The organism is Microcoleus sp. ARI1-B5, from assembly GCF_036705795.1.
Classification (GTDB): Bacteria; Cyanobacteriota; Cyanobacteriia; order Cyanobacteriales; family Microcoleaceae; genus Microcoleus.
The window spans coordinates 98,614-156,284 of record NZ_JAUBVK010000005.1; the positions used below are offsets into that span (position 1 = coordinate 98,614).

47 protein-coding genes, 1 other RNA gene and 1 pseudogene (2 of these 49 only partly in view) are annotated in these 57,671 nt (G+C 47.4%); 27 read left to right on the forward strand and 22 right to left on the reverse strand.

Going from position 1 to position 57,671, the window contains the following annotated elements; genetic code table 11:
• A protein-coding gene (locus QUB63_RS10225) for a peptidase domain-containing ABC transporter (RefSeq protein WP_332944907.1) crosses the window boundary here: on the forward strand, positions 1 to 421 show its final stretch. It extends 1,790 nt beyond the left edge of the window; the window shows 421 of its 2,211 coding nt (coding positions 1,791-2,211); its start codon lies beyond the left edge, outside the window; it ends in the stop codon at positions 419 to 421.
• 170 nt (positions 422 to 591) lie between these two features.
• Here the strand turns inward: QUB63_RS10225 and QUB63_RS10230 are convergent, their stop codons facing one another.
• The 3 genes from QUB63_RS10230 to cimA form a co-directional block, all read right to left on the reverse strand.
• Positions 592 to 1,857, reverse strand: a complete 1,266-nt coding sequence (locus tag QUB63_RS10230) for a serine/threonine protein kinase (RefSeq protein ID WP_332944908.1) — start codon at positions 1,855 to 1,857, stop codon at positions 592 to 594.
• 43 nt (positions 1,858 to 1,900) lie between these two features.
• A complete protein-coding gene (locus QUB63_RS10235; RefSeq protein ID WP_332944909.1) occupies positions 1,901 to 2,560 on the reverse strand; it encodes a Uma2 family endonuclease in 660 nt (219 codons plus the stop codon).
• A 199-nt stretch (positions 2,561 to 2,759) separates the two neighbouring features.
• Positions 2,760 to 4,373, reverse strand: a complete 1,614-nt coding sequence (cimA, locus tag QUB63_RS10240; protein ID WP_332944910.1) for a citramalate synthase — start codon at positions 4,371 to 4,373, stop codon at positions 2,760 to 2,762.
• A 117-nt stretch (positions 4,374 to 4,490) separates the two neighbouring features.
• Between cimA and QUB63_RS10245 the strand changes: the two genes are divergently transcribed.
• The 3 genes from QUB63_RS10245 (at position 4,491) to QUB63_RS10255 (ending at position 11,497) form a co-directional block, all read left to right on the forward strand.
• Entirely contained in the window at positions 4,491 to 4,829 is a 339-nt protein-coding gene (locus tag QUB63_RS10245; RefSeq protein WP_332944911.1) for a 2Fe-2S iron-sulfur cluster-binding protein, read from the forward strand.
• A 430-nt stretch (positions 4,830 to 5,259) separates the two neighbouring features.
• Positions 5,260 to 6,378 (forward strand): glycine oxidase ThiO, encoded by a 1,119-nt coding sequence (gene thiO, locus QUB63_RS10250; protein ID WP_332944912.1) that lies wholly within the window; start codon positions 5,260 to 5,262, stop codon positions 6,376 to 6,378.
• Between the two features lie 613 nt (positions 6,379 to 6,991).
• Positions 6,992 to 11,497, forward strand: a complete 4,506-nt coding sequence (locus tag QUB63_RS10255; protein ID WP_332944914.1) for a PAS domain S-box protein — start codon at positions 6,992 to 6,994, stop codon at positions 11,495 to 11,497.
• A 477-nt stretch (positions 11,498 to 11,974) separates the two neighbouring features.
• Here QUB63_RS10255 and QUB63_RS10260 read toward each other — a convergent pair whose 3' ends face one another.
• The 3 genes from QUB63_RS10260 to QUB63_RS10270 all read right to left on the reverse strand — a co-directional run bounded on the left by QUB63_RS10260 (position 11,975) and on the right by QUB63_RS10270 (position 13,541).
• The gene (locus tag QUB63_RS10260) at positions 11,975 to 12,442 is read right to left on the reverse strand and encodes a hypothetical protein (RefSeq protein WP_332944915.1); all 468 of its coding nucleotides are present in this window, start codon (positions 12,440 to 12,442) and stop codon (positions 11,975 to 11,977) included.
• Between the two features lie 232 nt (positions 12,443 to 12,674).
• Complete coding sequence (locus QUB63_RS10265; RefSeq protein ID WP_332944917.1) at positions 12,675 to 13,100, reverse strand: MAPEG family protein; 426 nt, start codon at positions 13,098 to 13,100, stop codon at positions 12,675 to 12,677.
• Positions 13,101 to 13,112: 12 nt separating this feature from the next.
• Entirely contained in the window at positions 13,113 to 13,541 is a 429-nt protein-coding gene (locus tag QUB63_RS10270) for a DUF6220 domain-containing protein (RefSeq protein ID WP_332944918.1), read from the reverse strand.
• Positions 13,542 to 13,631: 90 nt separating this feature from the next.
• Between QUB63_RS10270 and QUB63_RS10275 the strand changes: the two genes are divergently transcribed.
• The 5 genes from QUB63_RS10275 to QUB63_RS10295 all read left to right on the forward strand — a co-directional run bounded on the left by QUB63_RS10275 (position 13,632) and on the right by QUB63_RS10295 (position 17,655).
• The gene (locus QUB63_RS10275) at positions 13,632 to 14,315 is read left to right on the forward strand and encodes a LuxR C-terminal-related transcriptional regulator (RefSeq protein ID WP_332944919.1); all 684 of its coding nucleotides are present in this window, start codon (positions 13,632 to 13,634) and stop codon (positions 14,313 to 14,315) included.
• A gap of 133 nt (positions 14,316 to 14,448) precedes the next feature.
• On the forward strand, positions 14,449 to 15,441 hold the full coding sequence (locus QUB63_RS10280) for a methyltransferase domain-containing protein (RefSeq protein WP_332944920.1): 993 nt from the start codon (positions 14,449 to 14,451) through the stop codon (positions 15,439 to 15,441).
• 265 nt (positions 15,442 to 15,706) lie between these two features.
• A complete protein-coding gene (locus QUB63_RS10285) occupies positions 15,707 to 16,258 on the forward strand; it encodes a hypothetical protein (RefSeq protein WP_332944921.1) in 552 nt (183 codons plus the stop codon).
• Positions 16,259 to 16,523: 265 nt separating this feature from the next.
• Positions 16,524 to 17,306 (forward strand): SAM-dependent methyltransferase, encoded by a 783-nt coding sequence (locus QUB63_RS10290; protein WP_332944923.1) that lies wholly within the window; start codon positions 16,524 to 16,526, stop codon positions 17,304 to 17,306.
• 13 nt (positions 17,307 to 17,319) lie between these two features.
• Entirely contained in the window at positions 17,320 to 17,655 is a 336-nt protein-coding gene (locus QUB63_RS10295) for a cupin domain-containing protein (protein ID WP_332944925.1), read from the forward strand.
• Between the two features lie 250 nt (positions 17,656 to 17,905).
• Here the strand turns inward: QUB63_RS10295 and QUB63_RS10300 are convergent, their stop codons facing one another.
• Complete coding sequence (locus tag QUB63_RS10300; protein ID WP_332944926.1) at positions 17,906 to 18,607, reverse strand: Crp/Fnr family transcriptional regulator; 702 nt, start codon at positions 18,605 to 18,607, stop codon at positions 17,906 to 17,908.
• A 45-nt stretch (positions 18,608 to 18,652) separates the two neighbouring features.
• On the opposite strand from QUB63_RS10300, the gene QUB63_RS10305 reads away from it, so the two are divergent.
• The 5 genes from QUB63_RS10305 to QUB63_RS10325 all read left to right on the forward strand — a co-directional run bounded on the left by QUB63_RS10305 (position 18,653) and on the right by QUB63_RS10325 (position 24,001).
• Entirely contained in the window at positions 18,653 to 19,171 is a 519-nt protein-coding gene (locus QUB63_RS10305; RefSeq protein WP_332944928.1) for a hypothetical protein, read from the forward strand.
• Positions 19,172 to 19,370: 199 nt separating this feature from the next.
• Complete coding sequence (locus QUB63_RS10310) at positions 19,371 to 20,177, forward strand: thiazole synthase (RefSeq protein WP_332945217.1); 807 nt, start codon at positions 19,371 to 19,373, stop codon at positions 20,175 to 20,177.
• Positions 20,178 to 20,256: 79 nt separating this feature from the next.
• Positions 20,257 to 20,424 carry a photosystem II assembly protein Psb34 gene (psb34, locus tag QUB63_RS10315; RefSeq protein WP_332944929.1) on the forward strand — a complete coding sequence of 56 codons (168 nt, stop codon included), beginning with the start codon at positions 20,257 to 20,259 and terminating at the stop codon, positions 20,422 to 20,424.
• A 559-nt stretch (positions 20,425 to 20,983) separates the two neighbouring features.
• Positions 20,984 to 23,191 (forward strand): hypothetical protein, encoded by a 2,208-nt coding sequence (locus QUB63_RS10320; protein ID WP_332944930.1) that lies wholly within the window; start codon positions 20,984 to 20,986, stop codon positions 23,189 to 23,191.
• A 117-nt stretch (positions 23,192 to 23,308) separates the two neighbouring features.
• Complete coding sequence (locus QUB63_RS10325) at positions 23,309 to 24,001, forward strand: response regulator transcription factor (RefSeq protein WP_332944932.1); 693 nt, start codon at positions 23,309 to 23,311, stop codon at positions 23,999 to 24,001.
• Positions 24,002 to 24,093: 92 nt separating this feature from the next.
• On the opposite strand, the gene hemG is transcribed toward QUB63_RS10325, so the two are convergent.
• Positions 24,094 to 25,560 carry a protoporphyrinogen oxidase gene (gene hemG, locus QUB63_RS10330; protein ID WP_332944933.1) on the reverse strand — a complete coding sequence of 489 codons (1,467 nt, stop codon included), beginning with the start codon at positions 25,558 to 25,560 and terminating at the stop codon, positions 24,094 to 24,096.
• A 36-nt stretch (positions 25,561 to 25,596) separates the two neighbouring features.
• Here hemG and QUB63_RS10335 point away from each other — a divergent pair, with 36 nt between their 5' ends.
• A complete protein-coding gene (locus QUB63_RS10335; RefSeq protein WP_332944935.1) occupies positions 25,597 to 25,806 on the forward strand; it encodes a hypothetical protein in 210 nt (69 codons plus the stop codon).
• A 144-nt stretch (positions 25,807 to 25,950) separates the two neighbouring features.
• On the opposite strand, the gene QUB63_RS10340 is transcribed toward QUB63_RS10335, so the two are convergent.
• From QUB63_RS10340 to QUB63_RS10360, 5 genes and pseudogenes are all read right to left on the reverse strand, one after another.
• Positions 25,951 to 26,205, reverse strand: a complete 255-nt coding sequence (locus QUB63_RS10340; protein WP_332945218.1) for a DUF2811 domain-containing protein — start codon at positions 26,203 to 26,205, stop codon at positions 25,951 to 25,953.
• A 507-nt stretch (positions 26,206 to 26,712) separates the two neighbouring features.
• Entirely contained in the window at positions 26,713 to 26,874 is a 162-nt protein-coding gene (locus tag QUB63_RS10345; RefSeq protein ID WP_332944937.1) for a hypothetical protein, read from the reverse strand.
• Positions 26,871 to 27,305: a hypothetical protein gene (locus tag QUB63_RS10350; RefSeq protein ID WP_332944938.1), complete on the reverse strand. Its 435-nt coding sequence runs from the start codon at positions 27,303 to 27,305 to the stop codon at positions 26,871 to 26,873. Before QUB63_RS10350 ends, QUB63_RS10345 begins: the two co-directional genes overlap by 4 nt.
• A gap of 7 nt (positions 27,306 to 27,312) precedes the next feature.
• A pseudogene (locus QUB63_RS10355) lies at positions 27,313 to 27,948 on the reverse strand (cryptochrome/photolyase family protein).
• Between the two features lie 223 nt (positions 27,949 to 28,171).
• Complete coding sequence (locus QUB63_RS10360; RefSeq protein WP_332944939.1) at positions 28,172 to 28,831, reverse strand: class I SAM-dependent methyltransferase; 660 nt, start codon at positions 28,829 to 28,831, stop codon at positions 28,172 to 28,174.
• An 862-nt stretch (positions 28,832 to 29,693) separates the two neighbouring features.
• Between QUB63_RS10360 and QUB63_RS10365 the strand changes: the two genes are divergently transcribed.
• Together QUB63_RS10365 and QUB63_RS10370 are read left to right on the forward strand one after the other, a co-directional pair.
• Positions 29,694 to 30,971, forward strand: a complete 1,278-nt coding sequence (locus tag QUB63_RS10365) for an RNA-guided endonuclease InsQ/TnpB family protein (protein ID WP_332944940.1) — start codon at positions 29,694 to 29,696, stop codon at positions 30,969 to 30,971.
• 178 nt (positions 30,972 to 31,149) lie between these two features.
• Complete coding sequence (locus QUB63_RS10370; protein WP_332944941.1) at positions 31,150 to 33,207, forward strand: sensor histidine kinase; 2,058 nt, start codon at positions 31,150 to 31,152, stop codon at positions 33,205 to 33,207.
• Positions 33,208 to 33,477: 270 nt separating this feature from the next.
• Here the strand turns inward: QUB63_RS10370 and QUB63_RS10375 are convergent, their stop codons facing one another.
• The 6 genes from QUB63_RS10375 to groL form a co-directional block, all read right to left on the reverse strand.
• Positions 33,478 to 34,581: a Gfo/Idh/MocA family protein gene (locus tag QUB63_RS10375; protein ID WP_332944943.1), complete on the reverse strand. Its 1,104-nt coding sequence runs from the start codon at positions 34,579 to 34,581 to the stop codon at positions 33,478 to 33,480.
• 151 nt (positions 34,582 to 34,732) lie between these two features.
• Complete coding sequence (rnc, locus tag QUB63_RS10380; protein ID WP_332944945.1) at positions 34,733 to 35,440, reverse strand: ribonuclease III; 708 nt, start codon at positions 35,438 to 35,440, stop codon at positions 34,733 to 34,735.
• 217 nt (positions 35,441 to 35,657) lie between these two features.
• Positions 35,658 to 36,091: RNase P RNA component class A (gene rnpB, locus QUB63_RS10385), an RNA gene on the reverse strand.
• 367 nt (positions 36,092 to 36,458) lie between these two features.
• The gene (gene corA / locus QUB63_RS10390; protein ID WP_332944947.1) at positions 36,459 to 37,625 is read right to left on the reverse strand and encodes a magnesium/cobalt transporter CorA; all 1,167 of its coding nucleotides are present in this window, start codon (positions 37,623 to 37,625) and stop codon (positions 36,459 to 36,461) included.
• Between the two features lie 269 nt (positions 37,626 to 37,894).
• On the reverse strand, positions 37,895 to 42,127 hold the full coding sequence (locus QUB63_RS10395; protein ID WP_332944948.1) for a PAS domain-containing protein: 4,233 nt from the start codon (positions 42,125 to 42,127) through the stop codon (positions 37,895 to 37,897).
• 754 nt (positions 42,128 to 42,881) lie between these two features.
• Entirely contained in the window at positions 42,882 to 44,573 is a 1,692-nt protein-coding gene (groL, locus tag QUB63_RS10400; RefSeq protein WP_332944950.1) for a chaperonin GroEL, read from the reverse strand.
• A gap of 527 nt (positions 44,574 to 45,100) precedes the next feature.
• Here groL and QUB63_RS10405 point away from each other — a divergent pair.
• From QUB63_RS10405 to QUB63_RS10420, 4 genes are all read left to right on the forward strand, one after another.
• The gene (locus QUB63_RS10405; RefSeq protein ID WP_332944951.1) at positions 45,101 to 46,849 is read left to right on the forward strand and encodes an ABC transporter ATP-binding protein; all 1,749 of its coding nucleotides are present in this window, start codon (positions 45,101 to 45,103) and stop codon (positions 46,847 to 46,849) included.
• A gap of 129 nt (positions 46,850 to 46,978) precedes the next feature.
• Positions 46,979 to 47,638, forward strand: a complete 660-nt coding sequence (locus QUB63_RS10410) for an SGNH/GDSL hydrolase family protein (RefSeq protein ID WP_332944953.1) — start codon at positions 46,979 to 46,981, stop codon at positions 47,636 to 47,638.
• A gap of 55 nt (positions 47,639 to 47,693) precedes the next feature.
• Positions 47,694 to 47,912, forward strand: a complete 219-nt coding sequence (locus QUB63_RS10415; RefSeq protein WP_332944956.1) for a hypothetical protein — start codon at positions 47,694 to 47,696, stop codon at positions 47,910 to 47,912.
• A gap of 509 nt (positions 47,913 to 48,421) precedes the next feature.
• Entirely contained in the window at positions 48,422 to 48,757 is a 336-nt protein-coding gene (locus QUB63_RS10420) for a hypothetical protein (RefSeq protein ID WP_332944958.1), read from the forward strand.
• A 196-nt stretch (positions 48,758 to 48,953) separates the two neighbouring features.
• Here the strand turns inward: QUB63_RS10420 and QUB63_RS10425 are convergent, their stop codons facing one another.
• Positions 48,954 to 49,406: a hypothetical protein gene (locus QUB63_RS10425; protein WP_332944959.1), complete on the reverse strand. Its 453-nt coding sequence runs from the start codon at positions 49,404 to 49,406 to the stop codon at positions 48,954 to 48,956.
• Between QUB63_RS10425 and QUB63_RS10430 the strand changes: the two genes are divergently transcribed.
• From QUB63_RS10430 to QUB63_RS10445, 4 genes are all read left to right on the forward strand, one after another.
• Positions 49,405 to 49,824 (forward strand): MAPEG family protein, encoded by a 420-nt coding sequence (locus tag QUB63_RS10430; RefSeq protein WP_332944961.1) that lies wholly within the window; start codon positions 49,405 to 49,407, stop codon positions 49,822 to 49,824. The two genes, QUB63_RS10425 and QUB63_RS10430, sit on opposite strands and share 2 nt — an antisense overlap.
• Before the next feature lie 74 nt (positions 49,825 to 49,898).
• Positions 49,899 to 50,081, forward strand: coding sequence for a hypothetical protein (locus QUB63_RS10435; RefSeq protein ID WP_332944962.1), 183 nt, complete (start codon positions 49,899 to 49,901; stop codon positions 50,079 to 50,081).
• The gene (locus tag QUB63_RS10440; RefSeq protein ID WP_332944963.1) at positions 50,050 to 50,415 is read left to right on the forward strand and encodes a hypothetical protein; all 366 of its coding nucleotides are present in this window, start codon (positions 50,050 to 50,052) and stop codon (positions 50,413 to 50,415) included. Before QUB63_RS10435 ends, QUB63_RS10440 begins: the two co-directional genes overlap by 32 nt.
• 168 nt (positions 50,416 to 50,583) lie before the next feature.
• The gene (locus QUB63_RS10445) at positions 50,584 to 50,754 is read left to right on the forward strand and encodes a hypothetical protein (protein ID WP_332944964.1); all 171 of its coding nucleotides are present in this window, start codon (positions 50,584 to 50,586) and stop codon (positions 50,752 to 50,754) included.
• A 112-nt stretch (positions 50,755 to 50,866) separates the two neighbouring features.
• Here the strand turns inward: QUB63_RS10445 and murD are convergent, their stop codons facing one another.
• Both murD and glyS read right to left on the reverse strand, forming a co-directional pair.
• The gene (gene murD, locus QUB63_RS10450) at positions 50,867 to 52,213 is read right to left on the reverse strand and encodes a UDP-N-acetylmuramoyl-L-alanine--D-glutamate ligase (protein WP_332944965.1); all 1,347 of its coding nucleotides are present in this window, start codon (positions 52,211 to 52,213) and stop codon (positions 50,867 to 50,869) included.
• Positions 52,214 to 52,381: 168 nt separating this feature from the next.
• Entirely contained in the window at positions 52,382 to 54,532 is a 2,151-nt protein-coding gene (glyS, locus tag QUB63_RS10455; RefSeq protein ID WP_332944966.1) for a glycine--tRNA ligase subunit beta, read from the reverse strand.
• A gap of 254 nt (positions 54,533 to 54,786) precedes the next feature.
• On the opposite strand from glyS, the gene QUB63_RS10460 reads away from it, so the two are divergent.
• Both QUB63_RS10460 and QUB63_RS10465 read left to right on the forward strand, forming a co-directional pair.
• Positions 54,787 to 55,965, forward strand: a complete 1,179-nt coding sequence (locus QUB63_RS10460; RefSeq protein WP_332944968.1) for a HetZ-related protein 2 — start codon at positions 54,787 to 54,789, stop codon at positions 55,963 to 55,965.
• A 736-nt stretch (positions 55,966 to 56,701) separates the two neighbouring features.
• On the forward strand, positions 56,702 to 57,671 hold the 5' portion of the coding sequence (locus QUB63_RS10465; protein WP_332944969.1) for an ATPase, T2SS/T4P/T4SS family. The gene runs 98 nt beyond the window's last position; 970 of the gene's 1,068 nt are visible here — the first part of the coding sequence; the start codon lies at positions 56,702 to 56,704; its stop codon lies beyond the right edge, outside the window.

Sequence of the window (57,671 nt, forward strand, 5' to 3'; positions counted from 1 at the left end):
TTTGGGCAGTCCAAATGCCAGCTTTGAACAGATTGTGAAAGCGTGTAAGATTGCGGGGGCGGATGAATTTATCAGCCAATTACCTGATAAATATCAAACTGTTTTAGGGGAGTTTGGAGCGAATATTTCTGGGGGACAGAGACAGAGATTGGCGATCGCCCGCGCCATTCTCAACAACCCGCCAGTATTGATTTTAGACGAATCTACCGCAGGGCTAGACCCCGCCAGCGAAGCGGAAGTCTTGGAGAATTTGTTGATGCACCGGCACGGGAAAACCACGATTTTTATCAGTCACAGGCCGCGAGTGATCGATCGCGCCGATTGGATTATCATGTTAGAACGCGGCAGGTTGAAACTGCAAGGATCTGCTGCAAAATTGCGATCGATTCCGGGAGATCATTTAGAGTTTTTGCATCCTTAAACAAGTGAGAAATTATTAAATCCCCGACTTCTTCAAGAAGTCGGGGATTTGAGTATTCTGTTGTCATCAATCAATCTGACATATACCATTGTGTAATCCAGGCATTTAATTCACCCGTGCGAGGATTGCGTACACTGATTGCTTGAGTCATGGGATTAAACTCTGCCTTCCTATGGCATCATCCTTTCAGCAAACCGATATTTTTTGCCTTCCTTAAAGGCGGTAAAACTTTGCCCGTCAGGGCTAAACATTACAGAGAAACTATCTGTATCGCCATTTTGATGCATTATTATGTGAACTTCAATCGATCGTGCCCTAACGTTGCTTTTTTTCCAAACACCCCGCCACAGATTGCTTGCACTCACAGTTCCGTCGGCGGAAAATCTCCAGGGAACTGGATGGTAAAATCCAGGTTCTGCCCCCACTCGCCACAGAGTGTTGTTCACCATGGAAAATATTTCGTTCACATCAGAAGAGTCTCTAGTCATAGGAGCTTGTTGAGCCACAATCAGTGTTCCAAGCGATGCCATGATTCCAAAAATGACTAGGCTGCCAAATATAACCTTTGTTGGTTTAGAATTGGTGAAATTCAACCCTTTTCCAAGGATACCGTTTTCACCACCAATGTCAATTGGCTGAAGTTCCTTCAACGCAATAGCCGCATTAGGATAGCGAGTTTTAATGCTGGTAGATACCATTTTATCTAGCCAGTTAACAAACTGAGAATTCAATCTAGGTAGCTTCTTTTTAAATTGAATGCGACTGTGCTCATCGAGTAAATTTCCAATCTCGGTTGATTTTGTTTTTGTTAATAAACAAATTAGTGTCATTCCTAAACTATAGAGATCGGATGATTCTGTCAGTTCACGATTGAATAGTTGTTCTGGTGGCATAAATCCCATTGTGCCTTTAACAACACTGCTAACTGTTGTATCGTCACTTGTGCGGGCAAAGCCAAAGTCTATGAGATAAGCTGCGATCTGTCGTGAACGATTAACCAGGATATTTTCTGGCTTAATATCTCTATGGATAATAGAGGGAGAGTGCTGCTGTAAATAGACAAGAATATTCAATATCTCAATAGCAATTTGCTTAATTTCCTGTGGTTCAAAATGTTGAGAGTGAGACAAAGGAACAGCTCTTTTGTATTCCTGAATTAAGCAAAACCCGTTCGCAGTTTCAAATGAATTAAGATATAGGGGGATGTTAGGATGATCGAGCGATCTTAATATCTTAAGTTCTGCTTGATAAGCATTATACCCAGCCCAAGAGGTTGTGCTGGTTGCAAATTGAAATTGCTTGATCGCAACAGCTTTTTGATCTTTTATTTGAATTGCTTTGTAAGTAACTCGACCTCCAGAGCGATTTTCCCCTAGAACTCGGTCAACCTGATATCCTTGAGAACTAAAGTCTGGATACTCATTTGTGGATTGCATATCTATAAAAGTAGGGTAGTATTATGATGGCACACTTTGATTTTCAGTTGGATGCAATGTATTCCCGACCAAACCTCTGCACTTCTCGCAACACAGTCAGATCCGTCTCCGTTTTTCGCAGTTCAATCCACTGATTCAACTGGTCAACGTTCACCATAGGAAAAGCGTGGCTGTTAACTGCATTTGTGTACTGCCCATCCTGGAGCAATTGAATGCTCAATACCTGCCGCCGATACAACCAGATTTCTGGAACTTCCATTGCCCGATAGATAGACATTTTGCTGGCCCAAGAACTGGCAATATCTACTTCCAATGCCAAATCGGGGGCAAGACTTTCAGAAGCCTTCGTCTCCATCCCTTGCCCTCGTGCGGCATTTTGGATGTAGAAACAGGTATCTGGCTCAATCCCGCGATCGATGCTTTCACGATTCAGCGTGGTTGAACCAAAATCATTTGCCTCCATCCCCAACTCCATTGCCAGCATTGTAATGATTTTTGCCAGCAGTCGATTGACAATTTCGTGCGGTTCTCCTGGCATCCTGATCTCCAATACTCCCTGGTTATAGGCAATGCGAGTTGAACGATTATCTCCCAAGTCTTGCAGCAACGCTTCATAGGTTTTCCAGGTTAGCCCTGAAACGCTCATGGCACTACCAGGAGTCAACTTAATTTGATTGATTGGTGTCGCGATCGCTGCGGTCATGGGTTAGCCCTCTAGCGAATGGTACTTCTGTTTCTGAATTACTTGCATTATAGCGGTTCGGGCTGTGTATTTAGATTCCACATAGAAATAATCGTCAGGTGCGTCGCCATCAACAATCTGTCAGTAAAATCACAAATCTGGCAGCGAGGCACCCTACAATATATCGTAATAATGGGAATTTTTGCTATTTTCTACTCACTCAATGTACCCGGCAAACTAGGGCGATCGCCTCCTGATTTTCCAGCACCAAACCGTACTCCAAACCCTCAACAACCGCCTGACAAGAAGCATCCAAAATATTACCAGAAACCCCAACCGTCGTCCAACGATCTTGGCCGTTACTAAACTCAACCAACACGCGAGTTTTAGCAGAAGTACCCGCACCAGAATCCAGAATCCGCACCTTGTAATCTGTCAGATAAAAATGCGCGATCGCCGGATAAAAATTCACCAAAGCTTTCCGCAAAGCCGCATCCAAAGCCGAAACCGGGCCGTTTCCTTCCGCACATTCCAGAATAATTGTACCGTTTACTGACAATTTCACAGTTGCCAAAGCCGTACAATCTTCGCCAACCTTATCGCAGTGGACTTGAAATCCCGTAATTTCAAACCAGCGCTGTCGCTGCGACAAAGCCTCCCGCATCAACAATTCAAAAGACGCCTCAGCGCCCTCAAATTGATATCCCTGACTTTCCAAATCTTTCAATTTTTGCAGAATTTGGCGGCAAGCAGGGTTTTTGCGATCGAGCTCAATGCCAAAAGTCTTAGCCTTCGCCAAAACATTACTCAAACCAGCTTGATCCGAAATCACAATTCGCCGGATGTTGCCGACTTTTTGCGGTTCCAAATGTTCGTAAGTTAACGGATTTTTCTCCACCGCCGATACGTGAATTCCGCCCTTGTGAGCAAAAGCCGAAAGACCGACAAAAGGAGCGCGGTCATCGGGAGCAAGGTTGACAATTTCGCTGATCGATCGACTGACTTGAGTTAATTTAGCTAACTGCTCGTCTTGAATGCAATCATAACCCAGCTTGAGCTTAAAATTAGGAATCAAAGAACACAAATCAGCATTACCGCAGCGTTCTCCGTAACCGTTAATAGTTCCCTGTACCATCGTCACGCCTTCTTGCACGGCAGCTAACGCATTAGCAACCGCAACTCCCGAGTCGTTGTGCGTGTGAATTCCTAACTGTAAGGATGAGGCGCGATTAGTTCCCAAAGCTGCTAAAACATCGCGAACAACCTGACTGACTTCGTGAGGCAAAGTACCGCCGTTAGTATCGCAAAGCACCAGCCATTCTGCACCGGCATCCGCCGCCGCTGCTAAAGTTTTAATCGCATAATCGGGATTGTGTTTGTAGCCGTCAAACCAGTGTTCCGCATCGTAAATAACGCGCCTTCCCTGACTCCGCAAATATTCAATTGTATCTCGAATCATCGCCAGATTTTCTTCTAGCGTCGTCTTCAAACCTTCAATCACGTGCAAATCCCACGACTTGCCGAACAGCGTTACCCAGCGAGTACCTGCAGACAAAATATCCTGCAACATTTCATCATTTGCTGCCGTTCTTCCGGGCCGTCTAGTCGAACAAAAAGCGACTACTTCGGCTTGAGTTAACGGCTGTTCTTTGAGCCGCCAAAAAAATTGTACGTCTTTAGGATTCGCCCCCGGCCAGCCGCCTTCAATAAACGGAATTCCTAAACTGTCTAACTGTCGAGCAATTCGCAGTTTATCTTCGAGAGATAAGCAGAGTCCCTCGCACTGAGCGCCGTCTCGCAGCGTGGTATCGTAGATCCAGAGCCGATTTGTCATGGGATTTTGCGATCGAGAAATTGGTAATATATGACTTACCATATTAGAGGAATTTATGGGAAATTAATGCGACAATATATAGGAAAATTAACATAAATCTAATTGGGGTAAATTGCTGTGGTTGAGGTACAAGCGCAAGGAAAAACATTTGAGTGCGATCGCGCATCCAATCTCCGTGAAGTTTTGCTGAAAAACGGCATCGATCTCTACAATGGCAACGCCCAAGTCATCAACTGCCACGGTTTGGGGACTTGCGGCACCTGCGCCGTCAGCGTCGAGGGCGAAGTTTCCGAGTCCGAGTGGCGCGAAAAAGCCCGACTTTCGGTTCCTCCCCATTCTCCCGCATCGAACCGCCGTTTGTCCTGCCAGACTAAGGTTTTAGGCGATATTAAGGTGACAAAATATGACGGTTTTTGGGGCCAGGGCTCGGAAACTGTGTGGAAACCTCAAGGATAGATTTTTTGTGCAGGAAGGCCGATCGGACGATCGCCTTGCAAGATAATATGTAAGACTTGCCCAAAAATTCTCCATGTAAGGTGCACACACCAGCCATTAGTGTCAACAAATACGTCAAATCTAGCATGAGTCTGCTGGCTGACGATAAAGCTTTCGATCCCCCCTAGCCCCCCTTAAGAAGGGGGGGACAAGAGCGTCTTGGGTTCCCCGTATCGTTGCGGGGAACAAGAGCATCAAAGTTCCCCCTTCTTAAGGGGAACCAAAAGCACTCAAAGTCCCCCTTCTTAAGGGGGATTTAGGGGGATCGGGCCTCGGTTATAAACGAGAGATAAAAAGGATTTTAAGCGATTGTTGATACCAATGCACGCCAGCACCTTAATCTCAAGAAAGCCCCGAGGTAAAACAAGCCAGAAAGTCCATAGAAAAGTTAATGAATTCATCTCAAGATATTCTGATTGTGGGCGGCGGAATTATCGGCCTTTCCCTAGCAGTTGAACTGAAGTTGCGAGGGGCATCTGTCGCCGTTCTCACCGCCGATTCTAAACAACCGACGGCCCGGGCCGCAGCCGGAATGCTCGCCCCCCAAGCCGAACGAATTCCCCCCAGTCCGATGCTGGATTTGTGCTTGCAAAGTCGCGCGCTGTATGCAGCCTGGGTGGAACGGCTAGAAGAGATTACGGGGTTGAAAACGGGATATTGGCGATCGGGAATTCTCGCGCCCGTGTGTCAAAATGAGTCTCAAGAAAAGCCGCTTTTGTCAAACCTTAATTCTCAATGGTTGGACAGAGATGCTGTTCGCCAACATCAATTGGGATTGGGTGATGAAGTAATTGGGGGTTGGTGGTATCCTGACGACGCTCAAGTGGACAACCGCGCTTTATTTCGGACGCTTCAAAGCGCAACTAATGAATTGCAGATTGAGATTATTCAAGACAGTGCAAAGGAAATTATTCGGCAGGGAAACCGAGTTTTTGGGGTTGAAACAACGGCAGGAAAATTGCAAGCAGATTGTTATGTTTTGGCGGCAGGGCCTTGGTGTGAGAAGTTATTGAATGTTCCGGTTTTTCCCAGAAAGGGGCAAATGCTTTCGGTATGCGTACCTGAAGATTTGGGAGTGATTCAGCCGCTGCAAACAGTTTTATTCGGGACTGGCATTTATATTGTGCCGCGTCAAGATGGTAGAATTATTATTGGGGCAACTAGCGAAAATGTGGATTTTACCCCAGGAAATACGCCTGCGGGAATACAAAGTTTGTTAGCAGGAGCGATTAAGTTATATCCAGAATTGCAAAATTATCCGATTCGAGAGTTTTGGTGGGGATTTCGGCCTGCTACTCCTGACGAGTTGCCGATTTTGGGTGCGAGTGTTTGGGAGAATTTGACTCTGGCAACTGGGCATTATCGCAATGGCATTTTGTTGGCTCCGGTGACGGCTAAGTTGTTGGCTGATTTGATGTGGAATCAGAAATTAGATCCGTTGTTGGCTGCTTTTCATTATTCGAGGTTTGCATCTTCTGTTAGGGACGCAGAATCTCTATCTTTAGGGTGATTTGCGGTGCACTTGACTGGGTTATTTAGGGCGCGATCTTATAGCACCCGATCGCGTGTTTGATCGTTCGGACTTTAGTCCTCTCTTTATGAATAAAGAAAGACTAAATTCCTTACTACGAACTTAAACATTGCTAGAATATATAAATGTTGGGTTTGTTTATAAGCGGCCCAGTTTATAAGGTGCGGATCTATGAGATTGTCGATTTTTGTTGAGGGATTGTCAATGGAGCCGCACCCTACGGCTATTTGTGAATGAAGAAGGACTAAAGTCCGAACGATCGAACTTAATTTGGGTCAGACAAGCAATAGTCCAGATTGTTTTTATGTCGCAGTTTTAAACTCTTGATTTTGGGTTTGTAGCTCGGCTCGATCGCCCAAAAACTCTTATTTTACGGTTGGCAATCAAAAACTCTCCAAAATGTTGTTAAATATAAATAGCTTTATACTTGTTACTCTGATGCCTTTCAAAAGAGAACGGCTCAAAGCGAAACAACCAGCTAGCGGTTATTTGAAGCGAAAACTGCGACAAGTGATAAAGCTGTCTCAGCAACACTTGGCCGGTGAATTAGCCATGAGCTTTCCCACAATAAATCGGATCAGGAGTAACAAGCGTGAGTTTCGATCGAGTCAAAAGCATTTTCACAGGTGTTCGATTACTTCCATATAGCCTAGCGATTTTCTCCGTGGCTCTGGCACTGGGGCTAACCCGATCGCTCTTACCGTGGCTCGATCGCACCACAACGCCACTGTTTTTGCTCGCGGTGATGGTAAGCGGCTGGTATGGCGGTTTGGGGGCCGGTTTGCTGGCAACGGTTTTGTCTGCTTTGGCAATCAATTATTTCTCGATCGAGCCTTTCTATTCCTTACATATTGCCAATTTCCAGACAATTGCTCAGTTGAGTGCATTTTTGATGGCGGCAGCGGTGATTAGTTTGCTCAATCAATCGCGGCGCAATGCTTTAGAAAACGCCCGAGCATCCTTGCAGACATTACAGGAAGCAAGGCCGTCAGAACAAGAAGCGGGGGCGGTTAGGGAAGCTGCAGAAAGTGCGGCGCAAGAACAGCTAGAAAATGTGCTTTCTAGCATCCGCGATGGGTTTTATGTTTTAGATCGCGATTGGCGGTTTACCTACGTTAACGATCGCGTCTGTGAAATGGCGGCAATGCAGCCAGAAGCGATGCTGGGTCAAAGGATTTGGGATTTGTTTGCCGATTTGATTGACACCGCTGTTTACCTGCAGTTTCATCAAGCGATGAGGGAGCAAACGCCCAACTGCGCTGAGTATTTTTATCCGAGATGGCATCGCTGGTACGAACACCGACTTTATCCTGCGCCCGATGGAGTGGCGGTTCTGGCAACTGACATTACCGATCGCAAACAGGCAGAACTGATGCTGGTCGAGCAGAAGCAACTCCTAGAGTCGATCGCATCGGGACAGCCGCTAGACGAATGCCTAGCTGCGGTATGTGACGCGGTATCGAGGCTCAATCCAGGCGTAAGAGCCTGCTTCTTGCTGGCGGATGCCCAACGGTTGAAGTTTTCTCGCTCCATCACTCCAGACTTTCCCCCAACCTTTGGAGAAGGACTCAAGGATGCTCCGATTAACGATTTGTGCATTGGGACGTGCGGCGAGGCGGTGTATTCCGGTCAGCCGATTACCAGCGCGGATATTGCCAACGACGATCGCTGGTCGCAACCCTGGCGAGACTTATGCGCCGCTCACGGCATTCTAGCGTGTCATTCCACGCCCGTACTAGGTGCAGACTCTCGGCCGATCGGGTCGCTGATGCTGTGCTTTGACCGGGCGCGGCCGCCGATTGATTGGGAGTACCGACTGGCCCAGTTTGGCGTTGGGGTTGCCAGCATCGTGTTTGAGCGCGATCGATCGAGCCTTGTCCTGCGCGAATCGGAAGCTCGCCTGCTGCGGGCAATTGCGATCGAAACCGTCGGAGTCATTTTCTTCACAACCGACGGCAGGATCGCCGAAACCAACGACGCTTTCCTCCAGATGAGCGGCTACAGCAAGCAGGATGTCGAGCAGGGATTGATGCGGTGGGACATCATGACACCGCCGGAGTGGATGCCCGCTTCCCTCTGCGCCATTGAGGAGTTTGAAACAACCGGGCGCACCACTCCTTACGAAAAGGAATACCTTCGCAAGGACGGCTCGCGCTGGTGGGCATTGTTCGCTGCAAGGCGACTGAGTGAAGCAGAGGGCGTAGAATTTATTATCGATATCAGCGATCGCAAGCGCAGCGAAGCCGATCGCCAGTTGGCAGAAATAGCGCTGCGAGAAGCTCTCGTGCAGTTGGAGTCGGCTTTGGCGGCTGGAGCAGTTTACACGTGGCGCTGGAACATTCCGAGCGATCGCGTGATTGTCGATGCTGCGATGGCTCAATTGTTTGACGTAGAGCCGGTGATGGCGACGACAGAAGGGCTGCCGATCTCCTTTTTTATCAACGCCATGCACGAGGAAGACCGCCCTCGCATTTCGGCCGCAGTTGAGCAGGCGATCGAGACAGGCGAGAACTATGTTGCTGAGTACCGAGTTCGGACTGCCAGCGGTGAAGAGCGTTGGCTCACGGCACGGGGTCGAGTCGAGTATGACGAAGCGGGCAACCCGGTTTCTTTCCCCGGAGCACTCGTCGATATTACTGAGCGCAAACTTGCCGAAGCTAAATTGCAAAGACTTTCCGCCGAAATTGAGCAGCAATTGCGAAGGTTTGATGCGGTGGCATCTTCCGTGCCAGATTTTATCTACACCTTTGATTTGTCGGGACGGTTCACTTACATCAACAAACCATTCCTCGACCTCTGGCAGAAAACGTGGGCCGAATCTGTTGGCAAAAACTTCTTGGAATTGGGTTATCCGATCGAGTTAGCCGATCGCGTGCAACGCCAGATCCAACAAGTCATCGCCGCGGGCCAACCGCTGAAAGACGAAGGGCCCTACACCAGTGCCTCGGGGACAAGAGACTACGAGTATATTTTTGTGCCGCTGTTTGATGCCGATGGTGCAGTAGAAGCAGTAGCAGGAATAACCCGCGATATCACCGATCGCAAGCAAGCAGAGGAAGGCCTGCGCCAGAGTGAAGCCCGCCTCCGCCTGCTCGTTGACAGCGCCAAAGATTACGCGATTTTCACCCTCGACCAGGGCGGCACGATCGACAGTTGGAACTCAGGGGCCCAGAGGCTGTTTGGCTATACCGAAGCAGAGGCGATCGGCTGCCCCTACGAGATTTTCCTCACGCCCGAAGACAACGCATCGGGACGAGCCGATCGCGAGAGGCAAACTGCTCTAGCGCAAGGACGGGCAGAAAACGAATGTTGGCACCACCGCAAAGATCGGAGTCGCTTTTGGGCAAGTGGGTTGATGATGCCCCTGCTCGACGAAGCAGGTAGTCCCCGAGGCTTCGTCTGCATTATGCAGGACAAGACGGCGCAGCGGCAGTCAGGTGAAGGGCTGAAATTGCTGTATGAAACGACCCGCGAGCTGCTCTCGACAGACGAGCCGCTGATGCTGATCCACAATCTATTTAACAAACTCGCAGCCCTACTGGACCTGCACTTTTTATACAACTTCATGGTGGAAGAAAAAGACAACCGTCCGATGCTGCATCTGAGAAACTCTCACGGCATCTCTGAAGAATCAGTCCAGGCGATCGAATGGCTCGAATTTGGTGAATATTTTTGCGGGCGGGTGGCACAGCAGGGGCAGCAACTCGTCCTCAACCAAGCGCAACTTTCCACAGAGCAGAACGTTCAAACTGCCTCTGCCATGGGGATCCCGGGGATCGCTGCTTATGCAGCGTTCCCGCTAATCGCCCTTGGGCGATTAGCGGGAACGCTTTCTTTTGGCAGTATCACTCGAACGCATTTTACAAGGGCAGAAATTGAGTTGTTGCAATCCACCTGCGATCTGATCGCGATCGCGATCGAGCGGGCCAACCTGACAAATTCACTCCAGCAGCAAGCGGAACAATTAAGACAGGCAAATCGCCTCAAAGATGAGTTTTTGGCGGTATTGTCCCACGAGTTGCGATCGCCCCTCAACCCGATTTTGGGCTGGACGCAGATCCTCAAAACCGGCACGCTCGACCAAGCCAGAACCGCTAAAGCCCTCACCACGATAGAACGCAATGTCAAGCTGCAATCGGAACTGATAGAAGATTTGCTGGATGTCTCTCGGATTCTGCAAGGGAAACTCAGCATGAATGTGAGTCCGGTTAATTTAGCCGCCACGCTGCGAGCGGCGATGGAAACGGTGCATCTAGCAGCCGAAGGCAAGTCTATTACGGTAGAAGCAAATCTCGCTCCTGAAGTCGGACAGGTTTGGGGCGATGCAACTCGCTTGCAGCAAGTAATTTGGAACCTGCTTTCTAATGCGGTCAAATTTACGCCGCCTCTCGGGCGCGTGACGCTGCGATTGGAACAGATTGGCGATCGGGCGATCGTCTCCGTTAGCGACACCGGCAAGGGCATCGATCCTGAGTTTTTGCCCTTCGTGTTTGACTATTTCCGCCAGGAGGATGGTGCTACGACGCGCAAGTTTGGCGGGTTGGGATTGGGGCTGGCGATCGTCCGCAATCTGGTGGAAATGCACGGCGGCACAGTTGAGGCAGCTAGCCCGGGTGAAGGGTTAGGCGCTACTTTTACCGTGAAACTGCCGTTAATGCCGGTTCAGTCTGCCGCCAATGTCGATCGCTTATCTTCCGAGCCATCGCTTGATTTGGATGGAATTAAAGTTTTAGTCATCGATGACGAAATTGATTCGCGAGAGTTTGTGGCGTTTGTCTTAGAGCAAGCGTCGGCGAGAGTCATCACCGCCACCACCGCAGGCGAGGGATTTGCACTGTTGACTCAATTTCAGCCGGATGTGGTGCTCAGCGATATTGGAATGCCCGATATGGATGGCTATATGCTGATGCGGCAGATTCGAGCTCTGCCGCCTGAGCAAGGGGGAAATGTTCTGGCGATCGCTCTAACCGCCTATGCTGGAGATTTTAACCAACAGCAAGCGAAGCAAGCTGGATTTCAAAGCCATCTAGCAAAGCCGATCGAACCCGCTCGATTAATTAAGGCGATCGGCGCACTTCTGGAAAACAATACTAAGTAGAAGGAAGTTCGGCAACGAGCAATGTACGGGATGTAACGGATGTAACGGATGTCGTAAAAGTAGGGTGCGTTGCGATCGACAATTTCTTGCATCCGATCGACAATCTCACGTATCCGCACCTTATAATATCAAGTCGGGTCGAGTAATCTGAATATAGTAGGGGCGGGTTCACCAACAATATTGGCTAAAAATCGACCATCTCAAAAACCCGCCCCGGTCTATGTATAATGGTCAATTTACCGGATACGATCTAACATTTTTACAGCCCGTCAAAGCATTTTTCAACCTTAATCTTGCAAAAGTGACGCATTAATATCATGTCCCTCGATTACCCTAATAAAAACCGATCGCTTATAAGCGATCGGACACGCTATAAGATAAAAGAAACCGAGTTTTTGACTTAATCTGTAGGTGACAGCGCATCTTTTCGTCCATCAAACCCAGTTTCTGACTGCGCCTGCACCAGCACTATCCCGATCAGTTTGCATCCTTTCTTTTGGGTTGGTTCAATTCCTTGCATTTAGCTAAAGCCAAATCGTAAGCATTTTGGTAATCGCTCCCCCCTAACATCAAATCGCCGTAATATTCATAAGGCTGATTGCCGTAAACCGGCAGCGGGTCATCTTCGGGATAATCTTCTTTTGACTCCTCTAGAATTGCTTTGAGTTTCTTCACGCTCAATCGCTGTGCGGGGAAGTAGTGAATGTCTCCAGCGCTGAAACCGAGATGGGGAAAAGTTGGGTCAACAATTCGATCGCCGAGTTCAATCCAGCTATACTCAATGGGTTTATATGGCGCTCCCGGTGCAGCCAAAAAGCCTTGGACGTAGATTGCGCCCTCGGTTGCTAATGCTGCTTTACAAGCATTGTCAAAGCAGTTTTTAGAGTTGCTTTTGAGGCGAGTTGCGATTTCAATAGAAAGGGTCTCATCTAAGAGTTCGGTCATAATTGCTTCGAGTCGCGTGTCCGATTAGATTGTAGCAAGTCACAGCTCCGAACACAAAGAACGATCGTTCTTTGTGTGCCCCTATGAATAGAGCCCATACCCCCTCACCCATAAACAATTTGATTCCCATACACTGTCAACTGTCCACTGTCAACTGTCCGCTGCCTCACCCATAAACAATTTGATTCCCATACACTGTCAACTGCCCACTGTCAACTGTCCGCTGCTATACCTATGTAGCAAAGTGGCTAAGAGCTGCACGGATTGCAATGAACCACACCATGAGGGTAGAGAATAAGTAGAGGTAGAACCGCAGCAGAATCAGATTGAAGGTACAATGAACGATGCTGTGCAAGGCGCGAAAACCAACGAATATCCAAGCTGCATTCACATAAATTTCATCTACCTGGTTCGTGATGAAAAGGTATAGCACCAGCGTATAAAACAGGACGGGAATCTCGAACAAATTCTTGAAGTTATCTGATGGATTAGATACCTCTGGTGGCGAGATTTGCGCCAGCGTACCAGGTACAGCCAGCTCCTTCTGGCCGAAGTTTGTATTGTTGATGAAAGTGATACGGCGGATGTACAGATACACCCAAACCAAGAGTGTCAGAAACACCATTGCAAAGAAGGGACTGAAAATTGCATTTTGCATGATTTTTACCTATCAAACTCGATCGTTCTGAAGATGGGCGGGCGATAAAATGCGCCCTAGGCTATGTACAAGACTTGAAGAAACAAAGAGTAACGTAAATCCAATCAGAGGATGGAGTACCTCTAGATGAAAAGGAGTCTTGAGATGAATGGTCAAAAATTGTAGTCCCAGCAGCACGGGTAGACTTGCGGTGAGACGTTGTATTTGAGGTGAGAATCGAGTGATGAGCGACCATCCCAGTAATAATAATGACAGCCCGCTATATCCTCGGACTAGCCAAACATGAATATCCCACCATGCAGGGTTAACAAAGTAAGCGACTCCAACCGTTAACAATTGAGCAATCAAGCAGAGGTTAAAGATCACTGAAGTCGCATAAAAGCCGATCGGCATCCAACGCATGGGAGGGCGATCGCGCTCAATTTCCGAATTGATGGTCATTTCACGTTATTTTTGATACTTTTGATAATATAAGCTGAGTAATTCAGCGATCGTAGACCCCGATCGGGTACACTTTTCGCCATCACGACGATGACCAATTCCTTACAGCATTTATTTGAAGCAATTAATCAGGTCAAGGATGAACAAGACCTGCGATCGCAAGTCGTGCCGAAAATCGGCGAGTATTTCGCGGCTAAGCGATGCGGAGTCTTTTTCTTTGACCAATTGCCTTTGTTAGATGGTAATCTTCAGAAAGCACTGCCAATTGCACTATCGATCGATCGCAATCCTATTGCACGTTATCTAGTTGAGCGCCATTCTCCCGTCCACGAAGGACTGCTAGCATCACCCAAAGTTTGGACGATGATTTGTCCTCGCCCCGATCATTGGCACGTCATGGCGGGCCCGATTGTAAGCTGCGGTAAATTAGTAGGTGTATTCGGCTGCACTCGCGAACAGTCAATGCCTGCTTTTGATGCCCAAAATCTAGCTGATTTGAGTGGAATCTGTTTGCACTTATCTGTCTGGGCTGCAACAGTGCGCTCGCCATACCAGCCTGTCAAAACCAATCGCTTAACGCCTCGTGAATTGGAAATTGCCGAGTTGGTTGCTTTGGGACGAACCAACGCCGAAATTGGGACTGAACTTTGGATTACTGAAAATTCTGTGAAGCAAGCTCTCAAGCGAATGTTCCGCAAGCTTGAGGTTTCATCCCGCGCGCAGATGGTGGCACAACTTTCTGCTACAAAATACCATGTGCCAAGTATACAATAGTCGGGATCGGATTTGGTACTCAACACCGACTAATTTGATTATATTGTTTTGTCTCAATTGCTTATAATAATTTAATCGCCCTAATTTTGTCGGCAATTTCAGCCTGCATTCTGCCCTGGAGAAAAGGTAAAAAATGAATTTATTTTTGGTTGTACTTGGAGTTGTGTTTGCACTGCTGGCGATCGCCCTTACGCTCTATTTAATCGCGGCGCGCCCTTATCAATCATCCGACTCCGTGGCGAATTCCTACGATGAATGGACGGAAGACGGCATTCTAGAATTTTATTGGGGCGAACATATCCACTTAGGTCATTACGGTTCGCCGCCACAACGGAAAGATTTCCTCGCGGCTAAATCCGATTTTGTGCATGAAATGGTGCGCTGGGGCGGCTTGGATCGATTACCTCCCGGCACTACAGTCTTAGATGTTGGTTGTGGAATTGGTGGTAGCAGCCGCATTTTGGCGCAGGATTATAAGTTTGCTGTCACTGGAATTACGATCAGCCCGCAGCAAGTTAAACGCGCTGGAGAATTAACTCCGCCAGAACTCGATTTGCAGTTTCGGGTGGATGATGCTATGGCACTTTCGTTTCCAGATGCGAGTTTTGATGTGGTTTGGTCGATCGAAGCTGGGCCGCATATGCCCGACAAAGCCGTTTTTGCCAAAGAGTTAATGAGAGTCGTAAAGCCCGGTGGCGTGCTGGTTGTGGCCGACTGGAATCAAAGGGACGATCGCGAAATCCCGCTCAATTTTTGGGAAAAACCGGTAATGCAGCAACTGCTGGATCAATGGTCGCATCCGGCTTTTTCAAGCATTGAGGGCTTTTCAGAACTTTTAGAAGCAACGGGGTTTGTGGAGGGCGCTGTAACAACCGCAGATTGGACGAAAGAAACCCTTCCTTCATGGATAGATTCTATCTGGCAAGGCATAGCTAGACCGGCCGGATTAGTGCGTTTTGGTTTATCGGGTTTCATCAAGTCTCTGCGAGAAGTACCGACTCTTTTACTAATGCGATTAGCCTTTGGTGCGGGGCTTTGTCGCTTTGGAATGTTCCGCGCACTGCGAGCAAATTCGGTGGCAGAATTGACAGCAGCAAGTTCCAGTAAAACGATGACGGGTGTTTAGCGAGCGCCTAAAAAATCTAAAACTGTCCGAAGTATTGGCAATACTTCGGACAGTTTTAGGCATAGGTCGAGTACCCGAAACCCAGACGGGCTGTATGGTGGACTATTTTTTCTTTCGTTTGAGGCCAGCGCTAAATTTCCTAAAATGCGTTAAAAATGGCTTGGCTTGCCAAGTAAGGCTTACAGAGGCGTTAAAAAACAGTCCGGACTATTGAGAAGGTATAATGTATGCAGTCTTATAGTTAACTTTAAACAAATAGATTGCTATGGCAAAGGATTTTCAAAATGATGTCATCAAGGCTGTTAACTGCGAAGTAAATCTTGGTGAATCTGTTTTAGATGCCTATATGCTGCTTCCCAGTCGTGAGAAGCGCTTGGGTGTTGAGAATATAGGAGCTACTTTGGGATACTTAGATAGCTTCTTTTTCGAGCGAACAAAATGGGGGTCTGAAACAGTGAAATCCTTACACAGCATGGGTTTTTCTGGGGAAGTAATTTGGGTGGATATTATTGGCGAAGGTGATGAGAAAAGAGGTGATTTTTTGATAAAAACTCTTAGCCTTCGAGATTTCGTAAAACTTATTACTTACGAAGCTACAATTAAACGCAACTTAAAAGCTACTATTTTATTAGCTGCTTTTGCTGAAACAGGTTTAGAGCGAATTTTGGAAGATGCTTTTGCAGGAAGGTCTATAGATTTTCTTAGTGAAAAAATTGTTCATTACAGCAAATGGACTTATGAGGAGTGGCAGGAGGTTTGTGCGTATAACCGCGAGGAGGTACGAGCTTTGCGTATGGGACCTTCTGCCTTCACTTGATTGCTGCGGACAGTTCCCGATATTGTAGGGTGCGTCAGCCTCTCGAAATCTTTGGGATAACTGCAAGAATCTAGGAGGCTGACGCACCCTACTATAATATAAATCGCGCTATTGTAGGGTGCGTCAGCCTCTCGAAATCTTTGGGATAATTCTCAAAATTCAGGAGGCTGACGCACCCGAGGATAATTTGAATATGAGCTAGATCATAGAAAGATTGGGGAGAATTTGGCAAACTGAGAGTAAGCTTAAATAGGAGGTCAAATCAATGACCGATACTGCTCTCAATTTGCAGACTGCACCGGGCCATGAAGTCCTAGCGGCCGCTGGTAAGAAAATGCTGAGGCCGGGGGGAAAAGCTGCTACGGAAATGTTATTTGAATGGGCGGATTTTGGGCCTGGGGAAACTGTTTTGGAGTTGGCTGCTAGTTTTGGATATAGTTCGATCGCCCTTGCGGAGCGTTTTGGCGTTAAAGTAGTGGGAGTTGAGAAGAATCCCGACAGTGTGGCGCGCGCTCGTGCTAATGTCGCAGCAGCGGGTTTGGGCGATCGAGTGGAAATTGTGGAAGGAGATATTTTGCACTTGGATCGGATTTCCCAGCAGTTTGATTGGGTGTTGGCTGAAGCTATCCTGACGATGCAGTCAGGGTCGGGGAAAGCTAAAATTGTATCGGGAATTTGCGATCGGCTAAAGCCCGGGGGTAAGTTTCTTTCTCACGAACTTTTAGCCAGAAACCGAGAATCGGAAATTCACAAAGCTTTATCGGAAGTGATTCGGGTTAATTCCACGCCGTTGTCTGAGTCGGGCTGGATTGCGGTTTGTCAAAACGCGGGTTTGCACGTAGAAAAGTGTCAAACCGGGGCGATGGGACTCCTCAACTGGCGGCGAATGCTTGATGATGAAGGGTTTTTGGGTACTGTGCGGATTTTGTGGAATGTTTTAAGGAAACGGCAAATTCGCGATCGTATTTTAGAAATGCGTCGAGTTTTCCAGCATTACCAACAGGATTTAGGCTACATCATCATCTGTGCCAAAAAACAACAATATTAGGGAGTAAAATTTTATGACTGCTACTCTTTTACCGCTGCAATCTTCAGCAATCCAACTCCGAGACACAATCGAATATCCCGCGGCCGGAGTGCTGAGCAAAATTTTAATCAAAGACAATAATTGTCAGCATACTTTACTTTGTCTGGCCGCAGGTTCGGACATTGCCGAACACAATTCGGCGCGCAATGCCACAGTTAATGTAATCGAAGGAAAGGGAATTTTGACTCTGGAAGGTAAGGATATTGTTTTGGAACCGGGGGTGTTTGTTTTCATGCCTTCTCGCGCTCCCCACGCTTTGAAGGCTGAAGAAAACTTGGCGTTTGTTTTGACACTTTCTGAGCCTCATTAATGCCATCATTATTCTGTAGGGGCGGGTTTTACCGATCGCAATTGCCTAAAATCAATAATCTCATAAACCCGCCCCCCACAACCCGTGAATCGGGGCGGGTTTATGTAGATAGTGAGTTGCAGTCAGATATTGTTTGTGAAATCATGTCCCGTAGCATCATCAGTTGGGGCGGGGCGGGTTTACGAAATTGTTAGTTTGAGACGTAAATTGTTGGTAAAACCCGCCCCTACAAGAATTGGGTTTTTAACCTTTAATCTATTTCATCTCCCGAGGCGAGATTCTCCAATTTTTCCCAATCCAACACCGCAATCTTCCCCCCTCGACTGTAAGATACAAACGGCTTTAGTTTCTTAAACAACCGCACGCATTCTTCATAAGTAATGCCAATACTGCGAGCAATTTGATAGTAGGGAAAACGTTTTTCTAAACATACACTATTATCCGCAATCTTCGTACCTTGCTCGATGCCAAAGTAATGAATGAATCGGGCCAGCCGGACGATCGCCCTTTCCGACACCAAACCGTGTACTGTCTCGTGCAGTTGCTGCAACCGCTGGTTGAAAACCGCCAATATTCGCAAAGCAATCTCGGGATTTTCCCGAATTGCAGCTAGCAAAAATTCCCGTTCTGTGGTAACAACTTGCACGTCAGTTTCAGCCGTCACCGTTGCCGGCGCAATTCCGTTACCGAGTAAAGCAGGTGCGGCAAACATATCTCCCTGAAATAAGGTGCGGAGAATTGTTTCTTTGCCCGCCGCCGCTGTTTTTGCTACCCGCAGCGAACCGCTCAAAAGCGTGTATAATTTTTCGGGGATGCGATCGCCCTCATACATCACAACTTCTCCCTGTCGGTAAGTCCGAATTGCTGTATGTTCTTGCAATTGCTCTAAATCAGTTCGGTTTAAGCTGGCAAATATCCCAATTTTAGCAAGTTGCTCAACGGTTGCTTTCATGCAGTTAACTCTACTAGATCGAAGTCCAATAAGAATACAATAACGGTGAATCCAGAATATATCCAGCAAAGCAGAGCTATCTACGAAAATGCAGAACCAGAATATCAACGATATTATTTTGATGAGGTAGCTGGAGGATTTGTGCTTATCCACCAACAACACAATCTTAATAATTCAGAAAGTTTTGTCGCTGAAGTTTTGGCTAAAATAGGAAAGAGAGTTACACTGTTGAGCGAGCAAGCAGCAGAGGGTGTGAGAACGCCCGATGCTGAGATAGACGGTCAGATTTGCGAATTTAAGGAGTTAACAGAATCTACGAGGAACATCAGGTATCGAGTTCAAGAAGGAATCAGCAGGGCAAAAAATCAAGGTGCATCAGTAGTTATTTTTCAGATAAACCGAGAAAATTACGAGGTCTGCAAAATCAACGCTGGCATCAAGCAAGGTCTGTTTTGGGTATCCCAAAACCAGATTCAACAAATAATTTTTGTTGCCAACAGCAAACAAATTCAAATCATTACAAGGGAAGACTGGCAAAATGGAAGACCATTTCAGCGAATTTAAAGAAATCGTAGAGTGCGGGTTGAAAAATAATATGCCGCGAGATGCTAAACTAATTACTGTAGGCCAAATTTTATATGCTGTTACCCGTGACGATCTAACCATCAAAGAAGGTTGGCAGCTTGAAGAGATGATGGGTGGCAGAACACAGTGGGAAGAGGCTCTTGAGTACAGTATTTTTGGCTATCCAGTAGATACAGCAATGCCATCTTTAGATAAACCTCTGGTGATTGCTGGCAAAACTTTTCATTCTCGCTTGATGACTGGGACGGGAAAATATCGCAGCATTGCCGAAATGCAGCAAAGTGTCAATGCTAGCCGGTGCGAAATTGTTACTGTGGCTGTGCGGCGCGTGCAAACAAATGCTCCCGGTCATGAAGGATTGGCGGAGGCTCTTGATTGGACTAAAATTTGGATGCTGCCCAATACTGCTGGCTGTCAAACTGCGGATGAGGCGGTTAGAGTGGCTCGTTTGGGTAGGGAAATGGCGAAACTTTTGGGGCAAGAAGATAATAATTTTGTCAAGTTAGAAGTGATTCCTGATGCTAAGTATTTGCTGCCAGATCCGATCGGCACTTTGGAAGCTGCAGAGCAATTAGTCAAAGAAGGTTTTGCAGTTTTGCCTTACATCAATGCCGATCCGCTGCTGGCAAAACGCCTAGAAGAAGTCGGTTGTGCGACTGTCATGCCTTTAGGTTCGCCCATCGGTTCGGGACAAGGGATCAACAATGCTGCCAACATTCAAATAATTATTGACACGGTAAAGGTTCCTGTGGTGGTGGATGCTGGAATCGGCACTCCCAGCGAAGCTGCCCGAGCAATGGAAATGGGCGCCGATGCACTGTTGATTAATTCGGCGATCGCCAATGCCCAAAATTCTCCGGCAATGGCAAAAGCAATGTCCATGGCTGCAGAAGCCGGCCGGATAGCGTACTTAGCAGGAAGAATGCCGGTTAAAGATTACGCGATCGCCTCTTCTCCCGAAACAGGCACTGTCACCTCAAAATAAATTCCCGAACTTTCCACGGCGCTTTGATGGCATTTTTTGATACAGTGATGGAAATCAAAAATATAGAGGATTGCTGCCAATGCCTTATACTACCGAAGAAGACGGACGCCTGAACAATTTTGCCAAAGAGCCGAAGATGTACGGCGCCGAACCTCCCAACAAGAATCAGCAGCGGAACTACATCATCATGGGTATTGCAGCAGCCATGTTGGTCGCCGGTTTGGTGTTTGTGGCTGCTTCGGTGTAAAAACTGGGCTGACACTTAAGGCTGCTTCAAATCGCAATTTTAAATCATCATTCCACAAACCATGTTTCCCTACCAAGGTCAACATGGTTTTTGTGTTTCAATAAAAAGCAGGTAGTTGCAACAGTCCTGAAGCGTGCCGAGCGGGCTGGAAGACTAAACAAGGCAAGCAGAAATAGGGTTTTTTCCGATCGGCGTTCAGGTTCAGGGGCGATCGTTGCAATTAATCAGACGGAATCGGAGCGTCGATTTTAGATTTTAGATTTTAGATTTTAGATTTACTTGCAGCGCAGAGAATCTGGGATCTAGAAATTGAGTCTAAAATTTTGGGATCGACCAGCCAAGCTCGTGTCGGAAACTTGTACCCGTTTTTGGGCGGGGTCACAAATATAAAATTGCTAATTGAAAATCTACAATCATGCAGGTCATCAACGGTGCGATCGACTGCCGAACTCGCCGGCGTTGCGAGTTATGAGCGATTTCAACTCTCAACTCTCAACTCTACAATCTACAATCCAAAATCTAAAATCTAAAATCTAAAATCTAAAATCGCCAGACCGTGATGTCTATTCCTTCCCAAAAAGTTTCTAGCTCGAACAAGCAGATCTACCAACGCTTGAAACAGGCGATCGACCTCAACTTACGCCGTCAAATTTTTATCGCAGCCTGCGACGACTTGTTCTTGCGGGACTGTCTGGCAGCCCGCTTGCAGGCAGAATTAGCCGCCGACAGCGCCGACTCCATCCCTCGCTCCCCGATCGACTATCCCCGATTTGTCAGTTTGGAACTCGACTTGAGCGATCCAAATCCTTGGGACTCGATCGCTGGGTGGCTGACCCAACACCCACCGCCACGAAACGCGGGCATCTACAGCCGTTTGCCTGGATTTCAAATTCTCGGGGCCGAACACCTGACCAGGCACTCACCGGCCGTGCAGTGGTCGTTCCTGAGCTATTTGAGAGACATCGAAGCAAACCTGCAAATGTGCGAGTCTGCTCTGTTGCTGTGGGTGTCGCGCCCTTGGCTGAGTTCGATCGAGCAGTCGGCCCCGGAATTTTGGCAGTGGCGCACCGGAGTATTTGAGTTTGAAGGCGAACCAACTCCAGCTAAGGGAGACTTCGGACACTCGGAGGACTTCGGGCACTCCCCAGACTTGGGTTCCTTGCGGGACAGCGGAGACTCCGGCGACAAACTTTTAAAATCTTCAGAGTCTGAACAATCCCCAATTCCCCTCGAACAAGTCCAAATTCCCGATTCCCCATCCCCCGATCCCGATTCTAAATCAGTCGAACTGGCAGATTTGGTTCTAGCAGCGGCCTCTGGGGAGTTGGAAGCAGAAAATAATCCCGCATCGGAGGACAATTTTCTGCCGCTGCAAACCCTGCAATATATCGAACTGCTGCAAGAACATCAGTGCTGTTCCGAAGCATTGGCTTTGGCTTATCACAGTTTGGGAAATTACTACCGCGATCGGATTCTGGCCGGAGACGCTTCGCGACAAAACCTGACAATTGCCATTCGCGCTCACGAACAAGTGATTGCGTACCTCGAACTCGACGCCAGCTTGCAGGAAAATCAACCGCCAACCGACGAATGCGCGCGGCTGATTGCCCAATTGACACAAAATTTAACTCAGTACGCCCAGGAGTCCAACACCCTACCGCCAATGGACGATCTGCTCAACGATCTCGGCACTTTCTACTGGATGCTGTCGCGCGATCGCACCAATGGCGTCAACGCCTCAGATCCGGTATCCTGCCTCGAACGCAGCATCGCCCTCTACCTGGAAGGTTTGAACCGCACAGATGCCGAGAGCGCACCCCAAACCCGCGTGAGATTAAACAAAAATTTGGGAATCGCTTCGGCAGATTTAGCCCGCTATCGAGACAAGACAGAGAACTTGCAGCAAGCCGTTGCAGCTTACCAACAAGCGCTGCTGGATCTAGACCCCGCAGCCGAACCCCAGCAGTACGCTGCGGCTCAGAATAATTTGGCGACAGCATACTGGAATTTAGCTCAAGACGGTGAGCCGATCGTCTATCTCAAAAGCGCGATCGAAGCTTACACCCAAGCCCTCTGCTGTTACAGTCCCGAACGAGAACCCCTAAACTATGCCGGAGTCCAAAACAACCTCGGTACCGCTTGCTGGAACCTCGCCCAGCACGAACCCTCAGAACTCTTGTTAGTCAGGGCGATTGAGGCCTACCGCGAAGCCTTGAAATACCGCACCCGAGAATTAGTACCCGCAGCAGCCGCCGCCACCTACAACAATCTCGGTACCGCTTATTGGCATTTGGCGAACCAGTTCGGGTCCAAACAAGCCCGGACGGAATCATTGCAGCAGGCGATTGCCGCCTACGAAACAGCGCTGGATATTGTCGCTGCGGATGTCGATCGAACCCCACTCACCTTTGACACTCTTGCCGCCCGCAACAATCTCGGACTAGCCCACTATCAACTAGCCACAGACCGAGATTTCGCCGTCAACAAAGCCGCCCAGACCAGCCATCTAGAAGCTGCACTGCACCACCAGTTGCAAGTGTGCGCCGGTGTCGGACAACATCTCAACGACAAAGGGTTAACATATGGAGATAAACTCCACCTGCAAGCCCCGCCAAACTCCCAAGCTGCTGATTCCCGGCAAACAGCATTGAGCTATATTGTTAAAACGATTAGAGCTTTCTATAGTGAATGTGGGCTGCAAGGCCAAAATTTAGCCTTATCCAAAGTTCCCGGAGATTTATTGCCTGAAATCTTGCGTAGGTTATAAATATGGCTATAAATATGGCTATAACTATTAAAAGCTCAAATTTTTCGAGATTTGTATCCAGTTTTCTATTATTATGGCTGAATATTCTTGCCTAATTCTTCAAGCAAAGTTGTGGTCATGGCCCCTGTAAAAATCCTTGTGGTTGATGACGACCCGGCAATCCGAAATTTAATTCACCGTTTTTTAAGCCAGCAAGGTTATCAAGTTGAGTCGGCCGGAGACGGTCAGACGGGTCTGGAATTATTCGATCGACTCAATCCTGACTTAGTAGTTCTAGATGTAAATTTACCCGATACTACTGGCTACAAACTCTGTCAAGAAATGCAAAGACGCACGGGCGTGTTTGTGTTGATGCTGACCAGCCGAACCGATGAAGCTGACAAAATGAAAGGGTTTGCCGAAGGTGCCGACGACTACATTACTAAACCTTTTAGTCTTGTAGAGATTGGAGCTCGCGTTGCAGCCATTTTGAAGCGCAAGCGCATTGTTACTCCCGCTCAACAACAAACTCTTACCTTTGGACAGCTACTAATAGATCCCGTCCGCCGCGAGGTGATTCTCAGCAGTCAGATAGTTGCTTTGACTGCTTTAGAATTCGACCTGCTGTACTGTTTGGCCAGCAAACCCGGTCGCGTGTGGAGGCGATCGGAATTGCTGCATGAAGTCTGGGACTACGAGTATGTGGGAGCCGATCGCGTGGTGGATGTCCATATCGGTCAAATTCGCCGCAAAATTGAACCAGATACCAATCAAATTTCGATGATTCAAACCGTCCGGGGAGTGGGTTACAAGTTTGAGCCAAAAACCTAGTAGCATTCGGCATTCGGCAGCCGGATCGGCAGGCACAAGGCTGTGGGGTGGGTTCACAAATATCTTGGATATTTGTAAACCCGCCCGGACCACTATCGATCGTTCAAATACTCGCCCACTGCTCGCGCCCGTTCAAAACCCCTGCGCACGCAATCTCCCAAAGCCACGCCGCCAAAGTAGTTGCTGCACAAATACAGCCCGGGCAAAGATTTTAAGCCCCGATCGATCTGTTCGAGGCGATCGAAATGACCCAAATTGTACTGAGGAATCGCCCGCTTCCACAGTTTCACAGTCAAAACTTTCGGCTGCGCCGCCTCCGGCTTCAGCAAAATCCGAGACAAATCTCGGTGCACCTCCCCAACAATTTGTTCGGCGTCGAGATTGCCAATTCCCGAGTCAGTAGCCCCGCCGATGTAACTGGTGAGAGTTTGCCAGCCTGCAGGCGCGCGATCGGCAAACAAACTCGATGTCCAAATCGTCCCCAGAGTCCGAATTCCCTGCCCCCTCGGAATTAAATTTCCAAATCCCACTAATTTGCCCTTGACATCCGACATCGGATATGCTAGTACAACGGAGGCAACCGTAGGATAAGTAAAAGCTTGTAAAGCGCTGCTAACGGACGGTTGCAGAGACTGCAACAACTCCGCTGTAACGTAAGCGGGCGTCGTCAACACCACGGTGCGGGCCTCAACTTCCTGCTGTCCGTCGGGCGTCGAGAATACAGCAATGTAAGTTTCGCGTTCGGTGCGATCGAGCCTAGTCAGGTGCCAGTTGAGTTTCAGCCGATCGCCCAATTGAGCAGCGATCGCCTCTGGCAAAGCCTTCAACCCCCCTTTAAACGAACCCAACTCCCCCGGCTTAGTCTTCGGAATATTCGGGTCTGCAAGAATATTTAGCCCCCCCTTACCAAGGGGGGGTTGGGGGGGTTTTTTCCTAGCAGAAAGCAGCGCCCCCGCCACCAGAGAGCCGCCCGCATCAGCCATCTTTGTTACCCGCCCAAAAGCCGCCGCCGCGCTAAGTTGTTGCGGATCGCCCGCATACACCCCAGAAACAAACGGTTCCACCAACCGCTGCATAACTTCCGTCCCCAGATGACGGCGGAAAAATTGAGAAACAGTTTCCTCATCACCCTGCTGCGAAAGTTGAGAACCCATTGCCGGCGCCACAAACCCCAAAGCCCCGAACAGCGCCCGCAGTTTCCCCGGAAAACTCAGCAACTGAGACTGAATCATCGCCCCAGGAGTCATCGGCACCGGTTGCAGCTTCTTTTGCCAATAAACATAACGCGGCAATTTGCGATCGGCAAAAATCAACTCCTGCTTCAAACCCACATCCACAGCCAACTTCAGCAACTCCGGCGTCGGCGAAAAACTATTCGGGCCCTCCTCCCAGAGAAACCCTCCCCCCGTAGCAGTTGTGATATTCCCGCCCACACGTCCCTGACTCTCAGCGACCAAAATCGCCCGTGGCGATGCACTCGTTGCTTCCTTCACAAGTGCGTGCGCCAAACTCAAACCGCTAATACCCGCACCCACAATCAAGGTATCTAAAAGTTCCATGTTACATATATAAAAATATCGCAATCTTTATGTTACATGGGTTTGCGCGACTTGCGATCTTTGCTAGGCGTACCGCAAAACCGATTCCCAATTATTGAATTGGGAATCGGGAATTGGGAATCGGGAATTGGGAATCGGGAATTGGGAATCGGGAATTGGGAATCGGGAATCGGGAATCGGGAATCGGGAATCGGGAATCGGGAATCGGGAATCGGGAATCGGGAATTGGTAATCGGTAATCGGTAATCGGTAATCGGTAATCGGTAATCGGTAATCGGTAATTGGAATTGGAATTGGAATTGGGAATCAAGAATTGGGAATCAAGAATTGGGTAATTCTCCCCCTCTCCCCGTCTCCCCCTCTCCCCCTCTCCCCCTCTCCCCCTCTCCTTCAAGACGACGGAGTTACATTGCTGTGCAAGTCTTGAGGGGATTGAAACAGAGTTTCGAGATAAACTCTTGCAGCTTGGCGGTAGCTGCGCGAGGCTTCCGGCGTACCGCTATCGGCATTCTGCAACAAAAACAGCGACAGGGACGCGGAGAATACTCGGTCTAGATCCCATTCGGGATGAGTTTCCAGATAAGTTTTGAGAGAATCGTGCAGCGTTTCGGGAATTTCGGCAAAAATACTGACTGTTGGGTTCATCATTTTTTTAGTGTCGCTAATAAATTGAAAATAGAACCCCCCTTTCGGCCGGATACAGGTGCAGGCACAGCCGAAATCAGAGCGCTTTTTTTAGGTCGGTCGCATCATTGTGCGCTATCAGGGGGTGGGTTTGTCAATGTTGCGAAATATTACAAAGTCGTTTATGTAAAAAAAAGATTTACCAAATAATCAGCCTTTAAAGGCATTTTTTGTTACATAAATTTATATTTTGGGGTTTGTATGAGGGATTTGGCAGCAGGTTAACAAAATCCCCAATTCCCCAGCAACATCCCACCGTGCCGTTAATTTCTGTGGAAAACTTTGTCCCGTCTGTGGAAAACCTCGGACTTGCCTGTGGAAACGCTGTGGAATGTTTAGGGAAAAGTCAGAGAAAAAATAAGAATTGCAAAGGCGAGTCATTGGTCATGGGTCATTGGTGATGGGTCATGGGTCATGGGTCATTGGTGATGGGTCATTGGTGATGGGTCATTGGTCATTGGTGATGGGTCATTGGTGTTTTCTTCTTCCTTCTTCCTTCTTCCCTCGAACCTCTTCCCTCTTCCCTCTTCCTTCTTCCTTCAAGAAAGAGTGCCAGTCGGCGGCTTTTTGGCGGATGGTTGCCAATTCTTGGGGCGGTATTTTGTCGAGGTTGGCTAAGATAAAGGTCATGGGATCGATCGACTGAAGCTTGTCCCGGTGGCGCGCCCGGAAGTCCGAGTAGAAGAAATTGAACGGACAGGCATTGTCGCCCCCACAGTGCGATCGAACTTGCACCCCCCAAAATAGTCGCTCATTTTATTAATGTAAAAATACACACTGCGAATGTATTCTCGCCACCCGATAATTTGGCGGATAAAACCCTCGACACCAGTTAAATTTAAGTTTTTGTCGAAGTACGCTGTTTCGCCAGCTTGAATAACTTCTAAAGGATGCAGCAAGCCAATATTGAGATACGGAGAAATTAGGCAATGCCAAATTGTTTCTTCCCCCCTTACCATCGCGTCTTGATAAGGGCGAAAAGTCGGGAGACACTGTTCGATGAAATTATCTAATACTTGCTCTCGCTTGCTCTCGCCCCGCCGCCGAGCGCCAAGGTTCAATATCTCCCTAAGTTGGGAAAGATAGAGCTTTAACTTGTGCGATAACTTCTTGAGTTATCGCATCCGGTTCAAACCAGAGAGCTTTCGGCGTATCCATTTTGCCTTTTGGGGGCGGGCGATTTTATGAGTCAAAATTCCACTTGCCTCCGACTGGTTTCTTGCCATCCATTAAAACTTGGAAACGCTGGCGGCTGGCTCGATAAATGTCTTCCATTAACAAACGTTTGCGGCTTGATGCCCAATCTTTAAATTCTGTTTCTGTTCACAAAAATTGATTGTTGGGGAGTAGGATTATTTTGCAGGGAAGTTGCAAGTTTTGAACGAGCTGCAAAAAAGGGCGATCGTTCGGCGCCATCACCCGCACTTCCGCGATGTTGTGAGCTTGAATCCAAGCTTTGATAGGTGTTTCAAAGTCGCCCGATGTTGTGTAAGTGACTTGGCAGCCGCCCCCGCGCAATTCTTCAGCAAAGTGGCGCATTGCCGACCAAATTCATACTAATTTTTGTGGGTGGTAGGGGCGCTGTTGAACGTGCTGCCATGATTCAATTAAAATTACGGGTAGGGAAGATTTATCGTCTGTGCGGTTGAGAGCCGCTTGGTGCTGCCAAAGTCGATCGCCTAATCTCCAAACCCCAACAGTCATTTTATTTTTTACCCGAAAGAATTGGTTTAAAGCCCAAAGCTTTTTCGGGAAAAATTAAAAGAAGACTATTCATTACTCCAATCCTCGGACTTCCAGGTAGAGGTCGCCCTCTTGCGGTCAACTGTCAAGCGGTCAACTGAACCTGAAACTTATTTTTTACTTTTCATGAGGGCTGATTGTCAATTCAGCAAACAGATTTTGCTGACAACTCACCCATAAAAAATCATAAATTTTCCGGTTTTTCCGTGAACTTACTAGAGCATAACATTGATTTCCAAAGATAGGGACACCGACCAGCAAATTTAAATTTAATGTCGGTGTATCCTTGAGAGGTTAATAACTTGGTCAGCGTCTCTACTGAAAAAAATTTAATGTGACCGTTATCCCAAAGTACGGTAAAATGGTTTTCCATTTTTCCGGAAATAGCTAAGAGCAGGTTTTTTAAATAGCCGTGATAGGGGGTAGAAATAATTAGCGTGCCTCCCGGTTTGAGACATTTTTTGGCATTTTTTGCCAGTTCTTTCGGATAAAGTAAGTGTTCGATTACTTCAATGGCTAAGACAACATCAAATGAGTTCACCATATCGGTATCGGGGAGTTCGTAAATATCTGCTTGGATAAACTGACACTCGGGGAAACTTTGGCTGGAGATGGCAATTCCGGGTGCAGAAGTGTCAATGCCGACAACTTCGCAGCCGTGCTCTGCGATGACGTGACTGAGGCTGCCATTGCCGCAGCCGAGATCCAAAACTCGGAGTTTTGTCGGGCTGGCCTGCTGAAGTGTCGCCAGCATTTCTAGAAGGGGAGATATCAAATAAGCGTGATGATATCTGGGACGGTTGTTTGTGTAATAATACGTATAATTGCTGGAGTTTTTTTTCATCGATTAAGCTATGGAGACTATTGCCGAGACCGCCAATTTACGGGGCGCGGGTGTACTGTTTGGGCCAATGTTCGCCACATTAGGGTTGTGAGAGTCGATCGGCGACTCGATCATCTCATTGTTTGACAGGTGAATTATTGTTACCGAATCAATCCGAGTTCAAAAAAAATATTTCCCCGGGTGCAAAATCTCGAATCGCCCATTCGTTAGCGTTAGCTTTCGCGATCGACACGGAAAGCCCGCCCCTACGGGGGCTACGCCAACGAAGAGGATCGCCCCTTCGATGGGGCATCCCTCGAAGGAATTCGGAAACAAAAAGTTCGATCGAGCATGAATTCTCTCGGTACACTAGCCGGAGACACAACTTTTTGCCTCTTACCTTCGCCCCAAGAGTGCATCCATGCGATTCTACCTTCAACCAACTGCAGTCTGTCAACCCGAGGCTTTTTTGCAGCCTGAAAGATATTGCCCCAGGGCGATCGGGTGCAACTCGATCCGAGAATTGAAGAGGGAAGTGTGACTCAAATCACAGCCATTTGCCCAACAAATTGCTGAGCATCTTTAAGTGAAGACTGGTTGCTAGACGTGCAAAATTTCTACCTAAATCCCTCAAATCTCAGTATCTCGCTCCCATTATTGCAGCCATTCATCCAGTTTTTGTCTCAGGGGCTTGGGCCGCGATCGGGTATCGCCTTTATTCTTTCTCTCACACCTACTTTTACCTTGGCTTGTAGTGGAATTCAATCGAATGGTTCTTCATTTTAGGGGAGGAAACCTCATCTATTGTGCTTTTTGAAAGTCATTGACATTTTCTCTTAGCTGTTGATATATTTGCAGGTATAGCTGCAAATTGGGTAAAACAATGTACAGTCTGAAACTAGAGCTAAAAATGAATAATAAAGAACGCTCTTTGCTATATGGCTGTGCAGGTTTTGGTAGGCTTGTTTATAACTGTGGATTATCCATACTAACCCAGTCATGGCAATTTGAGGGAATCACAGCCAGCGCTCCTAAACGATTAGCTGAAATCGATAAAGTCTTTACCAACCATGCCAAAACCCAGCCTGATAATTCTTGGATGAAAGGCTATCGATCGGCTATCTATTCATCAGCACTGAGGAATTTAGATAAAGCTATCCAAGGGTGGCGACTAGGTAAATCAGGCTTTTCTCAATTCAAATCAAAAAAGAGAGGTGATAGTTTCACCTCCTTCAAAAAGTCAGGGGTATACCCTGCAAAGGGTGAAGCAATGATGCCATTTACTAATCGCCAATTCCGACCCAAGGGGAAGCGAATCACAATCGCGGGTTGGGGAAACTTTAGACTCAAGCAAGCAAGACCATTTCTTGGTTCTAGCCAAACATTCAGTATCTCTAGGACAGCAGACAAATGGTTTGTCTCCTTTGCTCTGGATATTGACAAGATTCCACCAAGAGTGCATCAAGTTCAGTCTGCTGGTATTGACTTAGATGTCAAATGCTTGACCTGCTTGTCTGATGCCTCCTTCATTGTTGCACCACAAATCCTGAAAACAGCGAAAACCAAGCTGAGTCAGGAGCAGTGGCACAACCGTAACAAGCAATTAGGGAACCGTCGTCAAGAAATTAGAGCATCTAACAATGCCTTGAAATACTACTACCGAAAACTAGCAAGAAGACACGCCGATATTGCTAACTTCAGACGAAATTTTTTGCAAAAAACAACAACCGATCTCAGCCGAAAATACTACCAGATTCGGATGGAAGACCTCAACATCTCTGGCATGATGGCCAATCAAAAATTAGCCCTCGCAATTTCGAGCTTAGGCTTAGATGAATTCGGGAGAATGTTGACCTACAAAGCGGCATTTTTAGGAACAAAGCTAGAACAGGTTGACAGGTGGTTTCCTTCCTCTAAAATCTGCTCTTGCTGTGGCAATATTCGGCAAAGGCCTCTGAAGGAACCTGTATATAGCTACAATCGATGTGGTGTTTCTATCAATCGCGATCTAAAAGCAGCAATAATAAATCTGGAAAATGGCCCCAAGACCCTTGTACGTGCGGCAAGCGCGGAATTAACGCCTGTAAACCAGAAGATGCCGTCATCCTTGCTTGAAGCAGGAAGCAAACGTCAATTTAAGCCAAATGCTAGATTTGAGTAAGTTTTGTGTTGCACACTTAGAATCGAGATTACTACAGTGGCTTCTATAATTGTGTTTAAATGTTGTTCTGAAGCTGTGTTGTCCGGTCAGCAGAGCACCCTAGACCGATTCGCGCTTTCCGTCTGGTTGATTGCACTATGGTCGCTGTTGGTGTTGCACCTTAATTTTGATATGTCCTATGGTTAAGTTAGGTCAATCCTCCTTTCGCCGTATTTTACTGTCGCGGATTTTGCTGCTCAGCGTACCTGTTCTACTGGTGGGGGAGTATGTTACCTATCGCAAGGCACGCTCGACGCTGCTGGAAACTGCTCGTCAAAATTTGACAGAAAGTGCAGTCAGAAAAGCAGAAACTATTGAACAGTGGTCGAAATCGCTGAAGTCGAATCTGATCGGCGCTTCGGAAAACTCGATGTTGCAGTCTGTGGAGCCGAAGGATTATCAAAAGTTTATCGCGCAATTAGGGCAGCGGTTGCCAGGCCAGGTTGATTGCTTGCAATTGACTAATTTACAGACAAATCAAGTGATAGCGAGCACTTGCGGGCAGCAGCCGATTCAGTCGCTGCCTGCCAATTTTTGGCCGCGAGTGCAGCAGCAGCAAACTCTGCTGGACGAGAAGAGCGTTTACATCAGTCTGTCGTGGCCTCTGCAGCGACAGGGGAAAGCCAACGGCAAGAAGGTGGCTGTGGGTGCTGAGGATTTTCCTGATGCGAGTAAAGAAGGCCGCGACACCCAAGTGAGTTTGGTGTTGAGTGCTCCTGTTTATACTCGTCGGGGCAACAGCCGGCAGTTGAGTTATGCTTTGAGTTTGCAGTCGGCGCTGCCGGTGCAAACCAGCGCTCCCAAGGGTTCTCTAGCCGGCTATACGGTGGCTATAGACCAAGATGGGACGATTTTGGCGCACCCGAATATCAACCGCGTAGGCCGCAATATCGACGCAGAGGCAGATGCCGATCGACTAAAAAGTATTGTCAGAAGGGCGATGGCTGGCGGACAAGCTTTTCTCCACCTATTTTCCTTTGAAAGAAATGGCGTAGAGTTGCTAGCAGGATACGCTGCTATCCCCAGTCCTTCAACTAGAAAGGAGAACAGCAAGTGGATTATTTTAGCTGTCTCTCGTTTAGATTACGCTCTGTCAGGTTTGGAAGAAATTCAGCAAGTTTTATTTAATTTAATTGTGGGCTTGGTTGCTGCTAGTATCATGGCGACTTTATATCTGTCTCGCGACTTGGCGCGTCCTTTGGAAAAACTGAGAGACTACGCGCAGAAAGTGGATACAGCAGAAACGCCCCAAGCAGTGCCGCAAAATTTTCAAATTAGAGAATTCAATCAACTATCAGAAGCACTCAACAGCATGGTGCAGCGCCTCAGATCCTGGGCCCAAGAATTGGAAGTCGCAACGAAGGAAGCGCAAGTTGCAAATCAGTTAAAAAATGAATTTTTGGGCAATATTTCTCACGAATTGAGAACACCGCTCAACGGGATTATTGGTTTTATTCAAATTGTGCGGGACGGCTACTGCGATGACCGAGATGAAGAGATGGAGTTCTTGCAGCGGGCTCACGACTCGTCAATGCAATTGCTAAATATTATTAATGATATTTTGGACATTGCTAAAATAGAAGCCGGCACGTTCTCCCTGATGTTAGAAGTAGTTGATATTACCCAGGTACTTGAAGACGCGATTGATTTGCAAGCTGCTCAAATTGAAGAAAAAGGTTTGAAATTAAAGTTGCCTGCTCCTCACGATCCGATTATTGTTCATGCCGATCCAGAAAAGCTAAAACAGGTGTTTTTGAACGTATTGAGCAATGCCGTTAAGTTTACCGATTCTGGCAGCATTAGTATATCTGTGCGCCTTGAATCGAGGAGTAATTCTGGTGTTTTTAACGGCAATGCCTCGGAAAGTACGACGGGTCACAGCAGTCAAAGCGATTGGGTGGTAGTGACAATTAAAGATACGGGAATTGGTATCGAGCCCGAGCAGCAGCAAAAATTGTTTCAACCTTTTGTGATGGCTGATGGTTCTACAACTCGCAGGTTTGGCGGTAACGGCTTGGGCTTGGCTATTTCCCGAAGGATTATGGAATCTATGATCGGAAGCATTACACTGCACAGCGCGGGTGTGAATCAAGGTACTGCGGTGATGATTTCTTTGCCTGTCAATCAGCAGTCAAGTTTTTATTTTCACAGCCCGGACTTGGTAACGGAAAAGGGAAATTTAAAAAATTATGACTGATACCAAATCCCGGTTAAATATCCCCTTTATCTTTCGGCGGTTGAAACCGCTGTCGCGAGTCAAACTTTCGTGTCCTCGGCCGACTGAAGACATAAAGGGGGTTTCAAACCCGGATTTGGTATGATATCATCTCTGGTGAATTACCAATAAAAAATGTTTGTAGTGAGGACTTTAGTCCTCTGATTTTTATGAGGACTTGCATTCCCCACTACAAACCAATTTTATGGCTGTCTTTCCAACGGAAATGATATGATTTTCTTAATCTAAAATCTAAAATGGTATCAGGGGCTGTCCGCCGAGTTCGAGGGATTTGCTCAAAGCGCTGAGAATGCGGATTAATTCGACGGAAGCCGAGCCGGAAGAGGTAGGACAAGGGGTATTTGTTTGCACGCTGTTGAGGAAGCGATCGCACACTCGCCGCAGCGGTTCTACTTGTTCTAAACTTAATATTTCGCGACTTTTGATGCTAGTAGTTGGCTGCGGTACGCGCGGCGAAGCTATCCCGTAGGGAATCGCACTTTCAAAAGAATTATGCTCTTCACGCCCACAATTGGGATTACCGCGCTGCAAAATCAGGGGAGTTTCTGGCGACATTTCATCAAAAATCAAGGTGCCCAAACTGCCAACAACTGTTAAGCGCCGTTGTTTGTCGGGATTTAGCCAGCACAGGTGAATGAATGCTTGAAATCCGTCGGGATAAGTGAGCGTTACCCAAACTAAATCTGCTAGTCCTTCTTCTTGATTTATTCCTTCTTCCCTGTGATTTATTCCTTCTTCCTTCGGAAATACAGTGCCCGTTGCTCTGACTTGAATTGGAGTTTGTTCGAGCCAAGTATTAAAAATAGCGATATCGTGAACGGCCAAGTCCCAAAGGGCATCAACATCGTGCCGCACAGGTTCAAAATGGGTGCGCTGGGCGTAACCGTAGCGCAAGGTTCCGAGTTGATGCTGCTGAATAATCGTTTGGCCGCGATCGACTGCAGGATGAAACAGATAAGTGTGATCGACGAAGAGTTGCCGCTGCTGTTTTTGGGCTAATTCGCAGAGTTCTATTGCTTCACTGAGGTTGAGGGCGAGGGGTTTTTCTGCTAAGACGTGATAGCCGAGTTGCAGGGCTGCTGCTGCGAGGGTGTAGTGTGTGGAAGCTGGAGTGGCGATCGCCACAGCTTCCAGTCCCGGCAATGCTTGCACTTGTGACCAATCGGTAGCTAGAATCACCGAGGGATGGAGATTAAACTGTTTTTGGACAGCCACCAATGAATCTCGATTCGGGTCTACCACCGCTAAAACTTGGCTGTTGGGATGTTCGAGAAAGTTGCGAATTAGGTTAACTCCCCAGCGGCCCGCACCCAATACAGCTATTGAGATTTTCATTGATGATAATTTCAAAAATCGCACAGCTATTATAGCATAATTGGGAATTATTGGATCTGTTTTAATCCTAAAAAATGCGAATGCGAATTCCAATCCCCAATCCCCAATCCCCAATTACCGATGACTAATAACAACTGCCAACTGTCAACTGTCAACTGTCAACTGTCAACTGACTAAAAGCTGCCTGAGCCGCGGCTTGTTCGGCCGCTTTGATCGATCGACCTTTTCCCTCTGCTACCAACTCTCCCTGAATGTGAACCTCGGCGGTAAAACGATCCTCGCCGCCCTGCACTGTCCCCGTTTCTTTCACGCTATATTTGGGCAAAGTTTTGTATTTACCTTGAGTCAACTCTTGGAGAGCAGCTTTGTAATTTTGGCGGGCCGGATCGCTGCGAATTTCCGCCGCTAGGCGTTGAAAGTGACCATCTAACCAAGGGCGAATTAATTCTAACGTCTGGGCACTCAAATAAAGGGCGGCGAGTACCGCTTCCAAAGCATCGGCCAGCCGGGGCTCGGCGCCTGTTTTGTCTGCGGCGGCGCTGCTGGAAACAATTAAATAGCGATCGAACCCGTAACTTTCAGCGATTTTAGCAAGAATGCGATCGCTCACCAAGATCGATCGAATAGCAGCAAATTCCCCCACTGTACAGTCAGGATAAATCTCAAACAACAATTCCGACGCCGCCAGCCGCACGACTGCATCGCCCACAAACTCTAATTGCTCGTAATTTGCCTTAGCTGACGCACTCGCATGAGTCAAAGCTAAATCGACGAGATGCCATTTTATCGAAGCATTCTTCGGCAGTCCCAATTTTTGAATTAATATTTCTAGTTGCTTTTGGCGACCCGGATAAATCATACGATTTTAGATTTTAGATTTTAGATTTTAGAATGACTGATGACTATCATGGTTTGAAGCTTGTCTACTGTTGCTTTTTTTTTGAGTGGGAGCAGATTCATATTAATAAAAAAAAGTTTTTTTTTAAATAAATATTATGTATGGTGCTATAAAGCCGCGCACCTTACCCAAAATACTCCTCCGCGTGCTTAGGGGCGCACCTTACGGAAATTGGAGGGGAAAAAGTCGGACATAAGCCGGGTTCTGTTATCTCAACTGCAAGCAGTTTTCGACGGCAGTTATCTATCTGGGACGCCTGTTACCAGACGCCTCAAGCGGTACCAAAAAACGGAACTGGTAAAAAACCAACCGTAGTCCCTCCGACCTTGCTCCCAACCGGGGTTTACCGAGCCAGCACCTCTCGATGCTGCTGGTGCGCTCTTACCGCACCTTTGCACCCTTACCCCCTAACAATTTGCGATTTTTGACGATCGATTTTTGATGCAATCTCAAATCGAAAAATGGAAAATCTCAAATTGGGGGCGGTATCTTTCTGTGGCACTATCCTCACGATCGCTCGCACTGGGCGTTACCCAGCAAATTTGGTTTTTCGGGAGCCCGGACTTTCCTCAGACCAGCTTTCGCCAATCCGCAACCGCCTGCGCCTACTTTTTCCCCAGATTTATTGTACAGGAATCGAGCGATTTTAGATTTGAGATTTTAGATTTTAGATTCTTCGACTTCGCGAGCGAACAAGTTTTCAATTTTAGATTTACTTGCAGCACTGAATCTGGGAGCTTGAGGATTTTTGATTGATGATACCAGGATTTATGACACGGCTGCAACCCGGGGCTAGAAACCCGGTTTCTTCCTTCTATTTCTCGTTACTAAACACAAAATCTCCTAGAAACCGGGTTTCTGAGGTCAGCGCGCGCAAGTGCCACAGTTGCATTTTTTTTCAACTGGTATAACAAACATATCAACGCCGTCTCCCGAAAAATGTCGTGGGTCGCGATCGCATTTGATGGAACTTCCCAGTTCAGTCATCTTTCAGAGTAGAAAAGTTTTCAAACCAGCCGCGCCGCCAAAAGAAGTAAACTAAAGTAGAGGCGATCGCTAGCATCAGCGCCCAACAAAGCGGATAGCCAAAATACCAGTTCAGTTCTGGCATATTTAAGGGCGATTTCTCTGTATTAAAATTCATCCCGTATACCCCCGCCACAAAAGTGAGAGGAATAAAGATACTAGAAATCACCGTCAGCAGTTTCATGATTTCATTCATTTTATTGCCAACCGAAGACAGATAAACATCCATTAAACCCGAAGACAACTCTCGATAAGTTTCCACCATATCCATCACCTGCACCGTGTGATCGTAACAGTCGCGCAGGTAAATTCGCACCTCTGGACTAATCAAATCGCTGCTATCTCGAATTAGCACGTTAATTGCATCCCGCTGCGGCCAAATTGCGCGGCGCAGCGTCAGCAATTCTCGCCGGATTTTATAGATTTTTTCCAGAGTTTTTCGGGTGGGGTTCACCACCACTTCATCCTCTAACTCTTCAATCCGCTCTCCGTAAAGTTCTAATACAGGGAAAAATCCATCTATGATTGAATCTAGGAGAGTATAAGCCAGATAATCTGCTCCGTGTTTGCGAATAATTCCTTGTCCTTTACGAATGCGATCGCGCACGGGGCCAAAACAATCATAGTCCGGTTCTTCCTGAACAGTTAGCAAGTAATGCTTGCCCAAAATCAAGCTTACTTGTTCTTTATGAAAATTATCGGACTGAGGCTTAATCATCACCATCCAAGCAATGATTAACAGGTGTTCTTCATAGTCTACAACTTTCGGTCGCTGAGGAACATTAACCACATCTTCCTGAGCCATCACGTGCAAATTAAATACTTCGCCCATTTGTCGCCAAGTCTCTTTGTTTCCCAATCCCAACATATCAACCCAAGAAACAGATGCTGTATCTAAATAGGCAGCAGCTTCTTGAGGATTTACCAAGTTTTTGGGGCGAGTAGCTCCTGTCTCGCAATAGTCAATTAATACAATGTCTGGAGGCGGTGCATCGGGTTCTAAGTCGAGAGTTCCCGGCAGCGCCCCCGGAGCGTCATAAAAATAGTCAACATAGGAATCATCATCATCTTTAATTGGTTTTGTAACTGCACTAGAAGTATGTATGCTTTTGTATACCATGTCTATATTCCTTACTTTTAGTATCTTTAATTAGGTTATCACTTTTTTGGTACTTGTACCAATTAAGCATGGTATGAATAAGCTTAACTATGACTGGCCCACCCGATATCAGAAACCCGGTTTCTTTGAGAATTATCGTCGTCCAATAAATATCTTATAAGAAACCGGGTTTCTTGGCCTGGGCTCTATTAAATCACCAATGACCAATTTCCAATGACCAATTCCCAATTCCCAAATCTAAAATCTAAAATCTAAAATCTAAAATAGTGTTATCTTTGCTTAATTGGAATCTCGATCGCAAATTCAGTTCCCCCTCCCGGCGCCGAAATGCAGCGCAGCGCGCCCCTGTGTCTTTCCACCACAATCTGATAGGATATAGAGAGTCCCAAACCAGTACCTTTGCCTACTGGTTTGGTAGTAAAAAACGGGTCAAATATCCGAGATTTAACAGACTCTGCCATTCCCGACCCGTTATCACAAATGGCGATCGCCACCCGATTGTTCTCCAAAACCTCCGTGCGAATCCGAATCGAAGGCAATGCGTCGCCACCCAAAGGTAAACTCGGAAAATTTTGCCGTTCCCCATCCGTTGCACTCGCCAATTCCCACTTTCTATTTCTGACATCAGCTAAAGCATCAATAGCATTATTTAAAATATTCATAAACACTTGATTTAACTGTCCCACGTAGCACTGTACTGGTGGCAGTATTCCATATTCTTTAACTATTTCAATCTGGCGATTTCTGCCATTTTCTTTAAATTTGTGTTGCAAAATTAACAGAGCGCTGTCAATTCCTTCGTGAATATCAACACGTTTAATATCTGATTCTTCCAGCCGGGAAAAGTTGCGCAAAGACAGAACGATTTCGCGAATCCGATCTGCTCCTATTTGAATTGACTTCAGCAGGTGCGGGAAATCCTCTTTCATAAATTCCACTTCTATTTGCTCGGCAAACTCCGAAAGCGCAGAAACAGGTTCCGGGTAATATTGTTGATACAAACTGCACAGTTGCAGCAAGTTATTGGCATACTCGCTAGCGTAAATAATATTACCGTATATAAAAGTGACAGGATTATTAATTTCGTGAGCAATTCCCGCGACTAGCTGTCCCAAACTCGACATTTTTTCGGCTTGAATTAGTTGAGTTTGAGTCCTTCCTAATTGTTTCAATGTTTGCTCAAGCTCGCGATTTTTATGTTTTAATTGAGATTCGGCTTGTTTGCGCTTGGTAATATTGCGGGCGATGGCGATCGCCTGATTCGAGTTAAAAGGCAGCAATCTCGCTTCATAAGTTTCTTCTCCTGACGGCATGGTTAGGGAATACTCTAAATTAACTGGAGTTCTGTTTTCTACAACTTCACGAATAGCCTGAGCGAGCGGGCTGGCGGCAGTTGGCGGCAATATATCGGTCATTCGTTGACCCACAAAATACTCGGGACTTAGGTACAAATCCGCAGAATTTCCTGACAAGTAATCCAAAATAATGCCGTCAGCATTGAGGCGGAAATACAAATCGGGCAACGCCAGAAAAACTGATTCCAACTCAGAAGTTTTTTGGCGCAATGCTTCTTGGGCGCAGTAGCGATCGCTAATATCCAAAATCACCCCATCCAAACAGCAAACGCTCCCATCTGCCTCGAACACTGGAGAACCTTTATCCCACACCCATTTTACCGTGCCGTCTGCTGCTAGCAAGCGGTATTCCAAATTATAAGACTGTTTGTTTTCGATTCCTTGCAGAATTGTTGCTTCTACTTTTGCCAAATCTTCCGGGTAAATAATGCTAGCAAAAGTCCTGCCTCCGCTGTCCAAAGGCGAAATAAAATCTGCAGCCTGGTAGCCCGCTAGTAAGTAAACGGCATCGCTAATAAAACTTGTCGAAAAATCGCACTGCCAGCGATAAACCACGCCGGGAATATTAGCTACCAAAGAGCGATATCTGGCGGCGCTCCGGCGCAAAGCTGCTTCCGACTCATGGCGTTCTGTAATATCGTGAGCGAAAGTTAGCACTGCAAATATATTAGTTTCAGCGTCGCGCAGAGCGACTTTTTGGGTGTCAAAAATATGTACTGAACCGTCAGCAACCGTTGCCGGAGAGCAGGGATTGTGGATTATTTCACCCGCCAGTACAGCAGAGTCGTCTGTGCGGAATCCTCGGATATTTTTGGCTAAATTACCAAATATTTGCTCTTGTGAAAATCCTAATTCTAAATCGGATTTGCCAATTATTTCTTCGACTGTTTTGCCGATCGCTCGAGCGAAACTCTTGTTTGCCAAAATATAGCGAAATGTTTTGTCTTTGGCAAAAATCCAGTCGCTAGTTTTGTCTATTACCGTGCGCAGCAGTTCTTCGGAACGTTCGGTTTGCTCCAAAGCTACTTTTAGTTCTAATTCCAGGCACTTGCGATCTGTAATGTTTTCAAATGCAACGCCGACGGAGTTGTTAGGTAAGGGAAAAGCTTTAATAGAAAAAGCGCGAGTTATTCTGCCGGATTCATCGCAGTCAATATCTTCAAGTTCTAGGGCTTTTTGGCTGCGAATTACCGAAGCAAATGCTTGGGGAATGTTTTTCGATCGCCAATGCGGAAAAATTTCGTCGATTGTCATGCCCAAAACGTCGGCCATTTCTAGCCCGGTAAACCGCGTAGCAGCGGGATTCGAGGCGATCGCCCTCAAGGTGGTATCATCGTCTATATTTTCCAAATGGTAGACGTACAAACCAATTTGCATATTCTCGACAATTTGGTCGTAGAGGCGCACGCTTTCGTCTACCTGCCTGCGTTCGGTAATATCTTCAGTAATCCCCAAAACGTACTGAGGATGCCCCTGAGCGTCGAGAATTGGCACTTTGCGGGTGTGCAGTATCCTCATACCTTTGTGGCGAGTTTGGATCGGCTCTTCGGCTATTTCTTTAACAGTAGATTGGTGGTGGTGACCGGTCAATATTTCCCTGTCTTGAGCGGTGAAAACATCAGCTTGTTCTTTGGGGTAAATATCGTAGTCATTTTTGCCGATCGCCTCTTGAGAGGTAACACCTGCGATCGTTTCTCCCGCTTTATTCCACAGCACAAATTTCAGCGAAGAAGCATCTTTAGCAAAAACTCCCACCGGCAGATTTTCTACTACAGAATTGAGGAACCCTCTAGCTGATTTTAATTCAGCTTCTGCGCGCTTGCGTTCGATGCCTAAAGCGATGACATCGGCCACCGATGATAAAGTTGCCTGAAAGGGTGCACTCAGCGGCTGGCGGCTGATAATTACCATGACTCCCACCAGCCTTTCTTCGACAATTAAAGGGTAGCCGGCGAAGGTGAGAATTTGCTGGGGAATTTGGCAATTTGCCGGATTTTGACGGCTGTTGATAATTGCTAATTCGGAACTGTATGCCGCTGTTGGTGCGGATTCTTCTTCTGGCAGCCCAAAATTATTCAGTTCAAATCCGCAGTCAAATTGCGGTTTTTGCTGTTGGGCGATCGAGTTAACCTTACTTTTAATAAAGCTAGCCCGATCGTCTGTGCGGCTGTAGATTCCCGAGGATGCTTGCAATTCCAAAACATTGTATTGAGAGTTGAAAGTCCAAATTTCAGCAGAGGCGACATCGAGATTTCGCACCATTGCCTCGCAGCAGGGCAGCAGGATATCTTGAGGGTGTTTGGTGAGGGCAATACCGACATCGGCTACCATTGCTGTGAGGCGAGAAGCTTGGGCTTTTTCTGCTTCCAACCGTTTGCGATCGGTGATATCTTCCACCAAAGAAAGCACGGTAAAAGAGTCGCCGCTGCCAATAATCGAGTTGAACCAGCGACACCAAATTACCTGTCCGCTTTTAGTTTTATTTTGAGTGATGGAAGTATTGCCGTTGCCGGAGGCTAGTTCGAGTTCGATCGCACTTACAGCCTCTCTATCTTCCTCGCAAACCAAATCCAAATCGCCGAACTGCTTGCCCATCATATCATCGGATGTCCAGCCAAAGATTTCTTGGGCGCGTTTCGACCACTGAACGATCCGAAAATCCTCATCCCAGCCTACCATTGCCAGGGGACTGTTAGCTGCATTCAACCACAGTAAATGGTTCGATCTGCGCAACTGTTGAGTTTTCTGCTGCTGCCAGCGGTAGTGCCTGGTGATATCTCTACCGACGCCCAACACCCGCATCTCGTTGCTAGAGGCATCCACCGCTGGCGTGTAAGCCGTTTCGTAAATTTTAATCCCGCCATCTGCCACCGTCACCTCGTGAATTGCCAGCTTTTTTTCACCGGTGATAAATACTTGTTGCAGGCAGGAATCAATCTGCGAGATTATGTTTTTAAGAGCAGCATTATTGGGATATAATTTCAATAATTCCTGATTAGTTTTGTTGACTATTTCAGCAGGCTCCAATCCCATCCAAGCAGCAGCAACGGGATTAACTGATAGGTATTTTTGCTGTCGATCGCACTCTAGGAAAGCATCAACAGAGTTAGAGAAAAAAGACTGTAACGAGTTGATAACTTCCTGCATGGGTATTTTTTGAGCGCTTGCAAGTTAAGCTTTAAATTTTTCCTAAAGTTAGTTTAACTCACTCAAATATTTTTGGGCACTTTACTGCTGCAGTTCCCGGTGCAATTTTCGGCGCAATCCCCTATCATACAAAAATTTTCAGGAAATAGTATTTTTCGGAATATAACTTAATTAGAGCAGATGCTCTTTTTTTTAACAAGACGCATCGGATACAAAAGGAGAAGAGAGAGGGGAGAGGGGGAGAGGGGGAGAGAGGGGGAGAGGGGGAGAGAGGGGGGGAGAGGGGGAGATGGGGAGAGGGGGAGATGGGGAGAGGGGGAGAGAGGGGGGGAAGAGGGGGAGATGGGGAGATGGGGAGAGGGGGAGAGGGGGAGATGGGGAGAGGGGGAGAGGGGGAGAGAGGGGGGGAAGAGGGGGAGATGGGGTGCGCGCAAAGCGTGTCAACTCAAGCCTGGAACCATTGATAAAACTAGCTTTTATCCGAGGTTAGATCCCCCTACATCCCCCTTAAGAAGGGGAGTAGGGGTTGACGAAAGAACGCTTCCGGTTGCCCCCTACTCCCCCCTTAAGAAGGGGGGCTAGGGGGGATCGGACTTAAGAAGGGGGACGAAAGAGCGCTTCCGGTTGCCCCCTACTCCCCCCTTGGAAAGGGGAGTAGGGGTCGAGTAGGGGGCTCTTCCTGCGGGGGGATCGGAGGGCTTAATCGTCAAACAGCAGTCGGGCAATACATTAGACGTTAAGTTGACAATGATGACTACATCATGCCCATGCCGCCCATGCCGCCCATGCCGCCCATGCCGCCCATGCCGCCCATGCCGCCCATGCCGCCCATGCCGCCCATGTCGCCCATGTCGCCGCCGGCTTTTTTCGGTTCGGGTTTTTCGACAATCACAGCTTCAGTGGTCAACACCATACCAGCAATGGAACCGGCATTCTGTAAAGCCGATCGCACAACCTTGGCCGGATCGATAATCCCAGCGGCAATCATATCTTCGTACACGTCGGTGAGAGCGTTGTAGCCAACGTTCAACTCGCTACCCCGCACTCGCTCGATCGCGATCGAACCTTCAACACCAGCATTATCAGCGATTTGACGCAAAGGAGCTTCCAAAGCTTTCGCCACCAAGTCAGCGCCTACTTGTTCTTCAGCGTCTAAAGTATTTCTGATTGCATCTATTTTTGAAATCAGGTGAATCAGCGTCGTGCCGCCTCCAGCCACGATACCTTCTTCCACAGCAGCTTTAGTAGCGTTGAGAGCGTCTTCAATGCGCAGTTTGCGGTCTTTGAGCTCGGTTTCGGTAGCTGCGCCTACTTTAATTACAGCGATACCGCCGGCGAGTTTGGCAATGCGTTCGGTCAATTTTTCTGTGTCGTAGTCAGAATCGGTTGCTGCTAGCTGCTTGCGGATTTGCTCGATCCGTTTTTGCACGTCTGCTTTGTTTTCGTCGCCAGCGACAATGATGGTGTTTTCTTTGTCGATCGTAATTTTGCGGGCGGTACCGAGCATTTCTAGTGTTGCGGTATCAATGCTGAGTCCGACTTCTTCGGAAATCAGTTGACCGCCGGTGAGAACGGCGATATCTTGAAGCATAGCTTTGCGCCGATCGCCAAAACCAGGAGCTTTGGTAGCTGCGATGTTCAACACGCCGCGCGCTTTGTTGATGACCAAAGTTGCCAAAGCTTCGCCTTCAATATCTTCGGCGATAATTACCAGGGGTTGACCGGTGCGGGCGACTTTTTCGAGAACCGGAATTAGTTCTTGAATGACGTTAATTTTTTTGTCGGTAATCAGGATGCGAGCGTTTTCGTACTCTACTTCCATGCGATCGCCGTTAGTGACGAAATACGGCGAAAGATATCCGCGATCGTACTGCATCCCTTCGACAACTTCCAATTCTGTGGTCAGAGATTTCGACTCTTCAACAGTAATTACGCCGTCTTTGGTGACTTTTTCCATTGCTTGAGCAATCATGGCGCCAACTTCTTCGTCGTTACCGGCGGAGACAGTGGCGACTTGAGCAATGGCCGATCCTTCCACGGGTTTCGCCAATTTTTCGATTTCTACGACTAAGTGGGCGATCGTTTTTTCAATACCCCGGCGCAGCGCGACTGGATTTGCGCCTGCTGCGACATTCTTCAAACCTTCGCGGATCAGGGATTGAGCGATCACCGTGGCGGTTGTAGTGCCGTCGCCTGCGATATCTTTAGTTTTGGAGGCGACTTCTTGAATTAAGCGAGCGCCGGCATTTTCCAAGGGGTCTTCGAGTTCGATGTCTCTAGCAACGGTGATACCGTCGTTAACGATTTGGGGAGCGCCGTATTTCTTTTCTAATAGGACGTTCCGGCCTTTCGGGCCCAAGGTGATGCGGACAGCATCGGCGAGTTGATTGACGCCGCGTTCTAGGGCCCGCCGAGATTTGTCGCTAAATGCAACTATTTTGGTCATGTTTGTCTCCTGTCGCTTACATTAGCAAATTTAGCACTCTCTGACTCTGAGTGCTAAGCCGATCGATTTTAGATTGTAGCGTGCCCCTCAGGAGTGCGGGGGATGGCGGGGGCGGATGGGGGATTTGGGCGATGCCTGAGGACACGGCACTGCCGTTTCCCTACCTACCCGCTGCGGGGAGACGGCACTGCCGTGTCCTCATAGATATAATGTGGTTTGTGACATATCGCCCGATCGGCTTGTGCTTCAAATCCAAACCCAATTTTGATAGCCCGTCATCCCAAAGCAGAATTTTTATGCAAAAAAGCTCTTAACTTCTGCCTTCAATCATCCACCTTCGGATAGATATTGTGTTCTTTGTGTTTTGCCTTCAACCTTCCACAGCAACCACGCCCGACAATTAGGAGATTCTTAATTACTAAAACCCTCGTCGAAGAATCCTTCTTCCTTCAAAATCCATCCGTGATATCCGTTACATCCGTTACATCCGTTACATAATCCGCTGCCGAACCTTCTTCCTTAACATAATGGCTCGTTATTCTCGACTGCAAAAACTCGGTTCTTATATGCGCCCGCACTGGAAACCAGCATTCTGGGGCGTTGCTTCGCTGTTAATTGTCAATGCTGTGGGCGTTTACATTCCCCTGCTGATTCGGAATGCAGTTGACACTCTCCAAGTTGCGACTAAATTTGACCAAGTTTTCAACTACGTGCTGCTGATTCTGGTACTCGCCTCAATTATGTGGGGAATTCGGATGGCGTCGCGGATTCTCCTGTTTGGCGTGGGGCGTCAAGTAGAATTTGACCTCAAACAGCAAATATTTAATCATTTATTAACATTAGAACCGTCTTATTTTGCTGCCAATACGGTAGGGGATTTAATTAACCGCGCTACTTCCGATTTGGACAATATTCGCCGCTTGGTGGGTTTTGCAGTGCTGAGTTTGGCGAATACAGCCTTTGCTTATGCTTTGACTTTGCCCGTGATGCTGGGGATTGATGTACGGCTGACGCTGTTGGCGATCGCAGTTTATCCTTTAATGCTAGTTTTGGTGCAATTATTTAGCGACAAACTTCGCATCCAGCAGCTAGCCGTGCAAGAAGAATTGTCGGCGATGAGCGATTTGATTCAAGAAGATATGAGCGGGATTTCCGTAATTAAAATCTACGCTCAAGAAGAAAACGAACGCCGCGCTTTTCGCAATTCTAACGCACAGTTGCTATCAGCAAATTTGGAATTAGCAAAAACTAGAAATTTTATTTTTCCGCTGCTGGGCGGTTTAGCAAGCATCAGTTTGTTGGTGCTGCTTTTTGCGGGTGGCGGGGCAATTGCTAAGGGCGAAATTAGCATCGGCGATTTTGTGGCATTGCTGATTTATGTCGAGCGTTTAGTGTTTCCGACGGCGCTGTTGGGTTTCACAATTACTGCTTACCAGCGGGGAGAAGTTAGTGTCGATCGCATCGAATCAATTTTGACTGTGGAACCGCAAATTAAGGATGCTCCCGGTGCAGTTGAATTGCCAACTCCAGTAATCGGCTCCATTGCGGCCCGCAATTTAAATTTTACTTATCCGGGCGCTAAGACACCCGCGCTCAAAGATGTCAATTTTACCATAAAACCGGGGGAAACAGTCGCAATTGTCGGGGCGATCGGCTCGGGAAAATCCACTTTAGCTAATGCGCTGCCGCGCTTGCTGGATATCGATCCGGGTGAGTTATTTCTAGACGGAGAGGATATTACCAAAGTGAAGTTGAAGGAATTGCGCGGGGCGATCGCCTACGTGCCCCAAGAAAGCTTTCTGTTCGGCACTAGCATCAAGAATAACATCCGCTACGGCAATCCTTTAGCCCAACAGCCACAGATTGAAGCAGCCGCCAAACAAGCGCAAATTCACCCCGAAATCCTCAACTTTCCGCAGCAGTACAAAACAGTTGTCGGCGAGCGGGGCATTACCTTATCCGGCGGACAGCGGCAGCGAACAGCACTAGCTAGAGCCTTGTTAGTTGACGCTCCCGTGTTGATTTTGGACGACGCTCTTTCCAGCGTGGACAATCAAACTGCGACCGATATTTTGCATAATTTGGCAACCGGAACCGATCGCAAAACCGTAATTTTTATCTCGCATCAAATGTCAGCGGCGGCTAGTGCCGATCGCATTTTTGTGATGGAGAAAGGAGAAATAGTGCAAAGCGGCACTCACGCAGAATTGGTAGGGCAAACAGGGCTTTATCAGTATTTGTGGAACCAGCAAAAACTAGAGGAATTGCTGCATTGAGCTGGGAGATAGCGTAAAACTGGTTCGCAGCATCGGAATGCGAGTCCTTCTTCAGACAAAGGGAAAAGGACTGAAGTCCGAACGATCGAACAGAAGCGTGATTAACTTAGTTATTTATCAAACATAGTCGTGGAAAATCAAACTTATCATCCTTCGGGCCTCTCCAGCAGCACAGCTTCACCGGGAAATCGTCCCATCAAAATCATGCCCCTAGGAGACTCAATTACTGATGGATACTTCTTTCCAGGAGGATATCGCATCGATTTACAACCTGCGATGGAGAGTCGAGGCTATGCTATTGAGTTTGTCGGTTCCCTAAGCAATGGCCCCGATACCTTACTCTCTCAGCATCACGAGGGACATTCCGGTTGGCGGATCGAAGAAATTCGCGATCGGGTTGTTGAGTGGCTGCAAACCTTCCAACCGGATATTATTTTGCTCCTCATCGGCACGAATAATATCGGACAATGGTATCAAGTGGAAACTGCAAGCTATCGCCTCAACCAATTAATCGATAGCATTTTTCAAACTGCACCCAATGTCAAACTCTTTCTCGCTTCAATTCCGCCTATGTATGAACCCACCTTAAATCAGCGAGTTATACAATACAATCAAAAGAGCGAGGAGTTAGTCAAGGAAAAACAACAAGCAGGCAAGCCCATAGATTTTGTTGATTTATATAATATCCTCAGCCTTGACGATCTCCCCGATGGCGTTCATCCCAACCGAGAAGGATTTCGGAAAATTGCTGGCGCTTGGGCAACTGGTTTGTCAGCGCACCTAAGTTAACCAATTCCCGATGCTGGATTCCACGCAGTCTAAAATCATTTATCTGGCATCATAAATGTTGGCGACTACTACTGCCGATCGCATTTTCGTGATGAAAAAAGGAGAAATAGTCCCAAGAAGCGGCACTCATGCAGAATTGGTAGGAAAAAGAGGGCTTTATCAGTATTTGTGGAACCATTGTGCGATCGCGTCCAACAGGTTCGCAGCATCGGAATGCGAGTCCTTCCAATCGTCTGGAAAGTGTTTATACCAATTCTCCATGAAGCTGCACTAAAATATTAGAGACTCCAGGCAAGAGTGCAAGAATATGGGAAATCAGTTTCGAGTAAGTAGGTGAGTGGAAAAATACACAAGTAATCCGCAGCGAGTGAAACGAAGCAATCGCAGTGGTCGCGAGAGTTTTACATTCTGTTACATAGCACTGTTTATTTGCGCCTACCTACTTATTCGTACAGGGTGCAAGTGGCGAGGCGAGCAAATCGCTCATATCGTTTATTAAGTGTAACTTCATAGAGAATTGGTATGAGGTTAAAAATACATTTCTCCCGATCGGAAATTCCAGCCCTTCAAGAGTTAGATCGTAAATTACGAGATTTGGGACATGATATTACCCGTATCTGCGGCTCAAAATCCTCTGGTCAATCTAAGATGGGTGAAATTTCTATTACTAACGGTGTAGGGAGCGAGATGCGGAATCTATGTCTTAAGATTTTAGTCATGGCTCGGTCATTAAGATATGCTGAAAAGTATTTAAAATCAACAGACATTTGAGGATATTTGGCAATGGACGGTCAAGACCCCGCTGACATCAAAATGGGTAACGTAGATGAAGAAGAAAGCTCGGTTGTCGTGCACGGCACGGCAATTCTCGGGATCGATCCAGAGGCAGGATCTGCCCTACTCTTTAAGGATTTAGAAGTCACAAATTCCCAAGTGAAATTGATTGTTTACCTAGCGACAGATGGAAATTTAAATAAATCCATAGAACTAGGGGAACTCAAAGAAGATAGGGGTACCGTTAAAATGGCCATCCCCTTAGGGACGGATACCTCCCCTTACAATACCGTAGTCTTTCGCGACCAAAAGAGTAAAAAGAAAGTCGCAGTCATTGAATTGTAGAGCCGCAAGCGAGTAGGGATGGGATAACATCTCTACTCACCTATTAACAATTCACGCTCCATTCAGCTTTGCTTGCTGTTCCTATACAAATAGGTACAATTATCCGATTGTTGCTGCATCTTATCCCCGCGACCGATGAATAGTCCCCTGGTTACTCGGTTGAATAGGAGATAGTTTATATGCCAGCTAAATATGTCTAAAATTCCTGGAAAACAAGCCTCGTATTCGATTGATTGGACGGCCGGTAGGGGGTAATCTGCTGTGGAAAACGATATCTGTAACGAAGCCGCGCGCGGGTTGCTAAAATGCTCGAAATAGGGCTTTGCGCGCGATGCAGGGGGGTATAGCCGGCAATTAAAGAGGCCAGCATACACGAGAGAGTAATGCCCAGCAAATTAGTGAGATAGAGGAGGCTTGCTCCCAAACATTGTTGAGCAAAATCATCTCCTTGAATTCGCAATAAAGACCTAACCCCAGCCAGCAAGTTTTGGAGGATGTCCCGGAACCCGAAACCAATTACCGCGCCACGAATACCCAGCAGTTGCATCAAATCCCCTGCCTTGAATGACCCGATCGCGATGAATGACGCGATCGACAATAATTGATTTATAATGAATATATCTACTCCACCCCAATAATACCGAATCATGCTCGCAGAAGCAAACGCGACACTCTGGCCTAGTCTAATTACTGTGTCAGCATTAATTCTCTACTTCATTGTTACCATCAACGTCGGCAGAGCCAGATTCAAATACAAAGTTTCTCCCCCGCAGGTGACAGGAAACCCAGACTTTGAGCGAGTGTTGCGAGTCCAGCAAAATACCTTAGAGCAAATGATTCTATTTTTGCCCTCGCTGTGGCTGTTCTCGCAATTTATCAGCCCAATTTGGGCCGCCGGTATCGGTGCAGTTTGGATAATTGGACGCATTTTGTTTGCTTGGGGTTACTATCAAGCCGCCGAAAAACGAGCGGCAGGATTTGGCATTAGTACCTTAGCCACTTTAGCTCTGCTGGGCGGCTCCTTAATTGGCATCATCATGTCGCTGCTGAAGATTTCACAGCTATAATTTATATTAGTAGGGTGCGCAGTGCGCACCTTTTTAGGTAAATCTAACTCTTTCTTGAAAGTTCAGGATTAAATATGTCAGAAACCAACAAACCCGTATTTCAAATTAACCAGCAACTTTTTCAGCAGCTTGTCGAGTGGCAAGAAAAACTAGAACTAGAAGATGAATTAGCAAGCGAGTCAGAAGACGAGAAACCAACTGAGGTAAAAATTCCTCCCGACAGTTATGAACAGCATTCTCAAACAGATAATTCCTAGCTTGTGGCTGGCAGTAGCATCTTTGGCATTTCCGGCTGCTGTCTCGGCTCAATCGCTGACACCGAGCCAAATTCAGCAAGTCAATAGCGGTTTGTTTCGTTCTAACTCTCAAGATTTCTTTGAGCAAGGAAATCGCCAACTGGAAAGGGAAATCGCAGCTTTGTTGCGCAAAACTGCCACTTCTGAAGGCAAGATTTTGGAGATTGATGAAAGATTGCTCTCTCAGCTTTGCCGCGAAGATTTTAAAATATCCTCGCGGCATTCTGATACAATCAGTGCTGCTGATGTTTCTAGTTTTAATGCAAAACTGAAAGAGGTTTGCAGGGAAAATTAAAATCGAAGTGAAGGGAAAATCAAAGGTTTAGTGTTATATTATGTCGGAGCGAACGACCACAAGAAAATTGGTTTGATCGTTCGGAATTGAGTCCTGAGCCGTTCAAATGCTGAGGACTGAAGTCCTGACTACAAACTTGTAACTGTTATTTTACCTGACATGATATTAATGGATAAAGAAGCACTGGCAAAATTGAAACTAGCAATGCTGGAAGCGGAAACTGTAGCTCAGTTGGCTGCTATCATTATTGATTACACTCATGAGGAAATGATGCTAGTTTTTTATGAGCTAGAATGGCAACAGCAGGCGAGAATTAAGGATATTTGGAAGAGTGTTTGAGGGCTGGCGCATTTAAGACTAAACAACTGTGTCATTGCGAGGGAGAGCGAAGCAATCTCGATCCTCTGCGATTGCTTCGTTGCACTCGCAATGACAATTCGGTAATTCGCGATTAAGCTAGGGATTCGAGACACAATTGACGGAAATGATCGCCGCGCTGCTCGAAGTTTTGGTATTGATCGAAGCTGGCGCAAGCTGGCGAAAGCAGCACGACTTTAGCTTTGTTCTTTTTGCCTAATTCTGCGGCTCTCGGAATTGCTCTTTCCATTGTTTCGACTATTTCCCAAGCATTGTAATTCGCTTGTTCGAGCCGATCGCTAAAAATGCCCGCCGCATCCCCAATTAACAGCACCGCAGCCGCTTTAGCCTTAATTGTATCGATCCAAGCGCGATCGTCCCCTTCTTTCGCGTCGCCGCCCGCAATCAAAATCGCCGGCGCGCTTACAGAAGCTAACCCAACTTGCGCGGCGTCATAATTAGTCGCTTTGCTGTCGTTGATGAAATCTATCCCTTCCCAAGTGCGGATGTGTTCGAGGCGGTGCGCAACTCCGGGGAATTTAGCAATAGCTTGGGCGATCGCACTTTTATCAATTCCCGCCAAATTAGCAGCCGCCACAGCCATTAACAAATTTTGCAAATTGTGCTCTCCCACCATCCGCAAAGACGAAGCCGGCAAAATTTTATCGCCTTGAGCGATTACCCAACCGTTTTCGATGTACGCTCCAAAAGTGCGCTTTCCCAACAAATCTTTTTCACCTTTGACACTCGTCCAACACGCATCCGGCCAAATGTCAACTCCTTGCTGCCGCAAACCAGGATCGTCACCGTTAATTACTTGCAACTCAGACTTTTTCAGCAAATGCGCTTTAATGCTGTAGTAATTTTCTAAAGTTTTGTGGCGGCTGAGGTGATCCGGCGTCAAAGTCGTCAAAACTCCGATTCGCGGCGCTACAAACGGCGATGATTCTATCTGATAGCTGCTGATTTCTGCGATTACCCAATCCGGCGGTTTTTGGGCTAAAGCTAATTCGCACGCAGCATAGCCAATGTTGCCGCAAGCGGGAGCGTAAAGTCCGGCTTCGGCAAAAATAGCAGCAATTAAAGCAGTAGTCGTAGTTTTGCCGTTAGTGCCAGTAATTCCCACCCAAGGAGATTTGAGATAGCGCCACGCGAGCGCCATTTCTCCTATTGTTTCAATTCCTAACTCTCTGGCGCGCACTAATGCTGGAATGTCCCAGGGAACGCCCGGACTTACTACTATTAATTCTAGGGATTTGTCAGGTTCAAAAGATTTACCTAATTCAACTGCAATTCCTTCGCTAGCGAGTTCCTGTTGCTGTTCGAGCAAGTTTGGGGAAGATGAGCGATCGCTCAGCGTTACTTCCCATCCTTCGCGTTTGAGCAGTCTGGCGGCGGCATTCCCTGATTTTCCTAATCCAATGATGTGAGCGATCGGCATAAGTTATGTGATGGAGCGAACTTTCCTGGTTTTCTAAGTTAATATCTTAACCTTGCATGGGTTTTTGGCTATGGGCCATTTTGCTTAATTTGTGACTGTTTCGGGTCGTTTTCAGGCTCTGCCTGGAAACCAGTTAAATTCTTCAATCTAAAATCCAAAATCCCAAATCTAAAATCGATTGACGATCGCCCCAAAGTCAGCCAACACCCGCGCGTGATTCCGCAACAACCCCAGTAAATTTAACCGATTGCGCTTAATTTCCGGGTCGGAATCCATCACCAAAACACTTTCTGGCCCGTCAAAAAAGTTGCTGACAGCCGGAGCAATTTCAGTCAAACTATCTACCAACTGCTGGTAATTGCGAGTTTGCTTCGATAGCAGCGTTTGCGGCACTAACTGCACGACTGCATCGTAAAAAGCTTGTTCGGACGACTTTTGAAATAACTCGGGTTTCACCGCCGTTTTCGGTTCCAATTCTACTTTATCCAAAGATCCTTGAGCCGCCAAACGAGTTGAACGGTTGACTGTTTCGTAAATCAGATCCAAAGTCTTGTCATTGCGGATTTGTTGCAGGAAAAGTGCTCTTTCCAGCGCATCCAACAAATCTCTCAATGCTCGTTCGGTATATTCTGGGTCGTTTTCTCCCAAAACTGCATTCACCAAATCGTAATCTACGTTCTTTTCTTCTTGCAGCAAAGTGCGAATTCTTTGCAGGAAAAAATCGTACAACTGCGATAGCAATTCCGCTGGTGTTTCCGGGCGAGCTGCGGTAAATTCGGCGACAATTTCTGCAAGCAACTTGTGCAAATTGATTGGTAACTGAGCCGCCCAAATAATGTTAGTTATCGCATTTGCCGCGCGGCGCAAAGCGAAGGGATCGGAGGAACCAGTCGGCAGCATTCCCAAACCGAATATGCTGACTAATGTATCTAATTTGTCGGCTATTCCGACAATTTGACCTGTGAGAGTTTGCGGCAAATTGTCGCCCGCACCTTTGGGCAAATAATGCTCGAAAATTGCTGTTGCTACGGCTTCCGGTTCGCCGCAGGCTAAGGCGTATTTCTGGCCCATGATTCCTTGCATTTCGGGAAGTTCGTAAACCATTTGGGTTACGAGGTCGGCTTTGCAAAGCAATGCTGCTCTTTCTATGTAAGCTTGTTCTGCGGGTGTTATTTGCAGTTGCTTGGTGATGAGGTTGGCAATCTTGCACAGCCGATCGACCTTGGCGCGCACTGTCCCCAAATCTTCCTGAAAAGTGACTGTCTGCAACTTGGGCAAATAATCCTCTAAAGGCTTTACCAAGTCTGCTTTGTAGAAAAACTGACCGTCTGCCAATCTCGCCCGCACGACTCGCTCGTTACCTGCGGCAATAATCGCCGATTTTGCTGGGGAGCCGTTGGAAATTGTAATAAAATAGGGCAGGAGTTCGGGGAATTCTGGGCTTTTCAGGATTGGGAAATACCGCTGGTTAGTGACAATAATTGTGGTGATTACTTCCGGCGGCAACATCAAAAAACCGTCGTCAAATTTGCCGACTACGGCGTTCGGCCATTCTACTAAGTCGGTGACTTCTTCTAACAAATCTTCGGTAATGTCTGCATAACCGCCTTGTTTGGCGGCGGCGGCTTCTACTTGTGCTTTAATTTGAGTTTTGCGCTGTTCTCGATCGACCTCAACGCCAGCAGCCCGCAGACACTCGACATAATCCTCGGCTTGCGGAATCGAGACAGGCTGCGGGTGCAACACCCGGTGTCCTTGGGAAATTCGATCGCTCTTGACCGTATCCGAACCGCTCACCAATGCGATCGGCAGTACAGTACCATCAAACAGCGCCGCGATCGATCGAATCGGGCGCGGAAACTTCAAATCTCCGTCAGCCCACCGCATAAATCTTTTACCTTCTAACTTATTAATCCACTGCGGCACAAGTTCAGCCAAAATATCCGCACTCATCCGCCCCGGAATCTGTTTGAGCACAAACACAAAATCGCCTTTATCCGTAGCGCGAACCGACAAAGCATCGATTTCTACGCCTTGTTTTTTGGCAAAACCTTCCGCTGCTTTCGTCGGTTTGCCATCTTTAAAAGCCGAACTTGCGGGCGGCCCTTTTACCTCTTCTTCTCTGTCTGATTGCTTAACTGGCAGTCCTTTGATGAGAACCGCCAAACGCCTCGGAGTAGCGTATACATTAATTGAGTCATTTGTCAATGATTCTTCCGCGAGAGTTGCAGGTATGAGTTCCTGCCACTGTTGGGCGCTGCCTGCGACAAAAGATGCGGGCAATTCTTCGGTACCGAGTTCTAATAAAAAGTTAGGCATATAGAAATTCTGAAGTGAGTGAGGTACGGATTGGTAATGGGGAAAAAGGTAATGGGGAAAAAGGTAATGGGTTATTGGCTGGCGACTACCTCACTTGATTGAAAACCACTACATAACAGAATTTTGTGTTGTTGTCAATAGGCAATTAATCTGCCCGTTCAATAATCTCAAAAACCCTGGCATTGATCTCGATAACCCAATGACAGAACTATTTTACCGAGGCGCAAGTCCTATTAGATCCAAAAAAGACTCAAATGACCAGCATACCACTTAAAATCGGGGGTGAAAGATATTCTCAGCAGCTCATGACCTTGGCGGAAAGACTGGCACAAGATTGGAAGGCGCGACTGGAACAAGATTGTCCGCAGGAGAGTTCTAGCACTCGCGAGAGTGTTGTCCGCTGGCTGTTGGGAGACAAGCCAGAAAGATTTGACTCTCTAAATCCGACTCAACTAAACGTCGCCTCCGGCGCGATCGACTTTTTATATCGAATTTTACAGCAGCGGTATCTGGGAGTACCGCCCGATCGAGCTTACCGCAACTTGATCGGGCGGCTGGGCGGTTTGGTGGTGCTCCGGCAAAAAATCCAAGCGTGGGTTTCTCTCTCGCGCGACAGACAGCGGAGTGCAGTGGAGGTACTGCAAGAAGTGATTCAGGAAATGCTCAATTCCGATCGCTACCTCCAGCAGCAAGTCGCCTGGATTGCCGAATGCACAACAGATAAACGCTTGCGAAATGCTTTGCTGCTAGCGAGCACCGAAGAATACTGCTTGCGGCCGATCCGCAACCAGCCGCTGCTGGTGTACCGTTTCGTCAACTACCTGCGGCGTTCCCAGCGGGGCGGGTTGACGCAAGTCCCTGCGGGAGATTGGGTGCGGCTGGTGTCGGAACAGGTTCTACCCGAGGATACAGACGAACCGCTCAGCCTGCTGGACGAACAGGCGATGTCCGATTATCGAGAAAATCAAGCTTGGGAAGAGCGACAAGCTCAGCGGCAGATTGTCCAACAAGAATTTGAGAATTACTTGAATGCTGAAGTCGATCCGCTGGCTTCGCGGTGGCTGCGGCTTTACCTGCAAGGCCGTTCCCAAGAGGCAATTGCTGAGGCTTTGAACGTTCCGGTAAAACAAATTTACCGCTTGCGAGAAAAAGTCAGTTACCACGCGATTCGCGTTTTTGCGGTCAAACAAGCACCGGAATTGGTCGCCAACTGGCTGGAAACTTCGCTCAAAGAACACAGTTTGGGCTTGACTCCCAACCAGTGGCAGCAATATTTACATGACCTGACGCCGGTGCAGCGGCAGTTGGTAGAATCGCTCAAAGCAGGGAAAAGTGTAGAGACGATCGCCTCTGAATTAAAGCTGAAAACCAATCAAGTCATCGGCGAGTGGAGCAAACTCTATTTAGCAGCTCAATCCCTCCGCAACGAGTAGATTGGTCATGGGTGGCGGGCAATTGCTAATTGTTAATTGGCGGTAGCATTTTACAGAATTCCCGCTACAAATCAATTCCCGAACAGCCACGCCGGTGCTGCGAGTTTCTCCGTGGAAAACCGCGCGATCGCCCGAACAGGATCGAATCAGGTAATATCGATCTCGATACCGCGCGCGCTGCCGCGACCACCCAAAAACGGATACCGTGCCACGTACACTCGCCTTGTAGAAAGCCAAAAATTTTAGACTATAGTTCAAGCTCTCCGATCGGGAGTCAATCTAAAATTATTCAATCTCAAATCTAAAATCGACTGACGATCGCGATCGGGGACGGTTGCAGTGAACTCTGTAGGGTAAGATAGTAGCAAGACGATCGAATGAATCAGGATTTTTTAACCAATCCTCAATCCAGCGGTTGCCCGTCAATCATCGGTTATAGTGCATCTGTAATAGTTGCGCATTAAGGACATCATTCTGTCGTTGCCAGCCACGAGAATCAATCTCGCGCGATCGATGATAGTTCGCCCTGAGTGCGCCCGCGATCGTCTCGCTGTCAATCTTTTGATAGAATTTGATACTGAATGCAGAAGAAAGAAAATTCTTGAACTCAGGATTTTTATTTGATAAAAGCTTCCGGTTTTCAGACGAATGCCTCCGTCAGGGATGTTGCAGCGTTTAATTTTATAAATCAGGTTGGTGTGGCGCGATCGATCGCGTTCCGACTACAGAGAAGCTAATGGTACATACATCTTCAACAGACTCGGCGGCTACAATGGACTCCGATCGAATATTTCAACTAATCGACACGGTTGTCCCCTTTGAAGCTTGCCTTTACTATCAAGTTTTGCCTCTATCTCTAGAAGGCAATTTATTTAAATTGGGCGTAGTCGATGCGCAAGATGACTCCGCCTTGGACTACGTGCAGCGGATTTTAGCTTACATGAATTGCTCAGTCACAACCGAGCCAATTTCGCCGGAAACTCAGCGCTCGATGCTCTCAGCTTACTTGCTCCACGGGAGCCAAGTCAGAGAACCCAGCCCGATAGAAACCGCAGCAGCCCCAACACCCAAAAATCCCGCACCAGCAACGTCAGGCCCCGAAGCAGAAACCCTGCTGTCTGTGCCCGAACCCTCCATTCCGGTTCGCGAGCGGTTGAAACCTGCTAGCGCTGAGGTTTTGCTGACGCCGGCAGAGCTTGCGGTTTTGGATGTCGAGCCCTTGCACTTGTCAAGCCCTGTCGAAGTTTTGGCAACTTTGCCCGCGGCCCAACTGCTGCAAGAATTGCTCGGTAGAGTGCTGCTAGACGGTATCGGCCGCCTGTTTTTTGAGCGCCACCAGTCGATGGGGCGAATTCTTTGGAGTCAAGACGGCGTTTTGAAATCGATCCTCGAAGGTATCAATCCCGTCCTCTTCCAAGAAGTCATCGACGAGTTGAAGCGGCTGACGGATATGCCTGTTTCCCCAGTGGAAAATCCCAAACAAGTCGAAGTTGAACGCATATATGGAAAAACTCATTTGCTGTTGCGCTTGCGAGTAATGCCCGTGGGCGGCAAGGAAGAAGCCACCCTGCAAGTGTTGCGGGGGGCAGCTTTGAGGTTTTACCAGCAGCAGCAGTTGTCTACTTTGAGTCGGGACGCGCTGCGGCTGGCCGAAGAATTGCAGCGGAAAGTGAATCAAATTCGCGATCGAACTCGGCTTTCTCCTT

Excerpts from the sequence above, each read along its gene's own strand:
- QUB63_RS10270 (WP_332944918.1), bottom strand. The coding sequence starts at position 13,541 with ATGACCATCAATTCGGAAATTGAGCGCGATCGCCCTCCCATGCGTTGG.
- thiO (WP_332944912.1), top strand. The coding sequence starts at position 5,260 with ATGAATTCATCTCAAGATATTCTGATTGTGGGCGGCGGAATTATCGGC.
- hemG (WP_332944933.1), bottom strand. The coding sequence starts at position 25,560 with ATGGAACTTTTAGATACCTTGATTGTGGGTGCGGGTATTAGCGGTTTG.
- murD (WP_332944965.1), bottom strand. The coding sequence starts at position 52,213 with ATGCCGATCGCTCACATCATTGGATTAGGAAAATCAGGGAATGCCGCC.
- QUB63_RS10295 (WP_332944925.1), top strand. The coding sequence starts at position 17,320 with ATGACTGCTACTCTTTTACCGCTGCAATCTTCAGCAATCCAACTCCGA.
- QUB63_RS10365 (WP_332944940.1), top strand. The coding sequence starts at position 29,694 with ATGTACAGTCTGAAACTAGAGCTAAAAATGAATAATAAAGAACGCTCT.
- QUB63_RS10345 (WP_332944937.1), bottom strand. The coding sequence starts at position 26,874 with ATGACCTTTATCTTAGCCAACCTCGACAAAATACCGCCCCAAGAATTG.
- QUB63_RS10275 (WP_332944919.1), top strand. The coding sequence starts at position 13,632 with ATGACCAATTCCTTACAGCATTTATTTGAAGCAATTAATCAGGTCAAG.
- rnc (WP_332944945.1), bottom strand. The coding sequence starts at position 35,440 with ATGATTTATCCGGGTCGCCAAAAGCAACTAGAAATATTAATTCAAAAA.
- corA (WP_332944947.1), bottom strand. The coding sequence starts at position 37,625 with ATGGTATACAAAAGCATACATACTTCTAGTGCAGTTACAAAACCAATT.
- QUB63_RS10430 (WP_332944961.1), top strand. The coding sequence starts at position 49,405 with ATGCTCGCAGAAGCAAACGCGACACTCTGGCCTAGTCTAATTACTGTG.
- QUB63_RS10435 (WP_332944962.1), top strand. The coding sequence starts at position 49,899 with ATGTCAGAAACCAACAAACCCGTATTTCAAATTAACCAGCAACTTTTT.
- QUB63_RS10335 (WP_332944935.1), top strand. The coding sequence starts at position 25,597 with ATGGGTTTGCGCGACTTGCGATCTTTGCTAGGCGTACCGCAAAACCGA.
- QUB63_RS10260 (WP_332944915.1), bottom strand. The coding sequence starts at position 12,442 with ATGACCGAACTCTTAGATGAGACCCTTTCTATTGAAATCGCAACTCGC.
- QUB63_RS10340 (WP_332945218.1), bottom strand. The coding sequence starts at position 26,205 with ATGAACCCAACAGTCAGTATTTTTGCCGAAATTCCCGAAACGCTGCAC.
- QUB63_RS10310 (WP_332945217.1), top strand. The coding sequence starts at position 19,371 with ATGCCATCTTTAGATAAACCTCTGGTGATTGCTGGCAAAACTTTTCAT.
- QUB63_RS10320 (WP_332944930.1), top strand. The coding sequence starts at position 20,984 with ATGTCTATTCCTTCCCAAAAAGTTTCTAGCTCGAACAAGCAGATCTAC.
- QUB63_RS10445 (WP_332944964.1), top strand. The coding sequence starts at position 50,584 with ATGGATAAAGAAGCACTGGCAAAATTGAAACTAGCAATGCTGGAAGCG.
- groL (WP_332944950.1), bottom strand. The coding sequence starts at position 44,573 with ATGACCAAAATAGTTGCATTTAGCGACAAATCTCGGCGGGCCCTAGAA.
- QUB63_RS10325 (WP_332944932.1), top strand. The coding sequence starts at position 23,309 with ATGGCCCCTGTAAAAATCCTTGTGGTTGATGACGACCCGGCAATCCGA.
- QUB63_RS10425 (WP_332944959.1), bottom strand. The coding sequence starts at position 49,406 with ATGATTCGGTATTATTGGGGTGGAGTAGATATATTCATTATAAATCAA.
- QUB63_RS10415 (WP_332944956.1), top strand. The coding sequence starts at position 47,694 with ATGTTGGCGACTACTACTGCCGATCGCATTTTCGTGATGAAAAAAGGA.
- QUB63_RS10375 (WP_332944943.1), bottom strand. The coding sequence starts at position 34,581 with ATGAAAATCTCAATAGCTGTATTGGGTGCGGGCCGCTGGGGAGTTAAC.
- QUB63_RS10230 (WP_332944908.1), bottom strand. The coding sequence starts at position 1,857 with ATGCAATCCACAAATGAGTATCCAGACTTTAGTTCTCAAGGATATCAG.
- QUB63_RS10235 (WP_332944909.1), bottom strand. The coding sequence starts at position 2,560 with ATGACCGCAGCGATCGCGACACCAATCAATCAAATTAAGTTGACTCCT.
- QUB63_RS10285 (WP_332944921.1), top strand. The coding sequence starts at position 15,707 with ATGGCAAAGGATTTTCAAAATGATGTCATCAAGGCTGTTAACTGCGAA.
- QUB63_RS10440 (WP_332944963.1), top strand. The coding sequence starts at position 50,050 with ATGAACAGCATTCTCAAACAGATAATTCCTAGCTTGTGGCTGGCAGTA.
- QUB63_RS10280 (WP_332944920.1), top strand. The coding sequence starts at position 14,449 with ATGAATTTATTTTTGGTTGTACTTGGAGTTGTGTTTGCACTGCTGGCG.
- QUB63_RS10395 (WP_332944948.1), bottom strand. The coding sequence starts at position 42,127 with ATGCAGGAAGTTATCAACTCGTTACAGTCTTTTTTCTCTAACTCTGTT.
- QUB63_RS10420 (WP_332944958.1), top strand. The coding sequence starts at position 48,422 with ATGGACGGTCAAGACCCCGCTGACATCAAAATGGGTAACGTAGATGAA.
- psb34 (WP_332944929.1), top strand. The coding sequence starts at position 20,257 with ATGCCTTATACTACCGAAGAAGACGGACGCCTGAACAATTTTGCCAAA.
- QUB63_RS10360 (WP_332944939.1), bottom strand. The coding sequence starts at position 28,831 with ATGAAAAAAAACTCCAGCAATTATACGTATTATTACACAAACAACCGT.
- QUB63_RS10290 (WP_332944923.1), top strand. The coding sequence starts at position 16,524 with ATGACCGATACTGCTCTCAATTTGCAGACTGCACCGGGCCATGAAGTC.
- QUB63_RS10370 (WP_332944941.1), top strand. The coding sequence starts at position 31,150 with ATGGTTAAGTTAGGTCAATCCTCCTTTCGCCGTATTTTACTGTCGCGG.
- cimA (WP_332944910.1), bottom strand. The coding sequence starts at position 4,373 with ATGACAAATCGGCTCTGGATCTACGATACCACGCTGCGAGACGGCGCT.
- QUB63_RS10460 (WP_332944968.1), top strand. The coding sequence starts at position 54,787 with ATGACCAGCATACCACTTAAAATCGGGGGTGAAAGATATTCTCAGCAG.
- QUB63_RS10265 (WP_332944917.1), bottom strand. The coding sequence starts at position 13,100 with ATGCAAAATGCAATTTTCAGTCCCTTCTTTGCAATGGTGTTTCTGACA.
- QUB63_RS10405 (WP_332944951.1), top strand. The coding sequence starts at position 45,101 with ATGGCTCGTTATTCTCGACTGCAAAAACTCGGTTCTTATATGCGCCCG.
- QUB63_RS10300 (WP_332944926.1), bottom strand. The coding sequence starts at position 18,607 with ATGAAAGCAACCGTTGAGCAACTTGCTAAAATTGGGATATTTGCCAGC.
- glyS (WP_332944966.1), bottom strand. The coding sequence starts at position 54,532 with ATGCCTAACTTTTTATTAGAACTCGGTACCGAAGAATTGCCCGCATCT.